Raw genomic sequence first — 53,057 nt, 5'->3', positions numbered from 1 at the left:
GGACCGCTTACACGTTCCACCTGCCCTGCTTCGCCCTCTGTAACCGGGCACGGCCCGCTTACACGTTCCTCTCACCCCGCTTCGCCCTCTGTAACCGGGCACGGCCCGCTTACACGTGCCACCTGCCCCGCTTCGCCCTCTGTAACCGGGCTTGGACCGCTTACACGTTCCTCACGCCCCGCTTCGCCCTCTGTAACCGGGCTTGGACCGCTTACACGTTCCTTCCGCCCTGCTTCGCCCTCTGTAACCGGGCTTGGACCGCTTACACGTTCCTTCCGCCCTGCTTCGCCCTCTGTAACCGGGCACGGCCCGCTTACACGTTCCTCTCACCCCGCTTCGCCCTCTGTAACCGGGCTTGGACCGCTTACACGTTCCTTCAGCCCCGCTTCGCCCTCTGTAACCGGGCACGGACCGCTTACACGTTCCACCCGCCCTGCTTCGCCCTCTGTAACCGGGCTTGGACCGCTTACACGTTCCACCTGCCCCGCTTCACCCTCTGTAACCGGGCACGGACCGCTTACACGTTCCTTCCGCCCTGCTTCGCCCTCTGTAACCGGGCACGGACCGCTTACGGAATCTAAAAGTGTGTCGGGGGGAGGCGGCGGCATGCGGGGCATCGTTCTGCAAGGGCTAGGTGAAGTGCGGAGGAAGCGATAGGAAATTGAATCCGCAACGGGGTTATACGCCGGCCCGGCGGCACGTATCCTTTTCGACCCGTCGCAACAACAAACGCGCCGCCCGATCCCGAAGGACCGGACGACGCGCGATTAGCTTCCCTATGGATTACCTTCACTCACTGCCGTCGCTCAACGCCGCAACTCAGCGCCGCCGCTCACCGCTTCGGCTCACTTCCATCGCTACCGTCGCCCAACAGCCGCGGTTCACCGCTATCTCCAACTAACTATCCTTGCTTCCCTATGTACACTCCCGCTGCTACAGCGTAACCCAGCCGAACTTGATCGAATGAATAACCGCCTGCGTGCGGTCGTCGACTTCCATCTTCTGCAGAATGCTGCTGACGTGATTCTTGACTGTCTTCTCGCTGATGAACAGGTGCTCGCCGATCGTCTTGTTGCTCTTGCCCTCGGCCATCAGCCGCAGCACTTCCGCCTCGCGGCGCGTGAGAGGGTTGTTGCCGCTTGGCACGAACTTGGTGATCGTCTCGCGGCTGGCTGCGGCGCCGGATGCGGCTCCGATCTCGTCGAGATACGTCATGCGGCGGAGCTGGTTGATCAGCTTGCCCGTCACCTTCGGATGGATGTAAGCGTGTCCCATCGCCACCGTGCGGATCGCGTTGATGAGCGACTCGGCCTCCATGTCCTTGAGCAGATAACCCGAAGCGCCCTTGCGAAGCGTCTCGAAGACGTAGCTCTCGTCATCGTGGATCGAGAGAATCAGCACCTTAATATCCGGGAAAATATCGCGAAGCCGCTCCGTGGCGATAACGCCGTTCTCCGTCGGCATGTTGATGTCCAGCAGCACGACGTCCGGCTTGATCCGGTTGCAGAATTCCAGCACCTGAATGCCGTCTCCGCACTCCCCGATGACCTCCAAGTCGGATTCCATGTTTAAGATTCGCTTCAACCCTTCGCGGAACAGCTGATGATCGTCAGCCAGCAATACCTTAATCTTGCGATTCGCCGTCGTGTTCTCCATAATCCCCCAACTCCTTTCGCAGCTTTGCGTTAATCGGAACTTGTATGGCAATGGCCGTCCCAAGCCCGGCGCCCGATTCGATCTCGATCTTCCCTTGCAGCAAGTCCACCCGCTCCATCATGCCGATCAGCCCGAATTTGGAGAAGCTCTTCGCCTTGGATTCGACGGACCCGACTTCGAAGCCGACTCCGTTGTCCCGGATGACGAGGTCGATGCGCTCCTCCTGGAACTGAATGTCCAGCGAGACGAACGTCGCTTCGGCATGCTTCTGTACGTTGTTGAACGCTTCCTGCACGAGCCTGAACATCGCGGCTTCCAGCGCGGAAGTCATCCGCCTCTCCTTGCCGGCGGCTTCGAACGTCGCCCGGATCTTCGTGCGTTCCTCGAAGTCCTGCACGAATTTGCGCAGCGTCGGCACGAGTCCGAGATCGTCTAAGGCCATAGGCCGGAGGTTAAAAATAATTTTGCGGATCTCGCTGAGATCGAGGCGAATCTGCGTCTTCAAGTCTATTAGTTCGCTTCGTATGACCTCCAATTCCTGCGTGCCCAGCATGCGCTCGGCAATCTCCGTTCGCAGCACCAGGTTAGCGAGCGACTGCGCCGGGCCGTCGTGAATCTCCCGGGCGATTCGCTTGCGCTCTTCCTCTTGGGCCAGAATAATCTTGAGCCCGATCAGCTGGCGGTTCTGTGTCGACTCGAGAATGCGGGTGACCTGCGTGAGATCGCCCGACAGGTAGCTCAGCACCACGTTCATCTGCGAGCCGATCGTCTCCGCCCGCTCGATCGACAGCTCCACGTTCTTGGTGCGGGCTTGAAGCTCGTTGCGGCGAGTCCTCAGATAACTCTCCTTCTCCCGATAGACCATCAGATCCAGCTGCAGAGCGGTCGCCTTCTCATAGGCAGCCTTGATGTCCTTCTCGGTGAAACGGACGAAGTCGCGGCTGACCTCCGTGAGCCGATGCCGCGCCAGCCGGTATTCCCGTTCGAGACGATCGACCTGATCGATCGTCTCGCTCGTCTCCTGCAGCACGCGGTCCAACTCTTGGGTCAGCGTCTGCAGCTCGCGCCTCGCCGCTTCGCCAATCTCAAATATCTGCATCTTGCTGTCTTCCATCACTTGAACGGCATTCTGGATGACCTGATCAATCTCCGCTATCCGATATTCCACGCCCGCGACTCTCCTTCTCTAACCCGAATTCATCATATCATAATTTCTGGGTCCTATGAATCTGATAGAGAGGCTTCAGGCCCATTGTTAAGAGATTGTAATCGTTTTGTTCTTGCCGTCGTAGGCCACTTTAAGACCCAGCTGTTCGGAGACGACGCGCAGCGGCGCGAGCGTCCGTCCGTTCTGGATGATCGGAGCCGCAGGCGTCGGCACGCGGACGCCGGTGGCGATCATATCGGAGCGGCCCATCCACAGCTCGACCATCTTGTCGCCCCGGATCATGCTGACCTTCTTCTCCGTCTGATCCCAGCCGATCTCGCCGCCCAGCGCGTCGGAGATGAAGCGCAGCGGCAAGTAGGTCGTGCCGTTCAGCACGAACGGCGCGGTATCGAGCTGCACGGCCTGGCCGCCGACCGTCGCTTCCTTGCTGCCGATCTTCAGAAGCAGGCTCGTCTCGTTCTCGGCCGCCGTGTTCGGCGGAATCTGCAGCGCCAGATTGTCGAACGCGACTTCGCCTTGCAGCGAGCGTTCGTCCTGATCCTTGGCGAGATTGACGACGTACAGCTTCGTCAGCTTCGCCGGAAAGGTCAGACCGCTGTCGGACAGATCGACGCGAATCGTTCTCCACCCGGTCCAGTCGATCTGCTTGGCAATATCCGCGTAGACCTTGTTCCCCTTCGCATCGAGGAATTCCGCCCGCAGCCAGTTGAAGCTGTTGTCGCCCAATACGTCGAGCGTCAGCGCGCTCGGTCCGCCGTCGACCGCGATGCCCTTGCCGCCATTGAGCACGGCGTAAGCGAAGCGGTCGACCGTGCCTCCGGTCGTGAAGTCGTACGTGAGGTTGAGCGCCTTCGTGCTCTCCTGGCCCGACAGCCCGGTGACGAGCGATACGCCGCCCTTCGTGGAATCGGCCGGCAAGCCCGAGAAGGTAATGCCGTAGCCGACGTTCTCGAAGTTCTCGAGCGTCTTCTCGGTGCCCGGCGCGAACACCGCCATCGTCGAGAAGCCGTCGTAGCGGGCGATCGCGTAGCCGATCTTGGTGCCTGAATCCACGCTCTGAATCGTCATCTTGCCGTCGTTCACGCTCGCCTTGAAGCCTTTGAACTCCCACTTGACGGAGGAGGCCGGGACGGCCAGCTCCCGTCCGTCCATCAGCCGCGCCGTCACCGGCACCGGGATGGTAGAGCCCGGCGTCAGGACCGTCGTGCTCGGCGCGATGCTCAGCTGCTCCAGTTGATCGCCGCCGACGACCTCAATGTCGACCGAAGCGCTGGCGCCGCCCGACTTGACGGTCAGCTTCGCCGTTCCCGGCTTCGCGGCCGTGAAGACGCCGTTCTGGAAAGAGCCGATCTCCGTCGTGCTGGCGCTCCATTGCGGCGTCAGGCCGGACGGGTCGATCGGGTTGTAATAGGTGTCGTACGCCTTGAGCGAGTAAGACGCCTGCTGTCCGATGAACAGCGTGCTCGGGCCGCTGGCCGCGATGCCCTTGATCGTGCCTTGCGGCGCGGTCGTGTAGACCCCGATGCCGTTGGAGACGAGGCGCTGCTGCGTTCCGAAGTACGTCGGATGCGCCAGCACCGGCGCGAACTCCCCTAGCGGGCGCGTCATCATCGTCGTCGAGCCGCCGCCGTCCAGATCGACGCCTTTGTACACGCCGAGCTGCAGCATGATCTGCTGAAGCTCCTTCAGCGTAACGCCCTTCAGCCCGCCGTTCTCCTCCACCGTGATCAGATAGACGGTCTTGCCGTCCTTCGAATAGCCGACGGCGGTCCGCGCCCGGTCGGCCGAACCGCTCACGCCGCTGATGTCGCGCGAGAAGGAAGCCGCCGCGCCGTTGTTCACCAGAATCGTGTGGCCGCCGACCAGCATCTGGAACGAGGACGGGTCATACGATTGGCCGGTCTTCTGGGAGACGAGGCTGTAGAGCGAGCTCACCTTGTCGCCGACCTTCAGATGGCCCGTGATGAAGTCGGCCGCTTCCTTGTGCCCGCGCAGAATATAGCCGTTCGCCGGGATCGGGGTCGCGATCTGCTTGCCCGCCGCGATCTCCGTCACGACGCCGTCCACGACGAGCGCTTCCGTCGGCGTCGTGCTGCTGGCCATCGGCCGCTGCGAAGCGGTCCAGTTGTCCGTGTAAATGTAGAGCTTGCCGTAGTGGCTGTAGCCGTTGTCCGGCTCCGTCATGTACGCGCCCTTGTTGATGCCGGTCAGCGCGAACGTCGCGCCGTCGGCGGCCGTGACGCTGCCCGTGAAGTTGAACAGGTCGATCATCGGCTGGCGGTCCTTCGTGACGGCGAACGCGTACATCCCTTGCAGCTGCGAGGTGCTGGCCAGCAGCTCGCCGGATTTGATGACGGCGCCGAAGGCCGCGCCTTCGCTAGTCGGAGACGTGTTGTACACGTCGGCGTTGATGCCGGCGACGGCGCCCGTCTCCTTCACCATGCCGCCGACCGATTGGTGCGTGGTGACACTATCATTCTTGCCTACCATTGTGTTCAATTGAACGTACGGATTCGATAGATCAATCTGCAGGACATGGACGAGCTGAGCCGCTTCGGCCGGATTCGAGGACACCCACTGATAGTCTAGTTGCTTCGCGCCAGAGGTGACCATCGACTCTCCCTGCTGCACGAGCTTATAGGTAGCGGCCGTAGCGGCTTCGGCTATCGAAGCTTGTCCGACGAATGGCACGGGAATCCCGGCGACAGCCCCGAAGACCAGCGTTCCGGCGACGACCGGCACGATGCACTTGCGACAGATACGATTAACGGTATGAAATGGCAAACGAGTCATTTAAGCTCTCCCATGAATAGTTAGTATGCAAAACTATGAGACCTTGGGAGCACTCTCCCAGATGTTCCTATTAATTAAGACTCAAAAACGCCCGAAAAGTTACATCGGGGCGCTGATTCTATGAAATTTTTCATTATGGGAAGATATGAGATTCGGAGGCGCGGGGAAAAGAGCCCGCAGGACTGTCCCCTGGACGAACCAGGAACAGCCTTGCGGGCTCTGTGCGTGCGCTTCTATTGAGGGTGAGTAAGCGTTAAGCCATTGCGCCTTGCTTCAGCACGTCGACCTTGTCCACGCGTTCCCACGGCAGGTCGAGGTCCGTACGGCCGAAGTGGCCGTATGCGGCGGTCTGCTTGTAGATCGGGCGGCGCAGGTCCAGCATCTTGATGATGCCGGCCGGGCGAAGATCGAAGTTGTCCCGCACGAGCTCAACGAGCTTCTCTTCGCTAACCTTGCCCGTGCCGTACGTATCCACGTTGATGGATACCGGATTCGCTACGCCGATCGCATACGCCAACTGGATCTCGCACTTGTCGGCGAGGCCGGCAGCGACGATGTTCTTCGCGACATAACGGGCGGCGTAAGCAGCGGAACGGTCAACCTTCGTCGGGTCCTTGCCGGAGAAGGCGCCGCCTCCGTGACGGGCATAGCCGCCATAGGTGTCGACGATGATCTTGCGGCCGGTCAGGCCGGCGTCGCCCTGCGGTCCGCCGATGACGAAGCGGCCGGTCGGGTTGATGAAGAACTTCGTCTCAGCGTCAATCCACTCAGACGGTACGACAGGCTTGATGACATGATTGCGAATGTCTTCTTGAATCTGCTCCAGCGAGATCTCTTCCGAGTGCTGCGTCGATACGACAATCGTGTCGACACGCGTCGGCTTGCCATCGACGTATTCGATCGTGACCTGCGTCTTGCCGTCCGGGCGCAGATAGTCGAGTGTGCCGTTCTTGCGCACTTCCGACAGGCGGCGGGACAGTCGATGCGCCAGGGCGATCGGCAGCGGCATCAGCTCCGGCGTCTCGTTCGTCGCGAAGCCGAACATGAGGCCTTGGTCGCCTGCGCCGATGTCGGCGTTCTCTTGGAGAACGTCCTTGCCGTCGCGGCTCTCCAGAGCGGCGTTAACGCCTTGGGCGATGTCCGCGGACTGCTCATTCAGCGAAGTCAGGACCGCGCACGTGCTGGCGTCGAAGCCGTACTTGGCGCGGGTATAACCGATCTCGCGAATGGTGCTGCGCACCAATGCCGGGATATCTACATAATCCGCCTTGGTGCTGATCTCTCCGATAACCAGAACAAGACCGGTTGCTACCGAGACCTCGCACGCAACGCGGGCATAAGGATCTACTTGAAGGAACGCGTCAAGCACCGCGTCAGATATCTGATCGCAAATTTTATCCGGATGGCCTTCCGTGACCGATTCGGATGTAAAGAGATGTCTTCCTTGAATCGACAACTCCCCCAACCTCCCCACACAAAAAATGAACCTTTTCCGGTAGGAAAAGGTTGTAGACAGACCTTCAGATGATAATAATACCCGAAATGTCGAGGGGTGTCAATGGAACCTTCGCCTATCCAGTTGGGGAGTTACAGCAGCGTCTGCTGGGCTTGCTGAACGAGCCGTTTGGTAATTCCGCCGCCTACCGCTCCCGCTTCTCGCGCCGTGATGTTGCCCAAATATTGTTCCCCGCCGCCGGCTGGAATACTCCCCAGCTCGCCCGCGAATTCGGCATCCATCGAGCCTGCGCCTGGCGATCCGAACGGAACGCCGAGCTCCGACGCGATCTCATACTTCATCTGGTTGAGCGCCTGCGCACATTCCGGAACGAGCTTGCGGTTTCTGCTTCTGCTTGCCATCTGGCTGGCACCTCCTTTGAATTATGACGGTCTTATTGTGCTCGGAACCGCCCAATCGGAAGCATCTAACATAATGGCTTGGCGGGAAAATAACGGCTCAAATAGCCGCATACGCAACCTGCGCATGCGGCTTCTGGGCTTCATTCGATTAACTCTGAATATATCCGATATAATTTAGCATTCGATCCAGCATGACAATGGCTTGCGCTCTTGTCGCGTTGTCCTGCGGCTGGAACGCGGTCGCCGACATGCCATTCATAATGCCGGCCGCGATGTTCTGCAGCACGGCCTCCTTAGCATAAGAGCTGACGCTGTTCTTGTCCTTGAAGGCGTTCAGCTCGCTGCCCGCATACGAGACGGACTTGCCTGCATAAGTCATCGCCCGCTGCATCATCAGCGCCATCTCTTCGCGCGTGATCGAGGCTTCCGGACGGAATCGGCCGTCGGTGCCGCCCTGCACGATTCCTGCCGCCGAGGCCGCGCCGATGTATGCCGCGTCCGAGCCGGAAGCATTCACATCATTATAGCGCGCCGCCGAGCTTCGGCTGCCTTCTAGACCGAGCGCCCGCACGATGTACTTCGCGAAGTCGCCGCGCGTAATGTTCGCATTCGGCTTGAAATAGTTGCCGCTCGCCCGGTCAATAATAAACTTGGATGCCAGCGTGTTCACGCTGTCCTTCGCCCACTCGATCTGGCTGACGTCGCTGTATACCCTTGAATTGCTGACCGCGGCATATAAGCCGTTGCCTTTGCGACTGGAGCTCATGATAACGGCATTGCCCGATCTCGTCAGCGTCGTCGGTGTGTAGAGAAGATCGTTGATCTCGTCGTCGAACCGCACGACCGACAGCTGCGCATCCTCGAAGTTAGCCCCGCCGGGAACCTTAATCGAACTGATCACTTCGTTATCGAACGCTTCGACTTCCTTCTTCACGCCATTGGCTACCGTGAACGCGGTAAAGTCAGCGGAAGGGGCAAGCAATCGGCCGCCCTGCAGGCTTAACATCGAATTCAGCTTCGGATCGCTTGCCTTCTCGATCTGGAGAAGCAGATAAGCGGAAGGGTCCGTACTTAAGATCTGGCTTAAGGTGCTGCTGTTGATCGCCAGCAGCGGATATTCCATCTGATAGACGCCGTAGTCGACCCGAATGACACCGCTTGGAGCGCGGGTGTTGGCATTGAGAATGCCCCTGATCGGAATGGCGACCATCGCGCCCGGTTCGCTCTCCGGCACGACAACATTCAGCATCGTCTGGGTGAAGGCATTGTTCGTCTTAAGCACGGAGAATGCCGTTGCAACCAAGTCGCCGTCGAGCGTGTATCGATTCGCTCCCGTGCCGGAGCTTAAGGTATCCGTCGCTGCCGTCGCATGCTCGATGTCGAACAGCAGTCCGCCTTCGCCGTTCGCCTTCACGTAGTTAGGCAGGCCGTTCGCGGAAGACGCGATCGATACCGGACCGAAGGAAGCAACGGCCTTGCCGGCGGAATCCAACAGCGACGTGCCCGATGAGGTGTACGTGACCGCCACCGTCTCGCCTGCCGGCGGAGCTGTTAAGAGCGCGAGCTTAACAGCTGGACCCGATACGTCAACCGCGCCAACCGTCAGTGTCACGCCGCCTGCCGCTACCCGGAATTGCGACGCGCTTGGCTCGGAAGTGCCATCCAAGCTGCCGCTGAAGAGCAGCGTGACGATCGAATCATCTACCGTTCCGCTTGAATAAATAACCGCCGAAGCCTCTCCCTGCGACACCTGATAGTTGTTGAAGGCAGCTGCGGGGTTACCCGCCATGTCCTTCAGCACGGACGTTCCCGGCATGTAGGAGACTTGCACCGAGCCCGAGCCGATCGCCTGCGGCATCGTCAGCTTAACGGTGTTGCCATCGATGCTGACCGAATTGACCGCGATGACCGTACCGTTCACGCGCACGAGGAAGTTCGTTCTGCCAGGCGTCGAGCCGCTGTCCAGCCCCTCATTGAACACGAGGCTGACCACCGAACCCGACACAGATCCGCCGTTCAAGGCGGGAGGCGTCAGATCGATGCCGTTCGTCACCGAGAAGTTGGTGAAGGCGGCCACGGCATTGCCGCTAATATCGCGAAGCGGAGCGCCGTCCGGCTGGTAGGAGATCGTCACCGGCTGTCCGGTCGTCGGCATCGTATTGAGGACGAACGTGAGCGTAGACCCATTCAACGCCAGCGTTCGGATGATGACCGGAGAGCCGTTGTATTGAACGGCAAATTGCGATGCCGCATTGCTAGCCAAGCTGTCTAGCACCTTGTTGAATTGCAGTGTCAGGACGCTGCCGTTGATCGTGCCGGCCAGCGGGGCAGGCAACGTGCCGGCCGCCGAGTTGGCGACGTCTCTGGAGCTCAGGTTCGCCGCCTCGTTAAGCGACAAGTCGCGGATCGGATGAGTGCCTGCCGTATACGCGATCGTGACCCTCTGCCCGACCGGAACGCTGTTCTGCAGCTTAACCGCCACCTGCTTGCCGGAGACCGTAACCGCCAGCGCCTGAACAGGCACGTCGCCAACGGTGACATAGAAGTTCCCGGCATCCGGCACCGAGGACTCATCGAGCTCCTCGCTGTAGTTCAGCAGCACCGACAGCCCGTCCATCGTCGCCGAGTTGAACTGCGGCTTCGTCGTGTCGGAACCGATCGTCTGGAAGCCCCAGTAGTAATCGTTCAGAATGCCGGGGAAGCCGTAGCCGCCCAAGCTCGTAATCGCGTTCCTGTCGATATAGATCGCATAGCCCGCGCCGGCCGCGAAGCGCGTCGCCGGGTCAGCCGGCGTCAGATTGACGGTCGTGGAGTCCGAAGGCGACACCGCGAGCCTCAGCGGGATCGTCGGCGCTGTCGGAGCAGACAGCTGCTTAATCCATGCGCCGCTAGCGTTCCCGATCGTCACCGCTTTGTTGAATTTGATGGCGAACAGGTTGGCGTCCACCGCGACGCTCTTCACGCCAGCAGACGGAGACAGCGAGACAACCTCCGGCGGCTGTACGTCCTGGATGACACGAATGCTCCAGTTGCTGCTGCCGGCATAGTTGTTGCCTGCGGCGTCATGGAAGGCAAGCGAATCGATGACAACCGTGTACGTCGTATTATTCGCGAAGGCGGCGCAATGTCCGACCGACGGCTTAATCGTCAGCGTGTCCGTATCGTAGCCGTCAACCGCTCCCGACTCCGCGGCGATCGTGCAGAACGCGGCGTTGCCCTGCTTAATCGTCACACTGCCGCTGCCGGCGTACATCTTCTCGCTAAATTTGATTTTTAGATAACCGTTCAATTCCCCCATGATGCCCCCGCTCGTCGGCGTGAAGTATTCAACCGTCGGAGGCGTGCGGTCCATCGCGGCCTTCGTCTTGAACGGCCACACCGTCGGGTCCGTGATACCGTACGGATTGTTGCCGAGGTCAAGCAATGCCCCCATGTCCATGAGAATGTAATAGTTTGTCGCGGAGTCGAGCTTGGCCAACCGAATCGTAACCGTCTTGTCTCTAATCGACACCGAGCCCGAAGTGACCGCGATCGTCTGCACCGTCGCATTGTCCGATTGGCGCTTGACATAGATGTTGCCTGAGCCCTTCTTCATTGGCTTCTGATAGTCTATCGTTAGCGCGATGGCTGCATCGGCGCTTACTTCGGCATAGCCAGGAGTCGGATTGTAGACGGGAGCGAGCGCAGCGTCCGGGGCAACCGTGAACTGCCACGTTGAGGTTCCCGCATACGGGCGGCCTGTGCTCTGGCTGGCGAAAGCACCTGCGTCGACGATAACGTTGTAATTCCCGTCCGTCAGCGGCGCATCCAAAGCGATCGTCGCAATCCTCGTCGGCTGCTCGAGCAGCACGCGGTTGACGTCCATCACGTCGATCGGAGCGCCTACCGTAGCCCAAGCGCCTGCATTCTCTCTCTGAACTGTAATATAGCCGGCACCTCGAATGATGTTCTCATCGAAGGTGAGGGTTAGATTGGTACTCGATGGAGCCAGCAGTTCGCCGGACGGCGGAACGAGCTGCCTCACGATCGGGCCATAGGTGCCACTCGCGTAAGCTGTAGAAGAATCGCCCCAGCCGCCCAACGGAACAATCATTTGGACGAACAGAGCGGCTGCGACGAATACGGCGATGGAACGGATTCGTGACAATTGCAATGGATAACCTCCCGCGAAGAGCATAGTCGTACTTTATATTTCGGCTCGAACGGGAGGGAAATTTAGGGTTGCGGGGAAAAGTGTGTCGTTAGACTTTTTCCATTTATTCCTGGTTATATACCCTATATCACTGACACTATCTTTCAGTTAAAATTCATTTATGATATATAAACTTACTTATTGAAGGATTGCGTAGCTATTAATTGCATAAAGGGAGTCATCTCACGTGATGGGGTTTAGGATGAAAGTGATGCAAACAGATTGGGATAAACAGGTGTCTACCCAGCTGTATAACAAGGTTGAGAACGAACGGAAGAAGAGGAACTACCCTAGCCTACAGGTATCTATTCAGATTAAAGATAAATTTTTCCACTGTATCACAGGGCTTTCAAAAAGGAAGCTTAGAAGTAGAGCAACTTTGGACTCTCTCTATTATCTAGGAAGCGTGAGCAAAATTTTTGTCAAAGGAGTCATTCTCAAACTTATACAAGATGGCAAGATGACCCTCGATGATTCAATAAGGTCATATGTTGATCTTCCCCCATTCGCCAACGATGTATTGATAAAGCACCTTTTGCATCATAGCAGCGGCCTATTCGATCCACTAGATACGGATCTTGCATTTCCGGACCTAATACAGGGCAAGAAGTGGACAATGCAGGAAGTCATTCAGAGCGTCCGAACAAGTACACCTTTATTCGAACCGGGTAGTGAACGGAGTTATTCCAATTCTGGCTATGTTCTACTGGGTAAAGCTGCAGAAGTTGTTGGCAAATGTCCTTTCTCCCAATTATTAAATGAGCTTATTCTAGAGCCTCTTCATTTAACACATACTCATTGTCCGTTTGAAAATGATTCGATGCCCGCTCGCCGGCTCTCGGCCGGGTATGACTCCCACTTCTATTGTATTGAAGGCAACGGGAAGATCGTCAGTCTAAGCAAGTATCCCATATCACTGTCTGGGAGCGGATTAATGTCTGGTTCCATTGTCTCCAATTCTTCTGATCTTTGTGTATTTATGCATAACTTGTTCGAGGGAAGTCTATTCGACGACAAGACTAAGAGACTGTCACGACTCTTCTTTGGAACAAAGAACTTAAATGGGGTCGTGTTCCGCGAACAGGTTGGCTATCTGCCCGGATATAAGAGCTTTGTCGGACACTCCTCCGATCATAATCTGAGTATCGCTGCTTTGGCGAATATATCCGATCGTAATTTGTTGGACGATGCCGTGGGGAACATAGTGGAAGAGTTGTTGCATTTAGAGCTAATTCAAGGGCACTCTTGTGCCGTATAACAATCGACCACCAACGTTTCTTCGCAACAAAGAGATAACCCGCCTCCATCTGGAGCACGGGCTATCTCTTTGTTATTTTCTTAGCTCTTGAAGAAACGCCTGCAGCGCCTCCCGCCAAGGCGGCAGATCTCGCAGCCCGTTCTGGCGAATCGCCGCATGATCCATCACCGAATTCGCTGGGCGAGGAGCCGGCCTCGGGAACTGCTCCGTCGTGCAGGGCTCCACCCGAACCGCGACGCCGCTCTCTTCGAAGATCGCACGAGCGAATTCATACCAAGAGCAGCTTCCCGTGTTCGAGGCATGGTAGATGCCATAGTGCTCTGTCTGGATCAGTTCGATCAGGAACTTCGCCAGATCGCGAGTATAGGTTGGCGAACCGATCTGATCCGCGACGACCGTCACCTGATCCCGCTCCGACGCCAGCTTCAGCATCGTCTTCACGAAGTTATTCCCGTACTTGCCGTACACCCAAGAAGTGCGCACGATGAAGTACCGATCCGCGAGCGACTGAACCAGCACTTCGCCGGCACGCTTCGACTTGCCATAGACCGACTGAGGGTTGGTGTTGTCATACTCATTGTATGGAGCAGAACCCGTCCCGTCGAAAACATAATCGGTACTGACATAGCAAAGCTTCGTTCCCGACTCTTGAGCGGCGATCGCCAGATTGCGCGTTCCGACCGCGTTCACCCGATAGGCTTCATCCGGCTCCGACTCGGCTTTGTCCACCGCGGTGTATGCCGCCGCATGGATGATTCCGTCCGGCTTCGTCTCCGCGATTGCAGCCCGGCACTGATCCAAGCTCGTTATATCCAGCTTGTCTCTCCCATAGCCGATAAGCTGGATACGCTCGTCGCCCATGCGGATTAGCTCTTGTCCAAGCTGTCCGTTCGCTCCCGTCACAAGTAACGTAAGCTTTGTCCCGTGCCTGGTCATTGGTCAGACCCCAGCCGATCCCCGTACTGCTTCTCGTAATACTGCTGGTAACTTCCGGAACGAACCCGCTCCATCCATTCTCGATTGTTCAAGTACCAACGAATCGTCTCTACAATACCCGATTCGTAATTGTACTTCGACTGCCATCCAAGCTCCCGGCGGATCTTCGTTGCATCAATCGCATATCGCCGATCATGGCCCAAGCGGTCGGTCACGAACGCGATCAGCGATTCTGGCTTGTTCAATTCCTTCAGAATCGTCTTCACGACCTGCAGGTTGTTCCGCTCGTTGTTGCCGCCGACATTATATACTTCGCCGTTAACTCCCTTGCGGATGACCAAGTCGATAGCGCTGCAGTGATCTTCGACATACAGCCAATCCCGCACATTCAGGCCGTCGCCGTATACCGGCAGAGGTTTGTCTTCCAGCGCGTTCTGGATCATCAGTGGAATGAGCTTCTCAGGGAATTGGAACGGTCCGTAGTTATTGGAGCAGCGCGTTATATTGACCGGCAAACCGAAGGTCTCGTGATAGGCGCGCACGAGCAGATCAGCTCCTGCCTTGCTGGCCGAGTATGGGCTGTTCGGCGCAAGCGGTGTCGTCTCCGAGAACAAGCCGGTCTCGCCGAGCGTCCCATAGACCTCGTCGGTCGACACTTGCACGTATTTGCTGACGCCATATTCCTTCGCGAGATCGAGCAGCGTCTGCGTTCCAAGAATGTTCGTCCGCACGAACACGTCCGGCTCCAGAATGCTGCGATCCACATGCGACTCGGCTGCGAAGTTGACGACGACGTCAATCCCTTGCTCGAACAGTGGGCGCAGTCCCTCTCGATCCGTGATGTCTACTTTCACGAAGTGATAATTGGGGTTGCCTTCAACCGAGCGCAGATTCTCCAGATTACCCGCATAAGTCAGGGAATCCACGTTAACGACTGTATCTTCCGGGTGCTCCCGCAGCACATAATGGACGAAGTTGCTTCCGATAAACCCGGCTCCGCCGGTGACGAGCAGTCTCATGATCTATATTCACCCTTCGAAAAAGAAATTGTAGTCCGCATCAGCCAAGAGCGGGTGTTGTCCGTCCTTCTCCGAGAGAATCGGCTTCGACGTCGGCCAATCGATACCGAGCGCCGGGTCGTTCCACGCGATTCCTCGGTCATGTTCGGGAGAATATAGTTCATCCACCTTGTACATGACTTCCGTATTCGGCACTAAAGTACAGAACCCGTGAGCGAAGCCTCGCGGCACGAGGAGTTGGCGTTTGTTCTCCGAAGAGAGAATAAATCCTTCCCACTGCCCGAACGTCGGCGAGCCGCTGCGAATGTCGACCACAACATCATATATTGCACCGACAATGACCCGAACGAGCTTCGTCTGAGCCTTGGGATTTAATTGGTAGTGCAGCCCTCGAAGAACGCCTGCTTCCGCAGACAAGGAGTGATTGTCCTGTACGAACTCGCACGTTATTCCGTGGGAGGCGAATGTTTGCGCGTTGTAGGATTCCATGAAGAAACCCCGGTTGTCTCCGAAGACAGCCGGTTCAATTAGCTTCACACCCGCCAGTCTGGTGTTGATCACTTTCACTTCGTTCTCTCCTTGCTATCCAATCTTATAGTTTCAGCTTGCCGAATTCTTCTCCGAAGAGAAGATCTTGCGCCAGCTCATTAGCTTTCGCAAGCGAAGCATGTGTACCGGCGTCGGTCCACCAGCCTTGAAGAATGTCATAGCGTAATTCGCCTGCTGCAATATAAGCGTTGTTAACGTCCGTGATCTCCAGCTCTCCGCGCCCGGATGGCGTGAGCGTACGAATAATATCGAATACGCGCGCATCAAACATATATATGCCGGTTACGGCATAGCTGCTCTTAGGCTCCTGCGGTTTTTCCTCGATCGATATAATTCGATCTCCAGCCAATTCCGGCACGCCATATCGCTTCGGATCGTGCACTTCTTGAATGAGAATCTTAGCGCCTCTGCCTTGCTTGCGGAAGCCCTCTACATAAGGCGCGATGCTGTCAGAGAAGACATTATCACCTAGGATGACAACCATGGAGTCGTCTCCTACGAATTGTTCCGCTAAACCCAGAGCCTGAGCAATACCGCCGGCTTCATCTTGAACCTTATAGGTGAAGGATACTCCTATCTCGCGCCCGCTTCCAAGCAGGTTCACGACGTCTCCCATATGCTCTTTGCCCGTTACGATGAGAATGTCCGTGATATCGGATTCCTTCATCTTGGCAATCGCGTGGAAGATCATCGGATACTTGCCGACAGGCAACAAGTGTTTATTCGTAACCTTCGTAAGGGGGTACAGGCGAGAGCCTGTACCTCCTGCTAAAATAATACCTTTCATTTAAGCCACTCCTTCACGACCCTCTCGTAGATCAACTAAAGAAAGCCTCTTCTAGTAAAATGCAAAGCGCGTGGTAAATCGGCAAATGTCTCTCTTGAATATCCGGAGTGCTATCCGAAGGGACTCGGATCACAACATCACATAAAGAAGCCATCTTACCACCGCCCCTCCCTGTAAGGCCGATGGTAACCAGTCCCTTTGCCTTCGCTACTTGAATCGCGCGAATCACATTCTTAGCGTTCCCAGATGTAGATATCCCAAGAAGAACATCGCTTCCCCTACCCAAGCCATAGACTTGCTGAGCGAAAATAAACTCCGGATTCATATCGTTAGCGTATGCCGACCAGAACGAAGTCGCCCCGACAAGAGAAATCGCCGGAAGCGCGCCTTGCAATTGTTCGGCAATCAAATGGCCTTCCCCAGGAAATAGAGCCTCGAGCTTATTACAATCATTATCAGGAAGTTCACGGCGAGACATGAATCCTTTCATAAGCTCGCCTACTATGTGCTCACAATCGGCCGCTGATCCACCGTTGCCGCATAGCAACAGCTTGCCACCACCGTTAAAGCTGTCCCGCAGCTTTTCGAAAGCAAATTGTATATCCGTAAGACACACTTCTAACTCCGGATACTTGCTGACCAGCTTATCAAGCGTAGGATTCATCATTTCCTCCGTGGGTCGTTAATGAGAAGACAACTTCCAACAATATTCTATCTCAAAGGCGATTGAAATTGTCTGTTCATATCAATTTACCGAAATTTTGTTTATGATATATGCTAATTCTCTTTCATCAGCACTGTTCCCATTCTGAGAAGGGATAAAAGAAGAACTGCAAGTCAGATCCAAGTAGATATAGTCATCGTTGCTCATATATTTCTCGTACTTATCCTTCTCGATTTCGATGGTAAAGCCGGTGTCTTCTTTAAATGTATTTGTTTCTATCGAGCTGCCATTAATGCTCACGGTAATGGCCACATCCTTAATCGAACGATCAGATTCTTGATGAGCCGTTAATGGCATATAACCAGAAATCTCGAGTTTACCGCTTCCCGTCTGTTTTAATGCGATGTTAGCTTCCTTGTTAACCCACACACTTTTCTGTGATGGATCGCCTTCGATCGCATAGGACCCCTTCAAGATATCTTGGCTGTCAACAATGGTCTGGCCTGATAAAACGTTAGGGTCAAACTCAGATAAGTCTCGGCCCTGATCTAAAGATATCTCCATTAATCCGACCGCGCCATTAAGCCCTTCCGCGGGAAGCGGTTTGTTTCCGCCGCCATACCACATCCAAAGTGAACTGGCGTTATCATCCATCCAGAAGGTAGTATCACATATTACAGAATCGTCCCAAGTACCGGATTTCCGATCAGCAAACAATCCATTATAATTTTGTTTCTTCCAATGTACACCGTCCAACGAAACCGCTAATCCTATGTCTCTTTTCTCACCCGCATCTCTTCCCGTGTAGACCATATAAAAGTATGGAGCGTTGTAAAACACACTCGGTTCGCCTAAGCCATTCTCATCGAAGGATCCCTTCGTTCCTACGTCGAGAATAGGATTTGCCACACTCTTCTCCCATACGACTCCATCTCTAGAACGTGCAACGCCCAGGCGCTGAACGCTCATCTCATCCATCCCCAAATAGTACATATAATAAAAGTCTTTGTGCTTGATAACATAAGGGTCAGCAACCCCCATAGAATCCCAAGTGTGATCGGGACCTGTCGTTAACACTGGATTAGATTCCTTATCGAATCTCAACCAATCATCCGATGTCGCCAAACCGACTGTAGCTTTGTTATCTGTAGAAGAAGCTCCTTGGTAGTAATAATAAACGTTATTGTCGATCTCTATAGCCGAACCATTCGCAGCTATGTACGAATCATCCCATAGGCCCCTATCACTAAGTTTGAGTACAGGATTGCCCTCGTACTTCGACCAATGTACTCCATCTACCGAGGTGGCTAATCCTGTCTGCCAAACTTCTCCGTTGTAACCGGAATAGTAGTTATAATAGGTGTTCCCCTTCTTAATGACAGACGGGTTTAACAGATCGACACTATCCCATTCTCCTGGCTCACCTCGTTGTAATACAGGGTCCACATGCTTTGTAATTTGAATGGGAACGCCTCCAACCACTTGGTAGGCATTATGGTTCAAATTAGCAGAGATTTCTCCACTCAATTGTAGAGGTGCAGTCGCGACGTCTTGTCCCTGTGCTTGTTCAGTCCCTATATCAAATTCCCTAGCGTTTCTTTCATTACGAACAAACAATATTGAGGAGATCACCAAATAGATCAATAAAAAAGCTATTAGAGGCTTCTTCAACACTTTCAAATTAACACTTCCCATACATAACGATTACCTACCTTGAATATAAACTTTCGTTAAAAGCAGTTAATTCTTCTGGCGTCCCGAGGACATGAACCCTCTCTAGAGGTATATCAACAATAGTCACTCGTTTACCTTCAGCAATTAATTGATTGTATAGGGGGGCAACATACTTTTCACCTTTTTCTTCCCTTGCTGAAGAAGAATAATACTTTTTATATACATTCGAATACGATTGAGCCGACGAAAACCAATATATCCCCACAGAGGCAAAATCCGAAACACGTTTCTTCTCCCTAACCTCTACGGCATTTTGCTCGGCATCTAATTTAACAAAGCTCCAAGATTCACCTGGTGCCTGGAAACATGGGATCCACCCTTCGCCTTGAATTGTCTCAGGAAGCAGATATTCAGGTTCTATATGAGTGTCGATATTGAATATCAGAAGCGGCAAAGAGGGATCCCATACAGATTCTCCAAACAATGCAGTCGTTGCCTGCCCATCGGTCAGTTCTTCAATCTCAATGATGTGTATATTGGATAGCCCTAGAGTGTGACAGGACTCTGTTATAAATGTACTTGACTGATCGCTTGACTTTACAATGAAAATATAGGTTGGAACCAGCTTGCGGAATGACTCCAAACTGATTAATGACCATTCAAAAAGAGTACGCCCCTTAGTCTCGATCTTATACTTTGGCTGCGTGTAACCCGCCTTCTGAAACCTGCTCCCGATTCCACCCATAGTTATAACAATATTAAGCATAAGTTCCTCCCCTTGAGAGTTTGCTTCTTCCCGATTCCACAATATCCTCTAGTTCGTTCAGGGAATACCGCACAAACTCATCGGGACGAATAGCCCGATCGTCTATATAAAACCCGCTTTCTCCGGGCCATGGCTTTCCATACAACACTTCATCATAAGGAACTTCCCATTTGTCCAACCAGTTCAAAATGATTCTAGCCGTATGCACATTGATCAATCCAAGATTGCCCTGATGAGTCTTCATATTCCGTGCTGTAAAAACGACAATACGGAATCCACTCTCTCTCCATTCCCTTAGCTTGTCTACAACTTCAAGATATGGCACCAAATCTTCGTATTTCTCATCTTTGGTCTTAATCGGACAAATCGTTCCATCAAGGTCGACAATAAGAGTCCCCTTATTTCCCATTGTTTTTCAACTCCTCAATAATATGAATGGCATTTAATACAAAGGCAAATACTTTCCGCGGATTGTCGATATGCAAGGGAAGCATGGACAGGAATAAAGAAGCCTCGAAAAGTCTTACAATAAAGATGTCAATGCCATATTGTTCAAGCTTATCCCGAAATACGGCTTGAGAGGTTGTGAGTTCTTTGATTTCAATGTCCAAATGGAACCCGCAGTTCGAATCCAAAGAAACTGTAAACATCTCATTATTGATATAATCATAGTTTCCAAATATAGAGTGAGAAAGTTTAGCCAAGTCATAGTATGGATTTACCCATAGATCCTCTTCCTGAACAGCCCCTTTCGGGTCAATGAATTTCATTAGGTTGGTACTCTTATCATACAAAATGTTCGAGAAACAAAGATCTCCATGCCCTATAACTTCATAGAATTCTTGATTATAGGAAGCGTACTTGTTATATAAGACATTATAATCAGCAAATACTTCATCAATGCTATTATACGACGTGCCGGTTTCTATCAGCATATGAAGTCGACTGTACTCGGGCAACTGCTTTAGAGTATTTATCCGTTCAAGAACTTTTGTATAATAGAGGTCATTTTGTGACTTTATATAACTATCTTTTGAAACCGATCTTCTAGGTCTATGAGTGATAAAGAAAAAGACCTTGTCCAAGAACGTTGCCAAATCATTCGGAGATATAGCTCCATGGATCCATTGGAGTGCCATATCAGGGATATTCAGTCTCTCCATTGTATAACTTGCAACACGTTCATTGTTGGTGAAATTATAAGGAGCGACGAACCACCCTTTCATCTCGGGAGGAAGTAGATGGTAATAGTCGTGCTCTTTTCTCATTTTTGACCTGTCCGATGAAGTTTTGGTTAGAGTAAAAAGGTCTCCTTTGAGCGCATTGAAGTGACGCGCTTCGAACCCCCCCGAAAAGAACTGCAGAAAATTTTGAAGCTTCGAAATATCCACCACAAAATCGTTTGGCTTCAAAACAGATTCTTCCTCGAAGTTTGATGGATAGAATACATTCCCCCGAGTTGATACATGATCAAGAAAGTTCAAATAGCCACTGCCCTCGGGGAAATAATAGATTAAGGGGTCATTTTGATGTATGGTCATTATCGTATCAATATACATCGCTTTTTTGAGTGCTAATAAAAAATGGTCCTCATTAATAATTACAGCATACGACATGAAGTGAACAAAAATTGAATGACGACTAGTTTCTTTAATTGTTTGCCGTAGATTCTCAATGTCCGCAATATCCCGAATCAAGTAGAAGTTATCAACTGGAATATCGGTCATTTCAAAAAGCAATTCTTTGATTTTATTTGACAGCTTAGTTCTCTTGTGCAATATTTCCCCGAAAGTCGAATTACCCACAACGTTAGAAATACTCGACGAAGGATGAAAACGGTCATCAAATATGAAATGTAAATTCTTCTGGTCAGCCATAGGAACCCTCAACTTTCTACCAAATTCCAACTACTTTCTGAACTGATACTGGATATGATAATTATTATTGCTCTGCAGCAAATTTTCTCTTTTATTCACAAAGTGAAAAATAATCTGATTGATTAGAGCGGAAATCCCACCAATCGTTAGCACACCAAATCCCACAATTTTGTACAGCATGCCGCTGTCTCCATGAATCTTACTTGAAGCCCATACCCCATTTAACACGCGCATAAGTTCATCCAAGTTATACTCACTTGTTAATGTACAAGTGACGTAATAGAATACTCCGCCCTCCAATAACCATATTAACAAGGTTAATCCAAACAGAATGGGGAATCTGCCGCGAACTAGTTTTTTGGCGAAGGTATAATATAACTTTAGTGATTCCATAAATTCTAGCAATAAAAGCCCCTTACTAGATTGACTATGTGATAGAGTAAGTTGCTTACTATACCTATAGGAAAAAGGAAAAGAAAAGAATGCGAACAGCGTTACTGCAACGAATAAAAACAGTATAATCAACAATGCATAATGAGTTGTTCCCGTATAAGCAGATAGGACTACAGCAAAGATAAGGAGCAGTAAAGTATCGAAAAATCGTTCTACCCAAACACTTACAAAGCCCATTTTAAAGCTCTTACATAGCTTCGAGAATTCGGATACTCGAAACATTTCTCCAATCTTAAAGGGGATTACCATATTAACCCACGCCGTTATTGTGTATATCTTCAATAACTGAAGAAATGAAAACTTCCGTTCAATGAAAATAATATATAGCCTTGTTATCCTTAAAAGATGTGATGCAATATATAGAAGAACAGCAGCTACCACATAAAAGGGAAAAGAAAGCTTTAGTCGGCTATCATCGAATGCAATCAAGTTTAAGATCGTATACATCAGACCCAAACAAACTGAAAAACAAAATATCACAGAAGTTAACATTCGTAACCGCATTTGAGTTGTCCTCACTTGTTAGAAGTCTTGACTACTATACTGCTATAATTATCAATCAACTTGATTCGATGATCTTCAGACATAAACCGCTTCTTATTAAGTGCATATTTCTTAAGCAACTTAAGTACAACAATAGCCTGATTGAACAATTTCACATTCGACACTTGATCCTCTTCGCGCCAAGAGATCGGAAAAAATATGATGCGATGCTTCTTGTAAACACTAGCCAGTATCATGCAATAATTGAAAGTCAAATTATCCGGAAACCATCGATAGTATTCATCTTTAAGCATCTTAGTACTATAGCAATTTAATCCCGAACCTAAGTCGTAAATTTTTTCCCTGCTTATAAGTGAAAAAAGGGCATTATATACTTTATTACCAAAGGTTCTGAATGCAGAATAACCCTGTAAGCGTGCCCCTTTCTGGAACCGTGCTCCTAATAAGCAGTCAGATTGTCGATGTATCCCTTTATCAAGATATGGAATAATATCATCAATATTTCCTTGATCATCCCCATGCAATACGATGACGTGATCAAATCCATTCTCAACTGCATATTGGAAAGCAACCTTATGGGAGCCACCTAGTCCATAATTCTCATTATTTCGATGAAGTCTTATATTTAGGTCGTTGTTTCTTTCAATATAATCAATTACTGCTCGTTCACCATTATCTGTACTGATATTGTTTACAACTAATATTTCGGTTACCCATTTCCTTACGCCCTTATCGATCTGATTTAACACCCTAGTTATTTGCTGTTCACAGTTATACATTGGAATGAATAACAAGATTTTGTCCATTATTTTGCACCACCATTTATACTTGATCTATGGAAAGACCATTTTTCTATTAGAAGCCTCATGAATATATAATTTGTCGCAAGAGAAAAGGGGGTACAAATAACTTTGCCAGCGAGTTCTAAGTTAATAGATATAATCCCCTCTACTGGGACTAATAGTTGCGCTATTAACCGAATTAACAATGAAAACAGGATAATAGAACATAATTGATATAGTAAATATATAAAGAATTTCATCCCCTTCGATTTTACACATACTTCCAAGAACACCTTGCGTGTCGCTGCGAAGAAAACGAAGGTAACCGATAATGACGCACTAGTAATATTACCCCAGAATGCATTAACGTCAAATCGCTCTATAAGCAAAGAGAACAATAGGAAGTCTAGTAACCACCCGACTCCGGAAATTCCAGCAAAGGAAATGAATTGTCGTAAAAAATGACGAATTCAAGAGCCCTCCTTTAACATCCTGCTTTTTTCACTTTATCATACTATCGCGATAAATCGATGAATATTGACACCATTCGCCTTTGAAACTATGCTGAAAGAGCACATAATAGCAAAAATACAATTGAGGGCCGAGGAAAATAGCATGATAAAGCTAAGTGTTTTCGAAAGAAATAACAATAACTTTGACCTTGTACGACTAATTGCGGCACTATCAGTGATTTGGGCACATTCGTATGCGATTGCCCCAAAAGCAGGTAAGGCAGATTTCTTAGCCCGCCTTACCCAAGTTACTCACTCAGGGGAAGTCGCCGTTTTTATCTTCTTCTTCTTAAGTGGAGCATTAATCTTCAAGAGTGCAAAAGACTCATCATCAACCTTTTCGTTTGCAGTCAAACGGTTTTTTCGGATTTACCCCGCCCTTGTGGCATGCGTACTTTTCATCGTTGTTATCGGATCGCTATTGACCAATTTAGACATTAGTGAATATTTCACAAATGATCAAGTTCATCGTTATATAAAGAATAACTTAAGTCTCATTTGGAACGAACATTTTCTTCCGGGCGTATTTACTGACCATCCCGATCAGGGGTTAAACGGATCTCTATGGTCGATAACATTAGAAGCTAGACTCTATTTAATGGTTGCTGTATTGAGCTTGTTTGGAGTGCTGCGCGAACGAGAAACAGCAAATATTGCTTTATTTCTTCTAATAGCGGCAGTTGGCATTTCTCCTCAATTAGTTCCTCTTATTGGTTCTGATATGGGTTTGCTTGGGCTTAATGTATTTCCACAATATACGATAACATTCTTGTTGGGGGGGCTGGTTTTTTATAACAACAATCACTTTAGAATTAATGGCTCCTTGGTTATCATATTTACTATTCTTCTAATATGTTGTGAAGGCTTCATTCACAACAAATATTATATTATGTTGTTTTTCATTTCACTTGCATACTACATTGGCACTTCATCACTAACAGTAAAGCTTCACCTTCCAATTGATATCTCTTATGGTGTATATCTATACGGATGGCCATCTTCACAGTTGGTATATGAAATGTTACCGCAACTGCAACCTGAAGTTAATGCGCTATTGTCATGTATATTGGCAAGTTTACTTGCAACCGCATCATGGTACTTTGTAGAGAAGCCATCTATTAAATTGGCTCGTCGCATTACACAATGGATGCAAACAAACCATGGGAAGAAGCAGATCACAATGTGAGATTGTCTCGATGATAGTGTGCGACAAAAAATGTTGGAATTCCTTCTCGTGTATGAAATCTAATAATTTCTTTTAATGATAGATCCGTTTGAAGACCGATATCTTTAACAGCTTGTTCATTTGCAGGCTCCAATACGACGTAATAGTCAAACTTGGCCGGTCTATTATTAATATCCTCAATCAACTGCTCTATGCTAGTTTCAGACCAAATTTCCTTCGTTCCTCCAGTTGCCGTTGCTACCCCCATCCAATACCCCCATTGCGGAAATAAAATTACGGCATCTGGTGGGATCTCTTGTGCAAATTCAGCTAATCGATTAATTGAATCGCTATAATAACCTACTCCACCTGTACGTTTAAGATTGGAATAGATATTTGAATTGTTGTTAACATAAGTGGCGGCTAACAGTACAAAGAATACTGCAACAACGCATTTAATGACCAGCTTATTTTTGAGTCGATCCTTTATACACGAATAAATCCCATAACCAGCACCAGTCCCTGATAAATATGTTAGAGGTAATAGCATAACAAAATGCTGATATCCTAAAGATGGCCCAATAATTATACCAAATACAATGTGGCAACCAATTAGTGCCATTGTTAGAACCGTAAGGATGTAGAGTCTATGTTGAATGGCATCTTGTTTATTAAACCATTCCGTAAACCTTAAGGATAAAAATATTAATGCAATCAACACACTAATTATAAAGACTATTTCCCCTACTACTACACCAACATGAAGACGTTGTCCAACCATTGTGGTAGCCATAACGTCTCCACCAGACAAATTCTTTACTAGTTCCCACACATGATGAAAACGAGCCAAAAAGCCGATGTCCCCGTGTTCACCAATTTCATATGCGCTATTTAAAGAACGCAGGGTAGTTAAGTATCCCTGAATTCCTTGCGTTACAAAGATCGAGAAATGCGCATAGATAAATGGGAGATAACCCCCTATAAAGGAAACGATAAACGTACTAAGTGTTTTAATTACAACTTTTTTTTGTTTTATCGAAAATAACAATATCAATAGCACGCCAAAGAACACAAGGGCATAACCAGTATAAATAAAATAGCCCCATGCGCTAAAACCAAGTAGAAGACCAATAAGAACCATAGTTCTTATTGAATATTTATTGTTCGATCTCATTTCAAAAATGAAACGCGTAAATAAAAGCAATGACAGTATGAAAGTAATAAGTGGAAATAATTGAAGGTAGTATTGGGTCCTCCAAGCCAGCACAAACGAAGGGTCTATAGCAATCATCATTGCACTAAAACTTGCTATTGTCTTATTTTCAGTGGCCCAACGAATTATGATGTAACAAAAATATACAATAATCAATCCATATGAAAGGTGCAGTAAACGAATTGAAAAAATATTGTACCCTATAACGCTCCACACTAATTTACCAATATAGGCTGGGGTTGCCCCTCCATATAAGGAGCTTAATAAAGGATATTCATAAGGCGAAAACAACATATTGTCAGGGAATATCCATGCAGGTATAGTCCCTTGGTGCCCAATATAGGCTGCATAATAATCAGGAAGTACGGAATCCATGTATAGGCCAGGCAACGAGATTCTTATTAGGGAGACGAGTAAGAATAATCCCAAAGGTAGAAATGGACTAGCGATAGCGGGATTCATCTTTCTTAAATACACTGTAATTGTCTGCTTCATAAAGGACTCCTAAACTGTTAGAACTGGAGATGCCTCCAGTTCCTTGATTTCTAGTTCCAGCCAATACTTTCACTTAGGCATTATGATGATGCCGTTTCTGTCACTTGAACAGATTTTTCATTCTGAATTTGTATTGTAGGTTGACGCTTTCTTTTTAGTACAGGCTTATCAACGAAAATTATCATTAAGTAAGAAACAGAAATCGTAGCGGCAAAAGATACTGCGAAGAACATAAATGAACGGTCATATCCATAGACCGTGAGGAACCATCCCCCCACAGTCGTGTGAAGCAGATAAATTGGATACGATAAATCACCTAAAAGCTTGTCAGTTTTTGATGATTTATCACAATCCATAGAGACAATAACCCAAGCAGAAAGTAAAATCGAAGCATATAAACCATAGGTCCAAGGCCAAGAATCACGAATGTACCAAACTAGTCCGTGAACAATCCAGACAAAGAAACTTAATTTGGGCGCGGATAAAGCTCGTAAATGACGGATATAATGTGCGACTAGTGCTCCTACCGCAAATGGAAGAAAACAAGGCAAGAATTCTGAATAACGGTCTGTAAAACTTGAAGGAGTTATTCCGTAATGATAATTAACAAACAAGCCCAGCAAAGCTCCAATCCAGGCAGCTGAAACATGTCTAGCCATTAAGGGAATTAAAAAATATACTAGCCATTCAATAGCCAATGCGTTTGCAACTGGAACAGGAAAAGTACTATTGTGGAAAAATGGCATCAAAGTAAAAGAGAAAAGCCATTCATTCTCTGGGGGCATAGCAAATTGCGGATTTAGCAATTGAAGGTTGATCCCTTCACGAGAAAGAATAAAAATAGTTATAATCCCTATCATCAGGGCAACCCAGTAAGCAGGCATTATCCTAAGAAATCGATTTTGTATATATGCCAACAATCCTTTAGGTGCGAATCCATATTTATTATTTAACACGTATGTCATCAAATAACCACTTAAAACAAAGAAACCCCAAACTGCATATGCAGCGGGACCATCCACCATCCCTGACCATAAGTGAGATATCACCACTAGGAATGCCAAGAAAAACCGCCATGTACCAAAACTGATGAGGCGAAATTGCGGCCTTGATAATAAAGACATTATTATGCTCCTTTTTTAATCAATTTGAGATTCTATTGCCTCAAAAGCAACCTAAGATCATGTAATTGATATATAACACAATCAGCAAGCGTAGCACTGCATATCGCATTACTATTCGATTTTAGTAAAACATTCAACTTAACCCCCGCTTGCATTCCTGCCTGAATATCTGATTCCTTGTCTCCTACCAATATCGAAGCATTCAAGTCTATCTCATACTCCTCAGCAGCTCTCAATATCATCCCCGGATTAGGCTTTCGATCAAAACTATCCTTCTTATATTCACCTATTCCAAACTCTGGATGATAAGGACAGTAATACACCTTCGTAATGTGAATGCCTTCATCAACACACCGCCTAAGCATCCACTCATTCAGCTTATTGAAATCTTCCTCCGTATAGTATCCCCTGCCGATTCCAGCCTGATTAGTTATAACAATCAGCAAGTAACCTCGTTCTTGGAAGTGCCGCATGACGTCGAAGATTCCATCTATAAACTCAAAGTCTTCTATCTTATAGACATAATTCTTCTCCACGTTAATGACTCCATCGCGGTCAAGAAATAATGCCTTATTCTTACTCATAGAACCAGTTCCTTCTCTGCGCGGTAATAGTCAGAGGGGATACCGATATCTATAAAGTAACCCTCACTCTTATAGGCAACAAACCGCTTTTTGTTATAACAAGCCTGCAGATAATCCGTTTCAAACGAGAATCGTTCAGGTATCGACACATCAGCCAATTCATTCTTGTTTATGATATAGACTCCGCCATTAATGTAGCCCCGTTGCATATGTTGCTTCTCTTTGAAGCCCTCTATCCGGTTATCTTCTGACAGGAGAAGAGTCCCGTACCGATCGAAATCACACATCTGTTTGGCAGCAATTGTAAGGGAAGCCTTGTTATCCTGATGGAACGACAGCATTCCGTGAAGATCTTTAACCTCAAAATAGGTATCTCCATTTAAGATAAGCACCTGGTCCCCATGAATTTCCGTCAACCCCTTCTTAATGGCACCCCCGGTGCCAAGAGGCTCTTCTTCAATGGAGTAGTGCAAAGCAAGGGATTTATACGAGTCTTTAAAGTAGGCACTAATTGCTTCATGCTTATAACCTGTGCAGAGTACCACACGACTCACATGATTGCGGATTAAATATTCAAATAGATAAGTGAGAAAGGGGACTCCTCGAATAGGAGCCATCGGTTTTGGCACGTCTGCCACCGCTTCTCTCAACCGCGTCCCGAAACCTCCTGCTAGTATAACGGCCTCCATCGCTCTTGTCCCCCTTATCATTAAACACGCCAAGCTTCTGTTCCATTCTTCGTAAAGTGGAAATTCATCGCTGTCCCATCCTGCTTCTTCAGTTGCTCTATCACTCGCAATCTTCTCACGGGGTCAACCATAAACATCATGAAGCCGCCGCCGCCGGCCCCGGATACCTTCCCCGCGTAGGCTCCGGCTTCAATCGCAATATCATAGACATGATCGATATGCGAATTTGATATAGATGAAGCCATGCGCTTCTTTGCTTCCCAAGACTTTCCGAGATACTTGGCAAAGGTGAGAATATCGCCTTTAAGGACAGCTTCCTTCATGATTAGTGCATCGGCTTTTAGCTCATGCATAGCATCCAACGATTTCTGATTTTTACTTTCTGCGCTCTTCACTTGCTCATCGATAATCTTGGCGGATTCTCGAGACGCCCCTGTGTAATATAGAACAATCGAATGCTCGAGTTCGTTCAAGATCCAATTTTTCACACGCAACGGATTCACAACGACTCGATCATTATCATAGAACTCGATGAAGTTAACTCCGCCGAATGTAGCCGCATACTGATCTTGGCGGCCGCCGCTTAAACCTACGTCAATGCGCTCGATTTGGTAAGCGAGCTGCGCCATATCATACTCGCCTAGTGGAAGGCTCAGCCACTCCGAGAAGGCCTGGAGGATAGCAACCACCATCGTTGAAGACGATCCTAACCCTGAACCAGCAGGGGCATCGGAATAAGTCGTCATCTTGAAAGACAGCGGCTCCTTAAGGTCATAGTCACGAACAATTCGGTTATAGACGCCCTTATGAAGGTCAAGCTTGCCGTTCAATTCCATCTCGGTGATAGACTCACTCTCAACGTACTCGCCGCGGTCAGCCGCATAGAATGATATTCGATTGTCGTCTGTCACTTCAATCGTGCAATAGGCATACATATCTATGGTAGCATTGAGAACGTACCCGCCGAACTCATTGCAATAAGGGGATACATCCGTCCCTCCGCCAGCTAAACCCAGACGCAATGGAGCCTTTGACCTAATAATCATGAAGTGACCTCCATACGCAAGTCCTCTTGAATAGCCTCTATCACGCTTGTTTTTGTAAAATGCTTCTGCACATAACGTATTGCCCTCTGAGCAATAATCGGGAGCATCTCCAGATTGTTATAGAGCTCGATTACCTCACTCGCGAATTCATTCGAGCTATCCGCCTCGATCAAGCAGCCCTGAATATCCTTCAGTCCTTCGGATCCAACAGTGGTAGTAACAATAGGGCAGCCATTAAACATGGCCTCAACGACCTTGCCCTTCACACCCGCGCCGTAGCGCAATGGAACGACAACCAGACGGCATTCTCTATAATATCGTGCCAATTCTTCATCGCTCACAAAGCCCGTAACGATTAAGGAACTGGATTGAAGATCTCTGATCTCATCCGGAGGATTAGATCCTACGACATACAGCTTCATATCCGGATATCGAGCTCGGATCTTCGGGAAGACAGTATCCGTGAACCATAGAACCGCATCCACATTAGGCTTATGCCCGAATCCCCCGACGAATAGCAAATCTCTTCTATTGCTAAAGTCCTGAGCATCTAACAGTTCTACCTCAACTGAATCATAGATATAGGCAGGAATCGCTCTTGCCTTAACCGTCGGAAATAGCTTGTTGATCTCGTCAACCTCTACTTGAGATGGATAATAAGAGACATCAGATTTCGCCATCAACTCGAACTCAATCTTCTTCCACTCTTCGGAGGATTGAAGTAGAGCCGCGTTCCCAGTCAGTTGATATTCCCGCAATTCTCTTAAGAAGTGCAAATCATGTCCGTAATAAATAACTTTTGAGTTTGAATACTTCCGAATTTTATCGATGTACTTAATGGAGATGTGTGGCCGATTGAGATAAGTGACATCAATATATTTGCCGTTTAGCTCAAGCCATTCGTCAATATGCTTCGCATGCCAATTGCCATACAGAACCTCGATACCCATCTGCTGCAGCATCGATGTATAGGGCTCTTGGCGATAGAAGTTATCGCCGATGAACTTCACATTAAAGCCCATGTTAATAAACAGCTTTAAATACTGAAACACCGTTCGGCTCCCGGCATCCTTATCAACGTTCGGCACATAATGATCCACTACCAGCATCGTTCTATGCGCCCTGCTTCGATCCCTGGCTTGGAATACGTGCTGGGCGTTGCCGAACTGCTGTTGCAGCTCCGTTCTCCACTTATCAATGAACTTCTGTCTGTTCTGAATCTGATAGCTCTTAATTCCCGCCCCGGTGTCGGTTCCATGAGATATTCCTTCGAAGTGGACGACTATGGATTGAGGCTGAAGTGCCACTTTGTAACCGTGTTTCCTCACCTCAAAGGCTAGGTCAGAATCTTCGAAATAAGCAGGAACATATCGCTCATCGAACCCGCCAATCTCCTTCCAGAGCTCTGTACGAATCATGATTGCGGCGCCGGAGATATAGTCGACTTCCTTAACATAGTTATATTGGGGCAGCTCTGGGTCATCCAGACGCCCATAGTTCCATCCGGATGCGTCGTTCCAAATAATCCCTCCAGCTTCTTGCAAGCGGCCATCAGGATAAACAAGCTTAGAGCCAACCATACCGATAGACTCATCGTTTTCAACAAGCGTCAACAATGAAGATAACCAGTTAGCCTGTACATTCGTATCATTGTTCAGGAAGAAGATATACTTGCCATTCGCATATTGAGCCGCATTGTTGCAATTCAGAAGAAATCCCCTATTGGTTCCATCGCGAATGACCGTGATATTCTCAACAATGTCTCCGATCTTGATCGTATCATCCGTAGACATATCGTCAGCGACAATAATCTCGTATTCAATTCCGTTCGTGTGCTCGAGAATGGAAGCCAAGCACCCATACGTATAATGCCATTGATTGTAAACAGGGATAATGATGGATACATCCGGCTTGGCAACTTTAGGGAAAATCAGTCTCCTTGAGGTATCGACATGGTGCTTAACTTCAATTTCCTGCGAAGGTGCCCCCGACTGCCTCCCCAGATAGTTCTCTACTCGATTCTCGAGTAATCCGCTGCGTTCCGTTTTTAAGTAAAATAAAAATTTCTTGATGTTTGATCCATTCAAGTTCCGCGCGATTTTGCCCGGCTCAGTCAGCGCTACTTTAAGCATTCGTGCAAACAGCTTTCTTTTACTGTTAGCAGGCACAACGGCATCCCTTAATTTATAGTACCGTTTTAACGCCTTCCATCCGCCTGAAGCCAGAATATTGTTTAGCTTGCGCTCTTGTTCCAGAAGCATCTCGATATGGCCATTCAAGTTGTGGATTTGGGTATCCTTCTGAGATAACTGCTCTTGAATTTGAAATTCATGATGAGCAAGTCTCTCTTGAATCATGGCAATTTGATCATTGCTCTTCTGATTCTCTGCACTTAGTTCAATCTGAGTTTGTTTGCCTTCCTCGATCAATAGATTCTTCGCCGATATTTCATTCTCAAGGCGTTCAATCATCAGTATCAAATCATTTAAGCGATTCTTTTCTTTCAATTCCTCTGATAGAATTTCTTTTGTCTGTGAAAGCTCTCGTATTATTTCATCCTTATGTTCATCGTTAAGGCTCTTCTTATCTTTCAACTCTTCCGCAAGTATTTCTTTCGTACGCAAGAGTTCCTGTACTAATTCATTCTTAAATGCAATCTCCTGAGCATTCGTCTGCAATTGGTTGCGAGATCGCTCGATTTGTTCATCAAGCTTCTTTAGATGAGCATTGCGCTCTTCCACTTCGCTCTGAAGCGATAGTATTCTATCAACTAGCTTCTGGTACTGAACCTCTGGGTTCGTCATCACAGAATGGATCTGGATATTATCCAAGGGCTGTGCCGAACATATAGCAACTATATATTTGCCCTCATTAAGAGTAGTCTCGGCGCCGTCTAATAAGCGGTAGCCGGCATTACTGGCCCCTGTCCCGACAACAGATACGACTTCATTCTTCTGATAATAGAACTCTACATGGGGGAAATGGGAATTCAGAAACAAAAAAAATTCATGCTTGTAGAACTCTTTCACATGAAATGGATTGTGGTGCTTTGGCATATCTGTATACCAATGCTTGTCCGGCGTAGACATGATAAGCATCCCGTCTTGTTTAAGCACGCGCTTGATTTCTAACAGAAACTTGGTTTGCGTAGCCTCATCTACATGCTCAATGGTCTCGAACGACACAACAATGTCAATCGACTGATCCTCTATACCTTCAAGGCAATCTACTGAACCTTGTCTAAATTTAAGATTGTCTGCTCTATACTTAAGCTGAGCCTCTGCAATCGTCTCAGAGCTCAGGTCAATTCCATATACTTGGGCTGCCAACCTAGACAGCATGTACGATCCATAACCCTCTCCACAAGCGGCATCAAGCACCACTTTGCCCCGAACAAGCGGTTCAACCGATAGATAACGTTGCTTATGTTCAATTTCCAATTGCTTATCGGTCTCGTTCGGAATGAACCTCTCCCCGGTAAAATGCATTGAACTGACCACCTTATTGAAGTTGATTGAATTCTACATTGTCGAGTACAAGCAGCCCTTGAAGCGCATCTCGGCGAGTAGACATTACCTGAAATACAAACGCATCGTGAACCCAGCTATGCTGAACGTGATCCTCTAACGTTCCCGATGCAACCGCTGGCGAGATGGTGTAGGTCCCCTTGTTCAACTGAGGAAGTTGAAATGCAAAGCTGTAACTCACCGTTTGATGCGACTTAACATCGTCTATGTCAGCGTCGATCACGACATTGTTGCATTCCGCAATAATATTGCCAAGTCGATCCTTAATGCTGAACCCGACAAGAGGATTCTCTATATTCTCATGCGAGACTAGTTTGATAATGAGCTTAACTGCTTGTCCAGGGAAGAACAGCGCAGACTTCTCATTCGTGATTCCATCAAGCATCGTAATACCAGTTATGCGTGCTTTGTTATCTCCAAGTACATCCAAGTTAGCCGGGAGATCATCCACTTCGTCCTGGGATATTGAAGTGTCGGGTACTGCTTGAGCCTGTAAGGCTTCGGACTTTGTAATCTTGGAACCCATCATATAAGCTTGATACTGTTTGGCCAGTTCGCGCGGAGATCCATCCTCTATCATTGCGCCTTCATTAATCCATATGGCCCGGTCACAATAATTTGTTATGGTCGCCATGTCGTGGGACACAAAGAGCACGGTTTTATTCTGTTTAAACTCTTCTATTTTACGGAAGCATTTCTGCTGAAACCGTATGTCTCCTACGCTTAAGGCTTCGTCAATAATTAGAATTTCCGGATCCACATTGATTGCGACAGCGAAGGCTAACCGGACAAACATTCCGCTTGAATAGATCTTGACCGGCTGGTGGACGAAGTCGCCGATATCTGCAAAGGAGAGAATATCATCTAGCTTCTCGTCCATCTTCTCTTTCGAAAATCCTCTAATCGTACCATTCAAATATATATTCTCGATTCCTGTATACTCCGGGTTAAATCCCGCTCCTAATTCAAGCAAGGCAGAGATCGAGCCATCTACTTTCAAAGAGCCGCTAGTTGGCGTCAGAACTCCAGTAATCATCTTTAGCAATGTTGATTTGCCAGACCCGTTCTTTCCTATTATGCCAACGGTTTCGTTCTTGGCTATCGAGAAGCTCACATCATTGACGGCATAAAATTCTTTATGATACTTTCGGCCGAATGGATTGATCGCCTCTTTCAATCGATCAACAGGTTTATCATAGAGTTTGTATACCTTTGTGATTCGATTCAGCGATATTGCGGTTTGGTCGCTCATTTCCCTAACTCCTTACAGAACGTCTGCGAAATGTGGCCGCAGTTTCTTGAAGATAAATGTACCCGCCGCAAGCAGCAATACTGTCGCAAACCAGAAATTAAGGGTCAGCATGGGATGCTCCCAGAACCACTTATGATAGATGAATGTATCTCTATATCCTTCAACCAAGTAGTAGGCAGGGTTTAATTTTAACCACCAGCGATAGCGTTCCGGAACTATATCTAATGAATAGAAGATCGGAGTTAACCAGAACCCGAACTGAATTAACATGGCTATGAACTGACCAATATCCTTAAGAAAGATGACTAGCGAAGAGGTAATCCATGAAACCCCTAGTGTAAATAAAAAAATGCAGGCCAAGTAATAGAACGTCTGCAAGTAATAGAGTGTGGGATTGTATCCATAGACAAGGAACATGAAAATCAAAAATAGGATAAAGAATAAGTGAACGAATAACGCGGAGTAGATCTTCACAATCGGTAAAATGCTAACTCGAAAGACCACTTTCTTCACGAGATAGGCATTGTCAATAATCGCATTAGTTCCCGATTGAATGCTATCCGAGATCATAAACCACGGAATCATCGCTGAAGCAAGCCAAAGTATAAAGGGGATGTTATCGACTGGCATGCTTTTAAATCCAACTTGGAAGACAAACCAAAATATCACTATCTGAATGGTAGGCTGCACGAAACCCCATACAACCCCAAGGAATGAACCTAAATATTTTGTTTTAAAATCCTTCTTGGCTAAATCAAGGATGAAGTTCTGCTTTGATATGAAATCTTTGATAAAATGTGACACCATAGCTGAAAATGCTCCTCGCGTTGCTCAAAAATGGGCTTAACGATCCTAGACTTAATATTACTATTGTTCGACAAATCTGGCTATATGGATCCAAGAATTTACAAACTCCCACTTACCGCAACTCATACCCTCCACGTACCAGAACAATCAAATCGCTCTTCGAATTTGGATCAGCCTGAATACCGCGGCCGCCGCGAGGGAACAATATCAGATGATTGTTGCCGACTGGCTTGCCCGGCGCGATATCGACTCCATCTGTCATGTCAGACAATCCATTAGCATCTTCACTGTATGCAATTGCCTTGCCCGTGCGTACGATCAATTCTCCGCCATCTTGCACGATAATCTTCTGTCCGAATGGCACAGTGACAACGGCGAGACTCGATGATGAAGTGCCTCCCGAGACTCCTCCTGGCTTGGTGGCTTCCGCTATCTTCTGATCGACATAACTCTTCGTGACGATCGGGTCGGAGCTGCTGCCTGGAGTTCCAGAAGATCCATCAGCCAAAGCAGACTGATACCAGCCAATACCTCCGACGATTCCTGCTGCCGCTACAACTGCAGTGAGAAATTTAAACTTGGTGCGCATTCTATTATCTCCTCTCTCATATCACATTAGAGTTGCTTGAATCACTTGCGACATTGGTCTGAAGAACGGGAGCTCCTAATTGATGCCTTTTCCCATCCCAGTAGAACGAGTGCATACTTAACTTTTTGCGTAACCACAATGGAATTAAGCGATAAGCAAGTCCCATCCGATAGCCGACATATTTCGCCCCAGCTTCTGCGAACCACCTTGGAATCAAATATCCATATCCATCGTGTATCAGCATGCCAAGTTGTTGTCTGATTAACTTGATGCCTTCCTTCTCAGCGGTGGCATATTGTAATATCCAATCATTCATTCGAAGGAAAACGCCAATGTCGAAGTTGCGCTGGAACTGCTTGCGCAAAGTATAATTGTGAGAGTGAAGAACCTCTGCCTTCGGATTGTATACGATCGTGAGTCCTTCTAGAATGCACTTCGCTGCAAACAACATGTCTTCGTTCATGATAGTCGTCTCGGGGAAGCCTCCAACTTGCTGGAACAGATCGGAGCGGATTGCCGAGCAAACATTCGAGAAGAAGAAGAGCTTAATGCCCCGCTCAGGTAAATCCTTCATTGATTTGAACATAGCCTGCTGCGGATAGTTAATCTCACGCGTCATCCGTTCGAGTGCATTCGCATCCGTACGGGCTTCTTGTCTGCCATATACCGCAGCTACCTGCGAATCGTTGAGAGGTTTGAGCAACTCTTCCACAAATCGGTCATTCATCGGCTGGGCATCTTGGGTCATGAAGACTAACACATCGCCTGTCGCATGCTTGGCAGCAAGGTTCCGTGTTCCTCCATGATCAAATTGCTCTCTAGCAATCTGAATAACTCGCGCACCGCAATCAGCCGCAAGTGAAGCGGTCATATCCGTCGATTGTGAATCAACAATAACAATCTCATGGGGAGGTTTGGTTTGATTTCGCAATTGAACAAACAATTCAGGAAGATAAGCCTCCGCATTCAAAGTCGGTATGATAACGGATGCACGCAATGGCTCTCTCCCCTTTCATATGTTTCAGTTCATTATATCAACATTCATATTGAACGTCCCTCTAGGGCTGAACATTCCCTATCTTTGTCAGAGCGTCCTCCGAGAGTACGAATGGTCTCACTATCGTAATCGCCTTCGGAACCTTCTTCAACTCGTTGGACTTCTCAGTATATGCATCCGCAATAGCCTTAATTGCATCCGCCTGCTTCTGCTTGTTCTCCTCGTCGCCAACTTCGCTGTATTGCGTCCACAATTGATATCGAGTCTGGATCGCTTCTTCATAGAACGTGACATCAAATGGTGCGTTTGCAATAGCTTCGTCGATAAGCCTCGCCTCTTCGTCCGTCTTACGCTCTAGTTCAGCAAGCGAGATCTCCAATCTTGGCGTTATACGGAAGTGAGGCTCTGCCTTCTTAAGTTCATCGATGTATTGGTGCGCCAGCGTCGAATACTGTTGATCATTCGTTTGTTGGTACGCAGTCAGATAATAGTTAATTAACTGTCCATAGATAAATGGATGATCCGATACCTTCTTCAGACCATTAGTCAAGGGTTCCACTAACTCCTCGAGCGGCTTCTGCTGAGATGCCCATGTGGCGCTCTTGTACAAATTCGAATTCGCCGAGAAGGAGTTACTTATAACTACAATCAGATAGATCAGCAATACGCCCCACACCGCCGCAGTGCCCCCTCGGATCCGGAAGTGCACCGCCAGCTTTTGCTCATTCAGAATGGGCTCTCGATGCTGCCCGGCAAGCACGCCAAGACAGAAGAATACCAGAAGCCCAAAGAACAGATACGACATCTCAAAATCAATCAGGCTATGCAACAACACGCTAATAGGAATCAGCGCATAAAGAACGGTGTTCTCTCGATCATCAAGCCGATTCTTAAAGTACCGGAATAAGTAGGAGGCGATCAGCGCAATGATGCCTCCACCGATGATCACAATGCCAATCAAGCCCGTATCAAGCAACAACTCAAACAAATAGCTGTGCGGTTGAGCACTAAGGTACGGATACATTTGGTACGTATCGTACAGCGCTTCCCAGGTCCCTCCGCCACCGCCTATGATCGGATGCAGCTTCCACATCTTGATGGAATCTTTGTAGAATACAAACCGTTCTAGAACACTATGGGTATTGAGCGTCAAATTGCCAATTCTCGCTTCTAACTGTGCTGGCAAGAGCGAATTCAGCCAACCTGCTTTAAGTACAGCGGCACCGACAATAGAGACAATCACGAGTACGAATGGAATGAGCAACCTTCCGAATCGCTTCTGTGTTGCCTCAGTCATAGTTCGTCTATCGAACCGTTCAGCGACATATACGAATGCGGTCATCACCAGAGCAGCGATCAGCAGTCGAATCCATCCGCCGATCGACGTGCTCGCGAAGAAGCCGACAGTTGATACCGGCTGACCAGCCGCCATCTGCTGCTGAATTCGGTTATATACGTCAATGCCTCGATCAGCGAGATCCGATTGAATCGCAAGACTGATGAGTAGCGCAAGAACGAAATAGACGAGTAACCAAACCTGTCTCCTCATCCCTACCAGCAAGAGAGCAATAATTGCAACGATAGGCAGCATCAGCATAGCGCCCCGCGACAATGTCAGCAGAAGCGACGTAACGATCGGCACAAGCATGAACCCATACAACAGCTTGACATTTCGCGATACGTCCCTTGTCATCTCAAACAGAGCGATTAACAACAGCGTCAGCAAGAATGCAGCATAAGCATTCGCATAGGTGAAGACAGAAGTTAATCGTACGCCATCTCCGAAGGATAATGCATCCAATAAGTATTTGTTACCCAGCAGATAGGAGAAACTAACAATTACAAGAATGCTGCCAATGCCGAAGTAGAGGCGAATGATCCATTGAAGCAGCCTGGGCTGATCGGCGATTAGAATTCCTAGTATAAAGAATGCATAGAGCGTTAGTGACGAGTAGAATGTATTGCGCGCAAGGTAAGCCGATTCTGCATGCCACGTACCGATCATGTACATAATTGGAAGGATCAAACCGGCAATTGCAAGCAAGTGTCTCCTCTCCAGCGCTTCCTTCCGCGCAAACTTTACAATAGCAAGAACGAACGCCGGGAAAGCGAACAGAACACCGTAGTACAGTTTCTTCTCGAAGTAGAATTGACTCATGCTATGCAAGCCTGCTCCGTTAAAGAACCCGTATTGGAATGGCCACGTTATGCTGAACAGTGCCAACAGAGCAAATATGGCCCACCCCCACGCAGGAATAGTCTGCGCTGCATTCACTTTCTTACTCTTCACTTGCTGCTTTGCCTTCAACCTCTTTGTCCTCCTCAATAAGCCCCGCTGCCCTTAACAACCGTCGGAATCGTTTTTAAGAGAATCTTGAACTCAAGTGCTAAGCTCCACCGTTCTATATATTGAATATCCAGGTCGACTCTCTCGTCGAAAGTCACATCACTGCGTCCGCTCACTTGCCAAAGCCCCGTCATCCCCGGTCTCACGTCTAACCTTCGCCAGTGAACGTCGGTATATTGATTCGCTTCTTCCGGTTCTGGAGGACGAGGTCCGATTAGACTCATATCTCCGACGATGACATTGATTAACTGCGGCAGCTCATCAAGGGAGTACTTCCGTAGGAACGTCCCGATTGGCGTAATTCGGGGATCACGTTTGAGCTTAAAGGCAGGACCTTCCATCTCATGCTTCTCTAACAGTTCTTGCTTCAACTCTTCTGCGTTCTGCACCATGGAGCGGAACTTATACATCATGAATGGAAGACCATTCTTACCAAGCCGCTTCTGCTTATATATAACCGGCCCCTTCGAAGTCGTCTTAATTGCAATTATCAAGGCAAATAATACCGGTGACAGAACAATTAGAGCGAGAAGCGAGAGCACAATATCCATCATCCGCTTGGTTAACAGGTTGATCCCCCTAAGCGGCGTCTTCACCACCTGCATGCTCGGGAAGTTGAAGTCGTGTCTATATTCGTAGATAGAACTAAGGTGGTCGAATTGCTCCGGAACGATGCGGATGTCGAGTTGATATTTATTAAGCCGTTGAAGCAACGGATTAATAACCTCACGAGCCGATGGTATCGTAATGTAGACAATATCCGCTTTCTCATGCTGAATTATTTGTTCCAGCTCATCCACTCTGCCAATTATGTTGCTTCCGCTCTCTTTATCATCGAGAAATCCCACAAACCTGGCACCATAGAAGTTGTACTTCCGCATCTGAGCCAGCAGTGACTTGCCAATTCTACCTGCGCCAACGATAAGAATGTTCTCTTGAATCACTCCCGTCGACTTGAGTCTCATCAGCAGCCAGTTTCGCAAATAACGGGTTGCTGCCGTCTCGACAATAACTAGAATTGTGAACAGAATGAGCATCACGCGAGAGTAGTGCATCGTGTTCTTCATCAAGAACGTGATCCCTATCGTGATTAAGAAACTTGTCCCTGTCGCAGTAATCACTGACACAATCTCGTCGGATAGATTGCTCTCTTTGTCCAAGCGATAGAACCGTTTCTGGTAGAGATGAATTAGAAGTATTCCTATGAAACATATGAAATATAGAGAATAATCATCTATGACCGGTATTTGCGAGCCCCATGTTGAGAGATTCGAGAGTGTCGCCTCTGGATAATTGGGAAGGATCTTGTAGATGAATAGAATGACATAGGTCACAAGATATAAGATCAACTCTAATGCAACAAGGGCATACTGCACCCATTTGATCTGTGTGTCACTTCTTGCTTTTTCCTTGACGAGTTGTTCCAGCATAGTCATATTAGGCTCTTGCAGAGTAGGCCCTATTGGCGCTTCCAGGTTCATCAGCCTGCCCCTTTGATTCATAAGTTTGTCCCTATTATAGCATACGAAAGTAAATCATTGTCGAATAACAAAGACGCCAGAACTATACAGTTCCGGCGTCGTTATCGAATCTTAAGGATTGAAATAGTTCCAAACCATCTGCTTGGATGCAATCAGCATCTTGTAGCCATTGAACTCATGGTAGACGTTGAGCGTGAATTTGTCATCGTCTTCAATCTGATTCAGAATGTCCGGGTCTTCGAATACAATGGTCTTTGTCTTGCCCTGGCCTACTTCGAGTTCTTCTTCACCATCTTCAGCATTATCGAGTACGAACGTTTTGGTATAGGTCGCACCAATCAGATCATCATTCACGAATTCTAGCACCAATTTATGATCATCCGCGATTTGCTCCACGTTCGTCTCAGCCGCTAGGTCATAATCGAACTGGAACCTTATTCCGTCATTCAAGAAGTCACCCGCCCCACTAAGAGAGACATTCTTCGTCGCATAAATCTTGCTCATCGACAAATTGTAATTCAGGAATGGAATATCTACTAAATCGTTCTTCGGCGCGCTAGCAGCTTTATAGATTCGGTATTTAACTGGCTTGGCCACAGAACCGCTGTTGGCCGCTGCACCGCCCGCATCGCCGTTCTCGCCGCCTCCGCTGCTTCCGCTCGTAATTTGCTGTCCAACGACATACTCAACGAAGTCATTCGTGAAGCTCTTCGGCACTTGTGTCCAACCGCTCAGCAGCACGCTTCCGTCTGGGTAGACCGTATCCTTGAATTCCGAGAACTGCAGCGGAATCGTCGCCCCTTTGGAGTTAGTGATATATCCTCCGAGCTGTACGGGAGTTACAGACCGCTTCTCATTATTCTGATAAGTGAATTCGGTATAGAACAAGTCGTATTTATCGAGTTCATACAGTGCTGATTGGTTTAGCTTAACCCTAGCTTGTTGGCCGATATTCGGAATATAATACGTATCGCTTCCATCCTCATAGAGCGGTATCGGCGTGGTTTGTGTCCCGCTGAAATGATATAGCGTCTTGTACGCATCAGAATCCGCTACCTTCTCAGTCACATCGAATTGGATGTTATTCAACGTATTCACATAATCTGTTTGAGCTTGTACTACATAGTTGTAACTCTCTCCCGGGCCAACCTGTGCAATTTGATCCAATACCTTCGTCTGCGTTGACGTTACCGGCACCTTCACGCCATTAATCGTGAATGCACCGCTCAGATCAAGAATGGGCTGCGCTTTCGTTGAACGGTTAACGACCTGTAGGTCGGCCAGCATCACATCACTATTGCTGATCGAGCTGCGCAGGACATTCTGGAGCCTGATCTCAAAGTCCTTGTAATTGAACGACCCTGTAAGAGTCTGCGTGCTCTGAACCTGTGTTACCTTGTTCGGAATCTGGAATGCACCGATAGGTAGATTAAGATTATTCTCGGCATCCTTAATTGACATGACAAGCGATAGACCGCTCTTCACCGTACCAGCCGGAACAGTACCGTAAAGGGATATGAGCTTCCTCTCACCAGGCTGTACCGCAACCTTGTCTAAACTGCCCCCATCCACGTCAAATACCGCTCCGTTATCTGTCTGGAGATGGAATTGCGCTTGGGAAAGGTTAATCTGCTTGTACCCTTTGTTCTCCACGAGGTAACTCAATGTAATGTATTCATTCTCGCCATCGCTAGAGATGACATAGGATTTGATTGCGTCTTTAATGACCGTATTGTTGTATATGACATCCTTAGGCATGAACACCGCTGTCTTCTCTGAGTATCCTGCTGGATACTTTATCGTGCCTAGACTGCGTTCATATCCGCTAACGGAGAAGTCCCACTTCACGACAGTGAATAGGAGATCCGTGAGCTTCGTTTCTTTGTCCACCGTGGAGTAGTATGTAATATTCACCGACGAATTAGCCGTCACTTTGGTAATCGACTTATCGGCATTGCTGACTTTGAGACTGAATACTTTCCCCGACGCTGATTTGACTTTGATCCAATAATCGGTGAGATCCAGATCTGAATTCCCGTTATTCGTTACCGTCACCGTAAAAGCCAGTACCTTGCCTTGATCCTGAGTTAGAAACTGAGCTGATTGAAGTTTAAGTGAACCGCCTGTACCAAGCGCAACAGACAGCTTAGGAGCTGTTACCGTTGCTGCTGAAGCCGTGCTAATACCTTGATTGAAAATAACCGTACTTTGACCGATCAGCATGGCCGCAACGGCAGTTGCTGCGACAATCTTGGCTGCCTTTGATACCAACCTAACCCCTCCTCCATAGTCCCTGTTACCATATTCACTTCTTGATATTAAAGTCAGATTAATTTGATCTGAACTTCTGCTAAATATTAGACAGAGGATGGTGGCAAAAGGTTTCGTTAATAGAATAAAAAAAAGGATGGGCTTTCGCCCATCCTTTCTTTGTTATAACTGACTATTACTTGACGTTAACCGTTACTACGAATACGTTGCTATCCAGAACGATAGTCAGCGTAGCCGTGCCGTCATCAATAGCAGTCGGATTGGAGTTGCTTTGAGTAACGATGCTCGTGTTGGAGGAAGCAAGTGCGTCAGCCGCAGCGATTTGCTTAGCAACGCCGTATTGGTCATAACCAACGATTGCGCCATCTTTCCAACCACCTGCAGCCGTACCGAACAGAGCTTCGTTCAGGTCAGTGCCAATCGTTACAGACAAGCTGCTCTTCTTCTGAACGTACTTGGTCAGGTTGCTCTCGGAGTCAACGACTTTCACTGCAATCGTAGCAATCTTCGCAGAGTCTACGAATACGTCAACGTTTTGCGTACCAGTCTTAGTCGTTCCAGCAAGCGTACCAATGTTCAGACCGGAGTATACCAAGGAAGTAGAATCAGTGCCGTTGTAGGTAATGGAAGCAACCGAGTTCGTCTGAGCCGAAGCAGAAGTACCTACCTCGTAAATCTTGTTGCCAGCCGTATCCTTTGCGTATACTTTGACATCAACGTTAGTCTCGCCGAGCTTCTTGTCAGCAGCTGCGATGTCGCCATAGATGTCCAGCGTTACGGAAGTAGGCTCAACGATGTAACCAGCGAAAGCGCCAGCCTTAACTGCAGAAGCAGCGATCGAAGCTTTCTTGCCGCCCGTTGCAACCGATACAGTTGCACCAGCAGTGTCCGTGCCGGAAACCGGTGCGAACGTAACTTCAGCTACGCCATCAACGAACGCGCCAGCGGAAACGCTGAACGGCGTACCCGACTTGTTGATCGTGACAGTCAGAGCGTCAAGAGCGTCTTCATTCAGGCCCGTTCCCGTATACGTTTCGCCGTATTGGTCAAGTGCCGTCACTTTAACAACTTCAGTGATACCGGAGTTCAGAACTTGTTTAACAGACGTCTTGTCGATCTTCAGGCTCGTCAGTTCAGCCGTCTTCTTAACAGTTACAGTGAACGGCTTGGAGATCTTAACATCGTTGAATTCAGCCGTTACGATAATCGTAGCCGTGCCTGCAGCGATACCCGTTACATTGCCCGTGAACGAGTCAACAGATGCAACAGCAGGGTTCTGCGAACGGTAGGACCAAGTTACGCCCAGTACATCGCCGTTTTGGTCTTTTGCTTCAACCGTAAGTGGGATGTTGTCGCCTACATACAGGGTAGAAACAGCTTCAGAAGCGTCGAGCGAGATATTGGAGATTTCAACCGGCTTGAGGAGCGAATCCACAACCGTGATGATCGTGTTGCCCGTCTCCATCGTCTTGTCGTCGTCATAAGTCAGCGTTACGTTGACAACGGAATATTCAGCAGCGTCGTTCGGAATGCCGTCATCAATAGCTTCCAAGCTAGTGTTGACAACTGCTTCGTTGGAGGAAGCAACTTCCAGAGCAACAGCCAGGTCAAAGTCAGGCGTGATGTCGTTGCCAGCAGCGTCCTTGATCACTACTTCAACGTCATTGCCTTCAGCGACAGTCGTTGCAGCGAAGCCGATAGAAGCAGGAGCTACAGCCGTGTACGTGAAGTCAGCCGAAGCCTTATCCAGGATGATAGCTGCGTCAACTGCGGAAGCAACGCCATTTACCGTTACAGTGTAAGCTTCTTCTTCAGAGAGAGCGTCAGCAAGCTTAACCGTAGCAACGTTCTTGTTAACGGATACGGACTCGACAGCCTTGATCGTGTACTCGTCGTCCTTCAGGGAGACGATAACGTCAGCAGCGTCGATCTCAGCAACGTCTTGGGTGAAGGACAGTTCAACAGCCTTGGAGTTGATAGCTTTAGCAGCCGTCAGCTCAAGAGCGTCGAAGCCTTCCAGACCCAGAACCGTACCAAGCTTCTTGCCTTGGCCTTCAACAACCGTGTTCAGAGCCGTTACGATAACGGAATAAGTGCTGCCGCGCGTAGCTGCTGCAGAGAAATCCGTGCCTTCCGGAAGGAGGCCCTTCTCTACTGCCAGCGTCGGAACGTTAGCGTAGTTGTCGCCCAGCGTGTCTACGCCCAGAGCGCGAAGAACAACAGCTGCGAATTGTTGGTTCGTGATGTTAGTGCCCCAGCCGAACGAAGTCGGGGAGTTACCTTCGATCAGCTTCTCTTCTTGAGCCCAAGAGAGGAAGCCGTCGTAGTAACCAGCAGGAACGTCAGCGAACGTGTGCGTCTTAGCATGCGCTTGAGCTGCAGCTTCTTTGCCGAACAGGCGGGAAAGGAGGACTGCAACGTCTTGGCGCTTCCAGTTAGCGTCGGCCATCAGGTCACCGTTCTGGTCACCTTTAACGATGCCGAGGTCTTTCAGGTATGTTCCAGCGTCAGCCGGAGTGGATGGGGTTGCTGCGGAAGCCATGGAAGCGAACACGCCGAATACCATGACGATCGCGAGCAGAAGAGATAAACTTTTCTTCATAACCTTTTTTTCTCCTCCTTGAAAAGGAATCTGTAGTTTTGCATGTTTAGATGATTGGTAGCTCGAATCTCTCATCTGTGTGTCACCCCCTTTCCGGAGTAGAGCGTTGTCTATAATTGATGTCTACGGTCATGTTCTGATAGGAAACATGTCGCAGAAACTTGTAAACAAGCGAAAATAAGCCGGCAATATATGCCATCTAGGTTATTATACACGGGCTCTTACCGACCGTAAAGAGTTTTTCCCCTAAACGGTAGAGTTCGAGACTTCTGTCTCTCTCCTCAAAAGCCGCATGATGTTAGACGCAACGCGTTCAAAAAAGTTGCGACTTTAGCGAGTTTCTTCAAATCTTTTTTTAAATCTTTTTCTGTCGAGACGTGCCGATGCTTGTCGCACCGTTTATGTAGCGGATGCTGCGGGTCTTGCTCGTTCTTGCTTGTCTAGCGGGCCTTGCTTCCTCTCTTGCTTCATCAGTATATCTCACGCAGCTTCGGCGCGTCATTGCCAAATTAATTCCATTCGACCCATCTTCGGCTAAAGGGAAGAGACAGAATCGGCCTAGCGATTCTGTCTCTCTAGCCAAGCAATTAACTCAACGTCTTCGGGAAGATATCCGTGCTCTTCTTGAGCAGCTCCACCGCGATCTTGCCGGCTTCGGCTCGCGTCATGTTCGCCTTCGGATTGAAGCTGTACAGCGGCTTCTTCTCCCCGGCTTGGCTGCCCGCGGATCCCGTCATGATCTTCGCCTTGTTGACGGCTTCTACCGCCGGACGGGCATAATACTGGATCGTGCCCGAGTCGACGAACGACTTGGCGAGACTCGCCTCGAGCTTCGAATCGTTCGCCGACATCTTCAGCTTCAGAGCCCGAGCGATCATGACCGCGGCGTCCTGTCTCGTAATCGGCAGGCTTGGCCCGAAGAAGCCCTCTTCGAGGCCCGTGACAATACCCGCACGAGCCGCCGTCTCGATGTAGCGATAATCCCACGTCGTCGTGCTGGCGCCCGCCGTATCGAAGAACGTCACATTGTCTTCGTCATAGTTCAGCGGAAGGTTGAGGCCCTTCACGAGCAGCGTCGCGAATTCGCCTCGGCTCGTCGTGTCGTTCGCGCCGAACTCGCCGGTCCGCGCATTCTTCATGATCCCCTTCGCATACAGGCCGTTCAGAATATTGCGCGCCCACGTGTGGCCCGTGACATCGACGAAGCCTCTGCTCATCTTCATAACCTTGTAATAGCCGAAGTCGTCGAACGGAACGGTGATCGTGTGCTTCTTCGTGTCCACCTCGCCGCCAATGTTCTCCCACTTGCCTTGGTCCGTATAGCGGAACACCGTAATCATGTAATCCACGTCGTCCACGACGCTCGCATTGTAAGTAAGCGTAAGCTCGCCGCGGTTCGTCGGCACAATCTTGCGCTCCGGTTCAAAGTGAGTGAAGTCGCCCTGCGCCACGTTGCCCGGCGCGCCCTCTACCATCGCGCTCTCGATGGAGTGAGGAGGCAGGCCGTTCGTAGCCGGCTTATAGCCGGGATCGTCAATGTTCTTCAGCTCGCCTGCGCCGCCGCTAATCCAATAGACCGGCGAGACCAGCGTGAAGTTCGAGGTGTTCTCGTTGTTCTGGTACTTCACGCGGTCGAAGTCGTTGAGCGCGATCTGGATCGCGCCCCGATCGGTCCGCGAATCTGTGTCGTTCGTGCCGATGATCTGGCCGTAATCGTTCTTGCGTTCGACCACGCCCGTCTCCGGGTCCGCGATGCCGAACAGTATCTGCGTATCCGGATACAGCTTCGTAATCTTGTCCGCGTTCAAGTTCGGATTCGCCGTCTTGAGCACCGTCCCCTTCGGGAACGTCAGCGACAGCTGCTTGTTGAACACATCGAACTTGGTGGACATCTCCTTCATGAACTCGCTGTACACCTGAACGGTGGAAGCATAGAACACCGTCACCGTGGTCTGTGTCGTCGATCCGCCGCGAATGATCTCGATGTCGATATCCGTTGCCTTGTCCGCCTTCAGCCCTACGTAATCGTAGGTGAAGCGATCCGTCAGGTCCGTCCGCTTCGTCGCGCCAACGCCGTCAATCAGGACATCCGTCGCGCCTTCCGCTTCAATATCGAAGTGAACGAAGTTCTTGTTCACGACGATCTGATCGCCGACGGTCGCCGCCGGGGCGAGAATCCGGAATGCGGACACTTCGCGCACGATATCCAGCGTCTGAGAGGATGCGGCGCCGGAGTTGTTGATCAGCTCAAGCGTATAGACGAGGGAGCCCGGCGCCGTATGCGGCATGCTCTCCAGCCTCAGAATGAACTGCTCTTGGTCGCCGGAGAATTGATAGGCCCGCGTCTCGCCGGTGGTCGGGTCCATGAATGTACCGTTAGTCACGAGTGTGCTCACGCTTGAGATCGGAAGATCCAAGAGCACATCCGAGCCTTGCTTAAGCTTCAGGAAGGACGCGCCGTAGCCGCGGATGACCAGGTCGTAGCTCTGGTCGCCCGTGGTGAGCTGGTTCGCTCCCGTCGGCGTGAACTTGACCGATGGCGCGAAGATCGCCGCCAGCTCCGATTCGGAATAATCGCTCACATCCGCCTCGTCGAAGTCGGGGCCGCCCGGGAGCACCGGCAAGAAGCGGTCGATCTTCGGAACGTTAGTGTCGATCAAGTAGATCTTGACTTCTTTGACGACTTCCTGGCTAACGCCCGTCGCGGCAACCGTATTGACGCCTTTGAAAATCAATCGGTTCTCGCCGAACACCAGCGGGCCGCTAAGTCCGACATCGAGCGTCAGGTTGAACGGGCTCGTCATCAGGTTCGATAGATAGTTCGATTGCGTCGAATCGAACGGTCCCGTCTTGATCTCTTCGCCGTTAATGAAGAACTGCGCTCCGCTCAGATTGCTGAAGCCCATGTATTGGCCGCTGATCGTAATCTCATTGTTCTGGCGGGAATCGAACTCGAGCGACTGCCCGTCGTACAGGTTGGCCAGATAAATGTAGCTCTTCTGCACATATGCGATCTGCGCCTTGTAGACGGCCGACGAGCTGTTCAGCTTGAACTGCACGCTCTGCTGGCCGTTCAGGAAGTTGCTGATTCGATACACGCGCTGTGTCGTCGAGATGTTCGCCGGCTGGGCGACATTATTGGCAATTGTAAGCGAGTTCGTGCTGATCGGCAGATAGGATCCCGCCAGAACATCCGATGCGGTCAGCGCCGACGGAGACTCGACCATCACATAGAACGTCGAATCCGTCACTTCCGCTCCCTTCAGCGGCTCCTTCGCCAGATCGGCGATGTCGCCGGGCGCGCTCTCCTTGAAGTCCGGGAGGTACCACATGTTCGAGATGATCTTCTCGCCGGGCAGGTAGTTGAACTTGCCTCTGAAGATCGCGTTGAATGTTCCGTAGGTCACTTCCAGCTTCACGTTCTGGACCTTGTCCGAACTGGTGCCGTTGGCGGAGGTCAGCGTGAACGCCCCTTCCGGAAGCGTGAAGCGAACGAGCTTGTACAGCGGATTGCCGTCAGGTCCCGGGATGTCGGTCTCCGAGTCGCCGGCAGTCGCTTGGAACGCGACCGTCGACGATGTTCCGCTGTCGTTGATCTCGTACGTCGCAGTGCCGTCGAACGAAGCGTTCGACGCGTTCGCCGGAACGAGCATTCTCACCACAAGACCGGCATCTACGCCTACTGCGTTCGCACCATCCGTAATCGAAGGGACATTGCCTCCGGAGACCTTATACGGCTCATAGTTGCCGCCCGACAGCACCCATACTTCGGTGAACGGCTGCAGCGGATCGAAGTAGTACAATTCCCGCTTAATATTAATCGTATTCGAGCCGTTCGTGATGCTCATATCGAGCGTATTCAGACCCGGGTTGAGCGACAGTCCCGGCGAGAAGAACGTGCCGTCCTCCAGCACGGAAGCCAGCAGCGGCGATCCGCCGTTGACGCTCAGCGTCACCTTGTTCGCATTCTTCGCCACGCCTTGGAGCATCACGGTGCCGACGGAGACGACCGCCTGCACGCCTTCGTTAATGTCCAGCTGCGTGGCGCCCGCGTGAGCGGTCAAGCTCTGCAGATAAGGCACTTGGTCGTACAGCACGTAGAACACGTCCGAACGCTGCATCGAGCCTTGAAGAGCGGTGAACGTAATCCGGTTCATACCGCCGAACAGCGCCAGGTTGCTCGCTGTGAAGCGATTCGTCGAGCCGTTGTCCGCTTGCACGACGCCGGTCGTGAAGCGAGCCGGGTCGGGGGACCACGTGCCGTCGCTGCTATTCAAGTTCAGCAGATCGATGCGTACGCTCATCGTGTCCGCTTGAATGTTCGAGAACGCGCCTTGAATCGTCAATTCGTCGTTGCTCGTCACATAGGCATTCGCGCGCGTAAGATGAGGTACCGACGTATCCGATGCCGGCCGATCGATCGTCAATAGAGACGTCGACCGGAGCGTCGTATTGTCCGGAATGAAGTAGGTCGCATTGGACGCGGCGCTTGCCTGCTTAAGCTGTCCAAGCGGAACCAGCGTCACCACTAGAACAATAGCAAGGAATGCAGAAAGTATTTTTCTCACTAAGAAGCCTCCTTCTGTATGTTTAGAGTCTAAAGACCCTAATTCGCGGATGCGGCAAGATATTCCATTAGACGTCATAAATCTATGAAAGTTGCTCTCTGATGTTATCGGATTCTATCAACGAATGATGAAGCGCGGAAATGAAAAAAAGACCCGATCTCCCACATCGGAACGCTCCGAGATGGAAGATTGAGTCTTAGGTCTTAGATATAACGATTCATTCAAAAGATGAGTTACTTGGACCGCGTATTCGCTTGCTGCCTCAAGAGCAGCCGATTGATGAAGTCGATGACCGGCCGCTTCGTCTTGTCCACGATGCCGATGACTTCCGCGCCGATCTGCAGCAGGAACAGCAGGACGCAGATAACGATGAACGTCACCCAGTTGCCCATGCCCGAGCTCGACGCCACCGATTGAATGACGGCGCAGGCGCCGAAGAACGCCGCGATGCCGTAGATGATGAGAACGGTCTTGCGATGGCTGAAGCCGAGCTGCTGCAGACGGTGATGCAAGTGTCCTTTGTCCGGAGCGAAGATCGGCTTCTTCTGCACCCAGCGCCGCACGATGGCGAAGAACGTGTCCGACAGCGGCACCCCGATGATGAGGATTGGCGTCACGAACGATACGACGGTAATCTGCTTGAACCCGAGCATCGACAGCATCGCCAGCGAGAAGCCGAGGAAGAGCGAGCCCGAGTCGCCCATGAAGATCTTCGCCGGATGGAAGTTGTAGTGCAGGAACCCCATCACGCCGCCGAGCAGCACTGCCGCCAGCAGAATAACCGAGCTCTGGCCCATCAGCGCTGACATGACGAGAATCGTCGCGATCGCGATGCCGGATACCCCTGCCGCCAATCCGTCCAAGCCGTCGATTAGGTTAATCGCGTTCGTGACGCCGACGATCCAGATGATCGTCAGCGGAATGCCCAGCCAATCGCCCATCGGCTGCATGGCGGATCCGAACGGAATGTTCACGAGATTAATCTGAATATCAAAGCCGAAGACGACGATGCAAGCGGCGGCAATCTGAACGAGAAACTTCAGCTTCGCATTCAGTTGGAATCTGTCGTCCAGAGCCCCGAGAAGCACGATCATCGTGCCGCCGACCAACAGAGCCCGAATGAGGCTCTCGTCATGGTCGCTCAGGAAGCTGTCCGGCAGCCATGGCATAAAGCACAGAATCGTTACGGTAAAAGCAGCGTAAATGGCAAGCCCGCCCATGCGCGGCATAATGCGCGTGTGCACCTTGCGGTGATCCGGCACGTCCATGGCGCCAATCTTGATAGCAAAACTCTTGACGAGCGGAGTCAGCGCTAGCGCTATAGCAAGCGCCGTTACAAAACCGGCAATTCCGACTCCAACCAACCAGCCTGTCGACATCTTCAACTCCCCTTTGTGTGTACACCGGAATGAATTATAATCCGGGCGCACAGCTTTAACAAGGCACCCTGCCCGCCGAATTCCGGCGAATTTGCGCTGATAAGTTCATTTTCATGAAACTTTCATGCTGCTTTATCTTGTTTTCAGAACGTTATCTCCGTCTTTGACGACTTTGAGCGCGAATTTAGGAAGTACCAACATTCTCTTGTACCGCTTCGGCTCCTGCAGAAGCCTATACAGCCATTCCAGCCCGAGCTTGCGGAAGGCCGCCGGCGCCCGCTTGAGCTTGCCGGAGATAACGTCGAAGCTGCCGCCTACGCCCATCATGACCGGCACGCCGAGCTCCTGCTCGTACTTCGCGAGCCATGGCTCCTGATTCGCGACCGAGCGGGCGACGAACAGCAGGTCGGGATTCGCCCGGCGGATCTCCGCGATCACTTCTAGGTCTTCTTCATCTGTGAAAAAGCCGTTGCGCTTCCCGGCGAACCGGACGCCCGGATACTGCCGCTTCAGGTTCGCTTCCGCGGCGTCAAGGATCTCCTGCGTCGTGCCGAGCAGATAGACGCTCCAGCCCCGCTTGTCCCCTTCCCGCATGAGCTCCTGCATGAGATCGAAGCCCGCGACGCGTTCGGCGACCGGCTGCTTCACGTGCCGGGCCGCCCATACGACCCCCGCGCCGTCCGGCACGACGAGGTCGGCCGTCTCCAGAATCGTCTGATACCGCGAATCCTCCTGCGCCGCCATCAGCATGATCGGGTTGCCGGTCACGATGCGCTGCGGCTTCCGCTCTTCAATCGCGCGGATCAAATAGTCCACCGTCTCCCGCATGTTCATCTTGGAGAAGGGCACGCCATATATGGAGACGGTAGGATACGGCCTAAAGTTGCTGTCTGCTGACAAAAAAAGTCACCTTCTATCTCGATTGGCTAGAAATAGCGCGATTGATCAAGAATTCAACGATGCGTTCGGCCGGTCGGACGGCTTCGGCCTTGAGCCGATGGATGGCGTCTGCCTTGGCCGCGCGCCATTGTCCTGGATGGTCGAGCAGGCTCGCGGCGCGCTCCGCGAACGCTTCCGGATCGAGCGCCTCGGTCGTGCCGATCGGCTGTTCGCCGAGACGGCCGAGGAACTGGTCGATCTTCGGGTCGTACGACAACCCGAGCAGCGGCACCTCGCGGTTCGCGGCATAGATGAGCGAGTGCAGCCGCATCCCGAACATCAGCGCGCAGCGATCGACTTCGCGCAGCATCGCCTGCGGCGCCTCGTGCGCCGGAGCCAGCTCCGCCTGCGCGCCGAGGCGCCCGAGCCGTTCCATCACGTACCGCGAAGCGTCTTCGTCGCTTCCGTGATGGAACGGCAGCATCCGCAGCCGGACGCTTCGCCGTCCGGCCAGCGCCGCCAGCGCGGCGGCCGCGCGGTCGAGGTCCGCGCGGTCGCCGCGCCAGAACCGCACGGACACGCCGACGATCGGCGG

General features: G+C 49.8%; 38 protein-coding genes. 2 read left to right on the top strand and 36 right to left on the bottom strand.

Annotated features, from left to right (window positions below):
• Positions 1–933: 933 nt before the first annotated feature.
• The 6 genes from H4Q31_RS16015 to H4Q31_RS15990 all read right to left on the bottom strand — a co-directional run bounded on the left by H4Q31_RS16015 (position 934) and on the right by H4Q31_RS15990 (position 11,627).
• Positions 934–1,656: a response regulator gene (locus H4Q31_RS16015; protein ID WP_185180062.1), complete on the bottom strand. Its 723-nt coding sequence runs from the start codon at positions 1,654–1,656 to the stop codon at positions 934–936.
• Positions 1,625–2,824: a sensor histidine kinase gene (locus H4Q31_RS16010; protein ID WP_185180061.1), complete on the bottom strand. Its 1,200-nt coding sequence runs from the start codon at positions 2,822–2,824 to the stop codon at positions 1,625–1,627. The genes H4Q31_RS16015 and H4Q31_RS16010 overlap by 32 nt, the downstream gene beginning before the upstream one ends.
• A gap of 87 nt (positions 2,825–2,911) precedes the next feature.
• Complete coding sequence (locus tag H4Q31_RS16005) at positions 2,912–5,617, bottom strand: stalk domain-containing protein (RefSeq protein ID WP_245347260.1); 2,706 nt, start codon at positions 5,615–5,617, stop codon at positions 2,912–2,914.
• Between the two features lie 253 nt (positions 5,618–5,870).
• Positions 5,871–7,073 (bottom strand): methionine adenosyltransferase, encoded by a 1,203-nt coding sequence (metK, locus tag H4Q31_RS16000; protein WP_185180060.1) that lies wholly within the window; start codon positions 7,071–7,073, stop codon positions 5,871–5,873.
• Between the two features lie 131 nt (positions 7,074–7,204).
• Positions 7,205–7,474: an alpha/beta-type small acid-soluble spore protein gene (locus H4Q31_RS15995; RefSeq protein ID WP_185180059.1), complete on the bottom strand. Its 270-nt coding sequence runs from the start codon at positions 7,472–7,474 to the stop codon at positions 7,205–7,207.
• A 148-nt stretch (positions 7,475–7,622) separates the two neighbouring features.
• Positions 7,623–11,627, bottom strand: a complete 4,005-nt coding sequence (locus H4Q31_RS15990; RefSeq protein WP_185180058.1) for a SwmB domain-containing protein — start codon at positions 11,625–11,627, stop codon at positions 7,623–7,625.
• A 241-nt stretch (positions 11,628–11,868) separates the two neighbouring features.
• On the opposite strand from H4Q31_RS15990, the gene H4Q31_RS15985 reads away from it, so the two are divergent.
• Positions 11,869–12,924 (top strand): serine hydrolase domain-containing protein, encoded by a 1,056-nt coding sequence (locus tag H4Q31_RS15985; protein ID WP_185180057.1) that lies wholly within the window; start codon positions 11,869–11,871, stop codon positions 12,922–12,924.
• A gap of 72 nt (positions 12,925–12,996) precedes the next feature.
• Here H4Q31_RS15985 and rfbD read toward each other — a convergent pair whose 3' ends face one another.
• From rfbD to H4Q31_RS22000, 12 genes are all read right to left on the bottom strand, one after another.
• Complete coding sequence (gene rfbD, locus H4Q31_RS15980) at positions 12,997–13,860, bottom strand: dTDP-4-dehydrorhamnose reductase (RefSeq protein ID WP_185180056.1); 864 nt, start codon at positions 13,858–13,860, stop codon at positions 12,997–12,999.
• The gene (rfbB, locus tag H4Q31_RS15975; RefSeq protein ID WP_185180055.1) at positions 13,857–14,879 is read right to left on the bottom strand and encodes a dTDP-glucose 4,6-dehydratase; all 1,023 of its coding nucleotides are present in this window, start codon (positions 14,877–14,879) and stop codon (positions 13,857–13,859) included. Before rfbB ends, rfbD begins: the two co-directional genes overlap by 4 nt.
• A gap of 9 nt (positions 14,880–14,888) precedes the next feature.
• Complete coding sequence (rfbC, locus tag H4Q31_RS15970; RefSeq protein ID WP_185180054.1) at positions 14,889–15,446, bottom strand: dTDP-4-dehydrorhamnose 3,5-epimerase; 558 nt, start codon at positions 15,444–15,446, stop codon at positions 14,889–14,891.
• A 25-nt stretch (positions 15,447–15,471) separates the two neighbouring features.
• Positions 15,472–16,215 (bottom strand): sugar phosphate nucleotidyltransferase, encoded by a 744-nt coding sequence (locus H4Q31_RS15965; RefSeq protein ID WP_185180053.1) that lies wholly within the window; start codon positions 16,213–16,215, stop codon positions 15,472–15,474.
• Positions 16,216–16,246: 31 nt separating this feature from the next.
• Positions 16,247–16,879 (bottom strand): D-sedoheptulose-7-phosphate isomerase, encoded by a 633-nt coding sequence (locus H4Q31_RS15960; protein ID WP_185180052.1) that lies wholly within the window; start codon positions 16,877–16,879, stop codon positions 16,247–16,249.
• A gap of 81 nt (positions 16,880–16,960) precedes the next feature.
• Positions 16,961–18,553 (bottom strand): glycoside hydrolase family 130 protein, encoded by a 1,593-nt coding sequence (locus H4Q31_RS15955; RefSeq protein ID WP_311771745.1) that lies wholly within the window; start codon positions 18,551–18,553, stop codon positions 16,961–16,963.
• A 34-nt stretch (positions 18,554–18,587) separates the two neighbouring features.
• Positions 18,588–19,319: a glycosyltransferase family 2 protein gene (locus H4Q31_RS15950; RefSeq protein WP_185180050.1), complete on the bottom strand. Its 732-nt coding sequence runs from the start codon at positions 19,317–19,319 to the stop codon at positions 18,588–18,590.
• Positions 19,312–19,728: an HAD family hydrolase gene (locus H4Q31_RS15945; RefSeq protein ID WP_185180049.1), complete on the bottom strand. Its 417-nt coding sequence runs from the start codon at positions 19,726–19,728 to the stop codon at positions 19,312–19,314. The genes H4Q31_RS15950 and H4Q31_RS15945 overlap by 8 nt, the downstream gene beginning before the upstream one ends.
• Positions 19,718–21,196 carry a hypothetical protein gene (locus H4Q31_RS15940; RefSeq protein WP_185180048.1) on the bottom strand — a complete coding sequence of 493 codons (1,479 nt, stop codon included), beginning with the start codon at positions 21,194–21,196 and terminating at the stop codon, positions 19,718–19,720. Before H4Q31_RS15940 ends, H4Q31_RS15945 begins: the two co-directional genes overlap by 11 nt.
• Positions 21,197–21,226: 30 nt before the next feature.
• Complete coding sequence (locus H4Q31_RS15935) at positions 21,227–22,096, bottom strand: lysylphosphatidylglycerol synthase domain-containing protein (RefSeq protein ID WP_245347264.1); 870 nt, start codon at positions 22,094–22,096, stop codon at positions 21,227–21,229.
• A gap of 68 nt (positions 22,097–22,164) precedes the next feature.
• On the bottom strand, positions 22,165–22,959 hold the full coding sequence (locus H4Q31_RS15930) for a glycosyltransferase family 2 protein (protein ID WP_185180046.1): 795 nt from the start codon (positions 22,957–22,959) through the stop codon (positions 22,165–22,167).
• Entirely contained in the window at positions 22,959–23,366 is a 408-nt protein-coding gene (locus H4Q31_RS22000) for a GtrA family protein (protein WP_376698259.1), read from the bottom strand. Before H4Q31_RS22000 ends, H4Q31_RS15930 begins: the two co-directional genes overlap by 1 nt.
• A 184-nt stretch (positions 23,367–23,550) precedes the next feature.
• On the opposite strand from H4Q31_RS22000, the gene H4Q31_RS15920 reads away from it, so the two are divergent.
• The gene (locus H4Q31_RS15920) at positions 23,551–24,633 is read left to right on the top strand and encodes an acyltransferase family protein (protein ID WP_185180045.1); all 1,083 of its coding nucleotides are present in this window, start codon (positions 23,551–23,553) and stop codon (positions 24,631–24,633) included.
• Here the strand turns inward: H4Q31_RS15920 and H4Q31_RS15915 are convergent.
• The 18 genes from H4Q31_RS15915 to H4Q31_RS15830 form a co-directional block, all read right to left on the bottom strand.
• Positions 24,623–26,320, bottom strand: coding sequence for a hypothetical protein (locus H4Q31_RS15915; RefSeq protein ID WP_185180044.1), 1,698 nt, complete (start codon positions 26,318–26,320; stop codon positions 24,623–24,625). The two genes, H4Q31_RS15920 and H4Q31_RS15915, sit on opposite strands and share 11 nt — an antisense overlap.
• An 80-nt stretch (positions 26,321–26,400) precedes the next feature.
• Entirely contained in the window at positions 26,401–27,444 is a 1,044-nt protein-coding gene (locus H4Q31_RS15910; protein ID WP_185180043.1) for an acyltransferase family protein, read from the bottom strand.
• A 32-nt stretch (positions 27,445–27,476) separates the two neighbouring features.
• Positions 27,477–28,028 (bottom strand): D-glycero-alpha-D-manno-heptose-1,7-bisphosphate 7-phosphatase, encoded by a 552-nt coding sequence (locus tag H4Q31_RS15905; RefSeq protein ID WP_185180042.1) that lies wholly within the window; start codon positions 28,026–28,028, stop codon positions 27,477–27,479.
• Positions 28,025–28,717, bottom strand: coding sequence for a nucleotidyltransferase family protein (locus H4Q31_RS15900; RefSeq protein WP_185180041.1), 693 nt, complete (start codon positions 28,715–28,717; stop codon positions 28,025–28,027). Before H4Q31_RS15900 ends, H4Q31_RS15905 begins: the two co-directional genes overlap by 4 nt.
• A 20-nt stretch (positions 28,718–28,737) precedes the next feature.
• Positions 28,738–29,763 carry a GHMP family kinase ATP-binding protein gene (locus H4Q31_RS15895; RefSeq protein ID WP_185180040.1) on the bottom strand — a complete coding sequence of 342 codons (1,026 nt, stop codon included), beginning with the start codon at positions 29,761–29,763 and terminating at the stop codon, positions 28,738–28,740.
• Complete coding sequence (locus H4Q31_RS15890; RefSeq protein WP_185180039.1) at positions 29,760–33,251, bottom strand: glycosyltransferase; 3,492 nt, start codon at positions 33,249–33,251, stop codon at positions 29,760–29,762. The genes H4Q31_RS15895 and H4Q31_RS15890 overlap by 4 nt, the downstream gene beginning before the upstream one ends.
• Positions 33,252–33,264: 13 nt before the next feature.
• A complete protein-coding gene (locus H4Q31_RS15885; RefSeq protein WP_185180038.1) occupies positions 33,265–34,542 on the bottom strand; it encodes an ABC transporter ATP-binding protein in 1,278 nt (425 codons plus the stop codon).
• Between the two features lie 12 nt (positions 34,543–34,554).
• Entirely contained in the window at positions 34,555–35,349 is a 795-nt protein-coding gene (locus H4Q31_RS15880) for an ABC transporter permease (protein WP_185180037.1), read from the bottom strand.
• A gap of 112 nt (positions 35,350–35,461) precedes the next feature.
• Positions 35,462–35,938 carry a hypothetical protein gene (locus H4Q31_RS15875; protein WP_185180036.1) on the bottom strand — a complete coding sequence of 159 codons (477 nt, stop codon included), beginning with the start codon at positions 35,936–35,938 and terminating at the stop codon, positions 35,462–35,464.
• Positions 35,939–35,954: 16 nt separating this feature from the next.
• Positions 35,955–36,935, bottom strand: a complete 981-nt coding sequence (locus H4Q31_RS15870; protein ID WP_185180035.1) for a glycosyltransferase family 2 protein — start codon at positions 36,933–36,935, stop codon at positions 35,955–35,957.
• 61 nt (positions 36,936–36,996) lie between these two features.
• Positions 36,997–39,243, bottom strand: coding sequence for an O-antigen ligase family protein (locus H4Q31_RS15865; protein WP_185180034.1), 2,247 nt, complete (start codon positions 39,241–39,243; stop codon positions 36,997–36,999).
• A 14-nt stretch (positions 39,244–39,257) separates the two neighbouring features.
• Entirely contained in the window at positions 39,258–40,763 is a 1,506-nt protein-coding gene (locus H4Q31_RS15860; RefSeq protein ID WP_185180033.1) for a sugar transferase, read from the bottom strand.
• Positions 40,764–40,874: 111 nt separating this feature from the next.
• Complete coding sequence (locus H4Q31_RS15855; RefSeq protein ID WP_185180032.1) at positions 40,875–43,034, bottom strand: hypothetical protein; 2,160 nt, start codon at positions 43,032–43,034, stop codon at positions 40,875–40,877.
• Positions 43,035–43,209: 175 nt separating this feature from the next.
• A complete protein-coding gene (locus H4Q31_RS15850) occupies positions 43,210–45,711 on the bottom strand; it encodes an Ig-like domain-containing protein (protein WP_185180031.1) in 2,502 nt (833 codons plus the stop codon).
• A 512-nt stretch (positions 45,712–46,223) separates the two neighbouring features.
• Entirely contained in the window at positions 46,224–50,204 is a 3,981-nt protein-coding gene (locus tag H4Q31_RS21815) for an S-layer homology domain-containing protein (protein WP_185180030.1), read from the bottom strand.
• Positions 50,205–50,437: 233 nt separating this feature from the next.
• A complete protein-coding gene (locus H4Q31_RS15840; RefSeq protein WP_185180064.1) occupies positions 50,438–51,568 on the bottom strand; it encodes a glycosyltransferase family 4 protein in 1,131 nt (376 codons plus the stop codon).
• Positions 51,569–51,715: 147 nt separating this feature from the next.
• The gene (locus H4Q31_RS15835; protein WP_512698815.1) at positions 51,716–52,483 is read right to left on the bottom strand and encodes a WecB/TagA/CpsF family glycosyltransferase; all 768 of its coding nucleotides are present in this window, start codon (positions 52,481–52,483) and stop codon (positions 51,716–51,718) included.
• 13 nt (positions 52,484–52,496) lie between these two features.
• Positions 52,497–53,057: polysaccharide pyruvyl transferase family protein (locus H4Q31_RS15830; RefSeq protein WP_185180029.1), on the bottom strand; the 561-nt coding region annotated here is incomplete at its 5' end.

The organism is Cohnella lubricantis (assembly GCF_014212015.1).
GTDB classification, from domain to species: Bacteria; Bacillota; Bacilli; order Paenibacillales; family Paenibacillaceae; genus Cohnella; species Cohnella lubricantis.
Note: the sequence above shows the minus strand (reverse complement) of the source record. Positions and strands in the feature narration are given on the sequence as shown.

What these genes read in the sequence shown, in the direction of transcription:
- H4Q31_RS15905 (WP_185180042.1), bottom strand. Translation starts at nt 28,028, where the DNA reads ATGAGTAAGAATAAGGCATTATTTCTTGACCGCGATGGAGTCATTAAC.
- H4Q31_RS15995 (WP_185180059.1), bottom strand. Translation starts at nt 7,474, where the DNA reads ATGGCAAGCAGAAGCAGAAACCGCAAGCTCGTTCCGGAATGTGCGCAG.
- rfbB (WP_185180055.1), bottom strand. Translation starts at nt 14,879, where the DNA reads ATGAGACTGCTCGTCACCGGCGGAGCCGGGTTTATCGGAAGCAACTTC.
- H4Q31_RS15860 (WP_185180033.1), bottom strand. Translation starts at nt 40,763, where the DNA reads ATGAACCTGGAAGCGCCAATAGGGCCTACTCTGCAAGAGCCTAATATG.
- rfbD (WP_185180056.1), bottom strand. Translation starts at nt 13,860, where the DNA reads ATGACCAGGCACGGGACAAAGCTTACGTTACTTGTGACGGGAGCGAAC.
- H4Q31_RS15930 (WP_185180046.1), bottom strand. Translation starts at nt 22,959, where the DNA reads ATGGACAAAATCTTGTTATTCATTCCAATGTATAACTGTGAACAGCAA.
- H4Q31_RS15945 (WP_185180049.1), bottom strand. Translation starts at nt 19,728, where the DNA reads ATGGGAAATAAGGGGACTCTTATTGTCGACCTTGATGGAACGATTTGT.
- H4Q31_RS15910 (WP_185180043.1), bottom strand. Translation starts at nt 27,444, where the DNA reads ATGTCTTTATTATCAAGGCCGCAATTTCGCCTCATCAGTTTTGGTACA.
- H4Q31_RS15850 (WP_185180031.1), bottom strand. Translation starts at nt 45,711, where the DNA reads ATGAGAGATTCGAGCTACCAATCATCTAAACATGCAAAACTACAGATT.
- H4Q31_RS15920 (WP_185180045.1), top strand. Translation starts at nt 23,551, where the DNA reads ATGATAAAGCTAAGTGTTTTCGAAAGAAATAACAATAACTTTGACCTT.
- H4Q31_RS15985 (WP_185180057.1), top strand. Translation starts at nt 11,869, where the DNA reads ATGAAAGTGATGCAAACAGATTGGGATAAACAGGTGTCTACCCAGCTG.
- H4Q31_RS15965 (WP_185180053.1), bottom strand. Translation starts at nt 16,215, where the DNA reads ATGAAAGGTATTATTTTAGCAGGAGGTACAGGCTCTCGCCTGTACCCC.
- H4Q31_RS15915 (WP_185180044.1), bottom strand. Translation starts at nt 26,320, where the DNA reads ATGAAGCAGACAATTACAGTGTATTTAAGAAAGATGAATCCCGCTATC.
- H4Q31_RS16015 (WP_185180062.1), bottom strand. Translation starts at nt 1,656, where the DNA reads ATGGAGAACACGACGGCGAATCGCAAGATTAAGGTATTGCTGGCTGAC.
- H4Q31_RS16005 (WP_245347260.1), bottom strand. Translation starts at nt 5,617, where the DNA reads ATGACTCGTTTGCCATTTCATACCGTTAATCGTATCTGTCGCAAGTGC.
- H4Q31_RS15890 (WP_185180039.1), bottom strand. Translation starts at nt 33,251, where the DNA reads ATGCATTTTACCGGGGAGAGGTTCATTCCGAACGAGACCGATAAGCAA.
- H4Q31_RS15875 (WP_185180036.1), bottom strand. Translation starts at nt 35,938, where the DNA reads ATGCGCACCAAGTTTAAATTTCTCACTGCAGTTGTAGCGGCAGCAGGA.
- H4Q31_RS15880 (WP_185180037.1), bottom strand. Translation starts at nt 35,349, where the DNA reads ATGGTGTCACATTTTATCAAAGATTTCATATCAAAGCAGAACTTCATC.
- H4Q31_RS15935 (WP_245347264.1), bottom strand. Translation starts at nt 22,096, where the DNA reads ATGTATACGATCTTAAACTTGATTGCATTCGATGATAGCCGACTAAAG.
- H4Q31_RS15885 (WP_185180038.1), bottom strand. Translation starts at nt 34,542, where the DNA reads ATGAGCGACCAAACCGCAATATCGCTGAATCGAATCACAAAGGTATAC.
- H4Q31_RS15900 (WP_185180041.1), bottom strand. Translation starts at nt 28,717, where the DNA reads ATGGAGGCCGTTATACTAGCAGGAGGTTTCGGGACGCGGTTGAGAGAA.
- H4Q31_RS15895 (WP_185180040.1), bottom strand. Translation starts at nt 29,763, where the DNA reads ATGATTATTAGGTCAAAGGCTCCATTGCGTCTGGGTTTAGCTGGCGGA.
- H4Q31_RS15950 (WP_185180050.1), bottom strand. Translation starts at nt 19,319, where the DNA reads ATGCTTAATATTGTTATAACTATGGGTGGAATCGGGAGCAGGTTTCAG.
- H4Q31_RS15940 (WP_185180048.1), bottom strand. Translation starts at nt 21,196, where the DNA reads ATGGCTGACCAGAAGAATTTACATTTCATATTTGATGACCGTTTTCAT.
- H4Q31_RS15960 (WP_185180052.1), bottom strand. Translation starts at nt 16,879, where the DNA reads ATGAATCCTACGCTTGATAAGCTGGTCAGCAAGTATCCGGAGTTAGAA.